General features: G+C 65.5%; 52 protein-coding genes and 1 pseudogene (2 of these 53 running past the window's edge). 22 read left to right on the top strand and 31 right to left on the bottom strand.

Going from position 1 to position 57,671, the window contains the following annotated elements; translation table 11 throughout:
* The 3 genes in view from ACWDUN_RS20415 to ACWDUN_RS20405 are tightly spaced (at most 44 nt apart) and all read left to right on the top strand, a layout consistent with a single transcriptional unit that may run on beyond the window.
* Window positions 1-722, top strand: the 3' portion of a protein-coding gene (locus ACWDUN_RS20415) for an SDR family NAD(P)-dependent oxidoreductase (protein WP_213449807.1). Its footprint begins 34 nt before the window's first position; only the last 722 of its 756 coding nucleotides appear in the window; its start codon lies off the left edge, out of view; the stop codon is at window positions 720-722.
* On the top strand, window positions 719-1,450 hold the full coding sequence (locus tag ACWDUN_RS20410; protein ID WP_449931831.1) for an SDR family NAD(P)-dependent oxidoreductase: 732 nt from the start codon (window positions 719-721) through the stop codon (window positions 1,448-1,450). The genes ACWDUN_RS20415 and ACWDUN_RS20410 overlap by 4 nt, the downstream gene beginning before the upstream one ends.
* Before the next feature lie 44 nt (window positions 1,451-1,494).
* Entirely contained in the window at window positions 1,495-2,679 is a 1,185-nt protein-coding gene (locus ACWDUN_RS20405) for a thiolase family protein (RefSeq protein WP_449931830.1), read from the top strand.
* Between the two features lie 119 nt (window positions 2,680-2,798).
* On the opposite strand, the gene ACWDUN_RS20400 is transcribed toward ACWDUN_RS20405, so the two are convergent.
* From ACWDUN_RS20400 to ACWDUN_RS20390, 3 genes are read right to left on the bottom strand one after another with little or no spacing between them, the layout of a single operon-like run.
* On the bottom strand, window positions 2,799-3,200 hold the full coding sequence (locus ACWDUN_RS20400) for a hypothetical protein (RefSeq protein ID WP_449931829.1): 402 nt from the start codon (window positions 3,198-3,200) through the stop codon (window positions 2,799-2,801).
* On the bottom strand, window positions 3,187-3,546 hold the full coding sequence (locus tag ACWDUN_RS20395; protein ID WP_213447926.1) for a hypothetical protein: 360 nt from the start codon (window positions 3,544-3,546) through the stop codon (window positions 3,187-3,189). Before ACWDUN_RS20395 ends, ACWDUN_RS20400 begins: the two co-directional genes overlap by 14 nt.
* Window positions 3,543-5,075, bottom strand: a complete 1,533-nt coding sequence (locus ACWDUN_RS20390; protein WP_213447927.1) for a class I adenylate-forming enzyme family protein — start codon at window positions 5,073-5,075, stop codon at window positions 3,543-3,545. The genes ACWDUN_RS20395 and ACWDUN_RS20390 overlap by 4 nt, the downstream gene beginning before the upstream one ends.
* A 259-nt stretch (window positions 5,076-5,334) precedes the next feature.
* Between ACWDUN_RS20390 and ACWDUN_RS20385 the strand changes: the two genes are divergently transcribed.
* The 5 genes from ACWDUN_RS20385 (at window position 5,335) to ACWDUN_RS20365 (ending at window position 10,195) form a co-directional block, all read left to right on the top strand.
* The gene (locus ACWDUN_RS20385) at window positions 5,335-6,543 is read left to right on the top strand and encodes an acyl-CoA dehydrogenase family protein (RefSeq protein ID WP_213447928.1); all 1,209 of its coding nucleotides are present in this window, start codon (window positions 5,335-5,337) and stop codon (window positions 6,541-6,543) included.
* Entirely contained in the window at window positions 6,540-7,577 is a 1,038-nt protein-coding gene (locus tag ACWDUN_RS20380; protein ID WP_449931827.1) for a phosphotransferase family protein, read from the top strand. The genes ACWDUN_RS20385 and ACWDUN_RS20380 overlap by 4 nt, the downstream gene beginning before the upstream one ends.
* 101 nt (window positions 7,578-7,678) lie before the next feature.
* A complete protein-coding gene (locus ACWDUN_RS20375; protein ID WP_449931826.1) occupies window positions 7,679-8,128 on the top strand; it encodes a limonene-1,2-epoxide hydrolase family protein in 450 nt (149 codons plus the stop codon).
* Between the two features lie 46 nt (window positions 8,129-8,174).
* Window positions 8,175-9,335 carry an LLM class flavin-dependent oxidoreductase gene (locus ACWDUN_RS20370; RefSeq protein ID WP_213447931.1) on the top strand — a complete coding sequence of 387 codons (1,161 nt, stop codon included), beginning with the start codon at window positions 8,175-8,177 and terminating at the stop codon, window positions 9,333-9,335.
* A gap of 29 nt (window positions 9,336-9,364) precedes the next feature.
* Window positions 9,365-10,195: a mycofactocin-coupled SDR family oxidoreductase gene (locus ACWDUN_RS20365; RefSeq protein WP_213447932.1), complete on the top strand. Its 831-nt coding sequence runs from the start codon at window positions 9,365-9,367 to the stop codon at window positions 10,193-10,195.
* A 277-nt stretch (window positions 10,196-10,472) separates the two neighbouring features.
* Here ACWDUN_RS20365 and ACWDUN_RS20360 read toward each other — a convergent pair whose 3' ends face one another.
* The 10 genes from ACWDUN_RS20360 to ACWDUN_RS20315 all read right to left on the bottom strand — a co-directional run bounded on the left by ACWDUN_RS20360 (window position 10,473) and on the right by ACWDUN_RS20315 (window position 20,689).
* Complete coding sequence (locus tag ACWDUN_RS20360) at window positions 10,473-11,231, bottom strand: enoyl-CoA hydratase/isomerase family protein (RefSeq protein WP_449931825.1); 759 nt, start codon at window positions 11,229-11,231, stop codon at window positions 10,473-10,475.
* A gap of 207 nt (window positions 11,232-11,438) precedes the next feature.
* A complete protein-coding gene (locus ACWDUN_RS20355) occupies window positions 11,439-12,218 on the bottom strand; it encodes an SDR family NAD(P)-dependent oxidoreductase (protein WP_449931824.1) in 780 nt (259 codons plus the stop codon).
* A gap of 126 nt (window positions 12,219-12,344) precedes the next feature.
* Window positions 12,345-13,193: a mycofactocin-coupled SDR family oxidoreductase gene (locus ACWDUN_RS20350; protein ID WP_213447935.1), complete on the bottom strand. Its 849-nt coding sequence runs from the start codon at window positions 13,191-13,193 to the stop codon at window positions 12,345-12,347.
* Window positions 13,194-13,449: 256 nt separating this feature from the next.
* Entirely contained in the window at window positions 13,450-15,240 is a 1,791-nt protein-coding gene (locus ACWDUN_RS20345) for a sigma-54-dependent Fis family transcriptional regulator (protein ID WP_449931823.1), read from the bottom strand.
* A gap of 302 nt (window positions 15,241-15,542) precedes the next feature.
* Window positions 15,543-16,445, bottom strand: coding sequence for an alpha/beta hydrolase (locus ACWDUN_RS20340; RefSeq protein ID WP_213447937.1), 903 nt, complete (start codon window positions 16,443-16,445; stop codon window positions 15,543-15,545).
* Window positions 16,446-16,472: 27 nt separating this feature from the next.
* Window positions 16,473-17,528 (bottom strand): LLM class flavin-dependent oxidoreductase, encoded by a 1,056-nt coding sequence (locus tag ACWDUN_RS20335; RefSeq protein ID WP_213447938.1) that lies wholly within the window; start codon window positions 17,526-17,528, stop codon window positions 16,473-16,475.
* A 635-nt stretch (window positions 17,529-18,163) separates the two neighbouring features.
* Complete coding sequence (locus ACWDUN_RS20330) at window positions 18,164-19,321, bottom strand: acyl-CoA dehydrogenase family protein (RefSeq protein ID WP_449931822.1); 1,158 nt, start codon at window positions 19,319-19,321, stop codon at window positions 18,164-18,166.
* A gap of 33 nt (window positions 19,322-19,354) precedes the next feature.
* Window positions 19,355-20,275 carry an enoyl-CoA hydratase/isomerase family protein gene (locus tag ACWDUN_RS20325; RefSeq protein ID WP_449931821.1) on the bottom strand — a complete coding sequence of 307 codons (921 nt, stop codon included), beginning with the start codon at window positions 20,273-20,275 and terminating at the stop codon, window positions 19,355-19,357.
* Window positions 20,208-20,519: a hypothetical protein gene (locus ACWDUN_RS20320; RefSeq protein ID WP_449931858.1), complete on the bottom strand. Its 312-nt coding sequence runs from the start codon at window positions 20,517-20,519 to the stop codon at window positions 20,208-20,210. The genes ACWDUN_RS20325 and ACWDUN_RS20320 overlap by 68 nt, the downstream gene beginning before the upstream one ends.
* A 14-nt stretch (window positions 20,520-20,533) precedes the next feature.
* A complete protein-coding gene (locus tag ACWDUN_RS20315; protein ID WP_213447942.1) occupies window positions 20,534-20,689 on the bottom strand; it encodes a hypothetical protein in 156 nt (51 codons plus the stop codon).
* 302 nt (window positions 20,690-20,991) lie between these two features.
* On the opposite strand from ACWDUN_RS20315, the gene ACWDUN_RS20310 reads away from it, so the two are divergent.
* On the top strand, window positions 20,992-22,335 hold the full coding sequence (locus ACWDUN_RS20310; protein ID WP_213447943.1) for an MFS transporter: 1,344 nt from the start codon (window positions 20,992-20,994) through the stop codon (window positions 22,333-22,335).
* 613 nt (window positions 22,336-22,948) lie between these two features.
* Here the strand turns inward: ACWDUN_RS20310 and ACWDUN_RS20305 are convergent.
* From ACWDUN_RS20305 to ACWDUN_RS20290, 4 genes and pseudogenes are all read right to left on the bottom strand, one after another.
* Window positions 22,949-23,823: pseudogene (locus ACWDUN_RS20305) on the bottom strand (NADPH:quinone oxidoreductase family protein).
* A gap of 64 nt (window positions 23,824-23,887) precedes the next feature.
* Window positions 23,888-24,154: a WhiB family transcriptional regulator gene (locus tag ACWDUN_RS20300; RefSeq protein WP_213447944.1), complete on the bottom strand. Its 267-nt coding sequence runs from the start codon at window positions 24,152-24,154 to the stop codon at window positions 23,888-23,890.
* A gap of 171 nt (window positions 24,155-24,325) precedes the next feature.
* A complete protein-coding gene (locus tag ACWDUN_RS20295) occupies window positions 24,326-24,586 on the bottom strand; it encodes a helix-turn-helix domain-containing protein (RefSeq protein ID WP_152515856.1) in 261 nt (86 codons plus the stop codon).
* Between the two features lie 57 nt (window positions 24,587-24,643).
* On the bottom strand, window positions 24,644-24,919 hold the full coding sequence (locus tag ACWDUN_RS20290; RefSeq protein WP_449931820.1) for a helix-turn-helix domain-containing protein: 276 nt from the start codon (window positions 24,917-24,919) through the stop codon (window positions 24,644-24,646).
* Between the two features lie 191 nt (window positions 24,920-25,110).
* On the opposite strand from ACWDUN_RS20290, the gene ACWDUN_RS20285 reads away from it, so the two are divergent.
* Window positions 25,111-27,105 carry an SDR family oxidoreductase gene (locus tag ACWDUN_RS20285; protein ID WP_449931819.1) on the top strand — a complete coding sequence of 665 codons (1,995 nt, stop codon included), beginning with the start codon at window positions 25,111-25,113 and terminating at the stop codon, window positions 27,103-27,105.
* A gap of 23 nt (window positions 27,106-27,128) precedes the next feature.
* On the top strand, window positions 27,129-28,175 hold the full coding sequence (locus ACWDUN_RS20280) for a nucleoside hydrolase (RefSeq protein ID WP_449931818.1): 1,047 nt from the start codon (window positions 27,129-27,131) through the stop codon (window positions 28,173-28,175).
* Here the strand turns inward: ACWDUN_RS20280 and ACWDUN_RS20275 are convergent.
* Both ACWDUN_RS20275 and ACWDUN_RS20270 read right to left on the bottom strand, forming a co-directional pair.
* The gene (locus ACWDUN_RS20275) at window positions 28,166-29,731 is read right to left on the bottom strand and encodes a DNA polymerase Y family protein (RefSeq protein WP_449931817.1); all 1,566 of its coding nucleotides are present in this window, start codon (window positions 29,729-29,731) and stop codon (window positions 28,166-28,168) included. The two genes, ACWDUN_RS20280 and ACWDUN_RS20275, sit on opposite strands and share 10 nt — an antisense overlap.
* A gap of 2 nt (window positions 29,732-29,733) precedes the next feature.
* Window positions 29,734-30,441 carry a hypothetical protein gene (locus tag ACWDUN_RS20270; protein WP_449931815.1) on the bottom strand — a complete coding sequence of 236 codons (708 nt, stop codon included), beginning with the start codon at window positions 30,439-30,441 and terminating at the stop codon, window positions 29,734-29,736.
* A gap of 291 nt (window positions 30,442-30,732) precedes the next feature.
* On the opposite strand from ACWDUN_RS20270, the gene ACWDUN_RS20265 reads away from it, so the two are divergent.
* The 8 genes from ACWDUN_RS20265 to ACWDUN_RS20230 all read left to right on the top strand — a co-directional run bounded on the left by ACWDUN_RS20265 (window position 30,733) and on the right by ACWDUN_RS20230 (window position 39,904).
* Window positions 30,733-30,978, top strand: a complete 246-nt coding sequence (locus ACWDUN_RS20265; RefSeq protein ID WP_449931813.1) for a hypothetical protein — start codon at window positions 30,733-30,735, stop codon at window positions 30,976-30,978.
* A 76-nt stretch (window positions 30,979-31,054) separates the two neighbouring features.
* Window positions 31,055-32,656, top strand: coding sequence for a S53 family peptidase (locus ACWDUN_RS20260; RefSeq protein WP_449931811.1), 1,602 nt, complete (start codon window positions 31,055-31,057; stop codon window positions 32,654-32,656).
* The gene (locus ACWDUN_RS20255) at window positions 32,653-34,587 is read left to right on the top strand and encodes a zinc ribbon domain-containing protein (protein WP_449931809.1); all 1,935 of its coding nucleotides are present in this window, start codon (window positions 32,653-32,655) and stop codon (window positions 34,585-34,587) included. The genes ACWDUN_RS20260 and ACWDUN_RS20255 overlap by 4 nt, the downstream gene beginning before the upstream one ends.
* A gap of 139 nt (window positions 34,588-34,726) precedes the next feature.
* Entirely contained in the window at window positions 34,727-35,713 is a 987-nt protein-coding gene (locus ACWDUN_RS20250) for an alpha/beta hydrolase (protein ID WP_449931807.1), read from the top strand.
* Entirely contained in the window at window positions 35,710-36,549 is an 840-nt protein-coding gene (locus tag ACWDUN_RS20245; protein WP_449931805.1) for an SDR family NAD(P)-dependent oxidoreductase, read from the top strand. Before ACWDUN_RS20250 ends, ACWDUN_RS20245 begins: the two co-directional genes overlap by 4 nt.
* A gap of 11 nt (window positions 36,550-36,560) precedes the next feature.
* On the top strand, window positions 36,561-37,481 hold the full coding sequence (locus tag ACWDUN_RS20240; RefSeq protein ID WP_449931803.1) for a ferritin-like domain-containing protein: 921 nt from the start codon (window positions 36,561-36,563) through the stop codon (window positions 37,479-37,481).
* A 1-nt stretch (window position 37,482) separates the two neighbouring features.
* Window positions 37,483-38,979, top strand: a complete 1,497-nt coding sequence (locus ACWDUN_RS20235; RefSeq protein ID WP_449931801.1) for a flavin-containing monooxygenase — start codon at window positions 37,483-37,485, stop codon at window positions 38,977-38,979.
* A 16-nt stretch (window positions 38,980-38,995) separates the two neighbouring features.
* Window positions 38,996-39,904, top strand: coding sequence for a MerR family transcriptional regulator (locus ACWDUN_RS20230; protein ID WP_449931799.1), 909 nt, complete (start codon window positions 38,996-38,998; stop codon window positions 39,902-39,904).
* Window positions 39,905-39,907: 3 nt separating this feature from the next.
* On the opposite strand, the gene ACWDUN_RS20225 is transcribed toward ACWDUN_RS20230, so the two are convergent.
* From ACWDUN_RS20225 to ACWDUN_RS20205, 5 genes are all read right to left on the bottom strand, one after another.
* Entirely contained in the window at window positions 39,908-40,711 is an 804-nt protein-coding gene (locus tag ACWDUN_RS20225) for a C39 family peptidase (RefSeq protein WP_449931797.1), read from the bottom strand.
* A 190-nt stretch (window positions 40,712-40,901) separates the two neighbouring features.
* A complete protein-coding gene (gene guaA, locus ACWDUN_RS20220) occupies window positions 40,902-42,482 on the bottom strand; it encodes a glutamine-hydrolyzing GMP synthase (protein WP_449931857.1) in 1,581 nt (526 codons plus the stop codon).
* Window positions 42,479-43,114, bottom strand: coding sequence for a uracil phosphoribosyltransferase (upp, locus tag ACWDUN_RS20215; protein WP_449931795.1), 636 nt, complete (start codon window positions 43,112-43,114; stop codon window positions 42,479-42,481). The genes guaA and upp overlap by 4 nt, the downstream gene beginning before the upstream one ends.
* 16 nt (window positions 43,115-43,130) lie before the next feature.
* Window positions 43,131-44,345 carry a URC4/urg3 family protein gene (locus ACWDUN_RS20210; protein ID WP_449931793.1) on the bottom strand — a complete coding sequence of 405 codons (1,215 nt, stop codon included), beginning with the start codon at window positions 44,343-44,345 and terminating at the stop codon, window positions 43,131-43,133.
* Window positions 44,342-45,598, bottom strand: coding sequence for a GTP cyclohydrolase II (locus ACWDUN_RS20205; RefSeq protein ID WP_449931791.1), 1,257 nt, complete (start codon window positions 45,596-45,598; stop codon window positions 44,342-44,344). The genes ACWDUN_RS20210 and ACWDUN_RS20205 overlap by 4 nt, the downstream gene beginning before the upstream one ends.
* 203 nt (window positions 45,599-45,801) lie before the next feature.
* On the opposite strand from ACWDUN_RS20205, the gene ACWDUN_RS20200 reads away from it, so the two are divergent.
* Window positions 45,802-47,241, top strand: coding sequence for a catalase (locus ACWDUN_RS20200; protein WP_449931789.1), 1,440 nt, complete (start codon window positions 45,802-45,804; stop codon window positions 47,239-47,241).
* A gap of 68 nt (window positions 47,242-47,309) precedes the next feature.
* Here ACWDUN_RS20200 and ACWDUN_RS20195 read toward each other — a convergent pair whose 3' ends face one another.
* The 4 genes from ACWDUN_RS20195 to araB form a co-directional block, all read right to left on the bottom strand.
* Entirely contained in the window at window positions 47,310-49,055 is a 1,746-nt protein-coding gene (locus ACWDUN_RS20195) for a GMC oxidoreductase (protein ID WP_449931787.1), read from the bottom strand.
* A gap of 82 nt (window positions 49,056-49,137) precedes the next feature.
* Complete coding sequence (gene araA, locus ACWDUN_RS20190) at window positions 49,138-50,637, bottom strand: L-arabinose isomerase (RefSeq protein WP_449931786.1); 1,500 nt, start codon at window positions 50,635-50,637, stop codon at window positions 49,138-49,140.
* Window positions 50,637-51,320 carry an L-ribulose-5-phosphate 4-epimerase gene (locus ACWDUN_RS20185; RefSeq protein ID WP_449931784.1) on the bottom strand — a complete coding sequence of 228 codons (684 nt, stop codon included), beginning with the start codon at window positions 51,318-51,320 and terminating at the stop codon, window positions 50,637-50,639. Before ACWDUN_RS20185 ends, araA begins: the two co-directional genes overlap by 1 nt.
* On the bottom strand, window positions 51,317-53,032 hold the full coding sequence (gene araB, locus ACWDUN_RS20180; RefSeq protein WP_449931782.1) for a ribulokinase: 1,716 nt from the start codon (window positions 53,030-53,032) through the stop codon (window positions 51,317-51,319). The genes ACWDUN_RS20185 and araB overlap by 4 nt, the downstream gene beginning before the upstream one ends.
* A gap of 224 nt (window positions 53,033-53,256) precedes the next feature.
* Here araB and ACWDUN_RS20175 point away from each other — a divergent pair, with 224 nt between their 5' ends.
* Both ACWDUN_RS20175 and ACWDUN_RS20170 read left to right on the top strand, forming a co-directional pair.
* Window positions 53,257-54,252: a LacI family DNA-binding transcriptional regulator gene (locus ACWDUN_RS20175; RefSeq protein WP_449931780.1), complete on the top strand. Its 996-nt coding sequence runs from the start codon at window positions 53,257-53,259 to the stop codon at window positions 54,250-54,252.
* Window positions 54,249-55,154: an aldose 1-epimerase family protein gene (locus ACWDUN_RS20170; protein ID WP_449931778.1), complete on the top strand. Its 906-nt coding sequence runs from the start codon at window positions 54,249-54,251 to the stop codon at window positions 55,152-55,154. The genes ACWDUN_RS20175 and ACWDUN_RS20170 overlap by 4 nt, the downstream gene beginning before the upstream one ends.
* Before the next feature lies 1 nt (window position 55,155).
* On the opposite strand, the gene ACWDUN_RS20165 is transcribed toward ACWDUN_RS20170, so the two are convergent.
* The 3 genes in view from ACWDUN_RS20165 to mmsB are tightly spaced (at most 55 nt apart) and all read right to left on the bottom strand, a layout consistent with a single transcriptional unit that may run on beyond the window.
* Window positions 55,156-56,343 (bottom strand): galactokinase, encoded by a 1,188-nt coding sequence (locus ACWDUN_RS20165; protein WP_449931776.1) that lies wholly within the window; start codon window positions 56,341-56,343, stop codon window positions 55,156-55,158.
* Window positions 56,344-56,398: 55 nt separating this feature from the next.
* Complete coding sequence (gene galT / locus ACWDUN_RS20160; RefSeq protein ID WP_449931774.1) at window positions 56,399-57,505, bottom strand: galactose-1-phosphate uridylyltransferase; 1,107 nt, start codon at window positions 57,503-57,505, stop codon at window positions 56,399-56,401.
* 27 nt (window positions 57,506-57,532) lie between these two features.
* Window positions 57,533-57,671, bottom strand: partial view of a multiple monosaccharide ABC transporter permease gene (mmsB, locus tag ACWDUN_RS20155; protein WP_449931772.1) — the final stretch only. The gene runs 1,091 nt beyond the window's last position; 139 of the gene's 1,230 nt are visible here — the last part of the coding sequence; its start codon lies beyond the right edge, outside the window — the gene reads right to left on this strand; the stop codon is at window positions 57,533-57,535.

The raw sequence follows: 57,671 nt of genomic DNA, 5'->3' as shown, positions 1-57,671 counted from the left end.
GCGCCGCTTCCGGGCTCGGCCACGCCACCGCCCGCCGGCTTGTCGCCGCGGGCGCCCGCGTGGTGGGCATCGATCTGCCGAACGCCGTCGCACTGTCCCCCACGCAGGACTCGCGCATCCGTCTGCTCGGAGCCGACGTGCGCGATCACGACACCGTCCAAGCCGCCATCGACCAAGCGACCGACTGGGGTGACCTGCGCATCGTCGTGAACTGTGCCGGTGTGGGCGACCCGGCCCGAACCATCAGCAAGGATGGTCCGCTGGAACTGGACCGCTTCCGACGCGTCATCGATATCAACCTCATCGGCACGTTCAACGTCACCCGCTTGGCGGCAGCAGCGATCGCGGCCACAGAACCAGTCGATGGCGAGCGCGGAATCATTGTGAACACGGCTTCGGTGGCCGCCTTTGACGGCCAGATCGGCCAGGCGTCCTACGCGGCATCCAAGGGTGCTATCGCCAGCATGACCCTGCCCCTCGCGCGCGATCTTTCCAGTCGGCTGATCCGGGTCATGGCAATTGCTCCAGGCATGTTCGACACACCCATCTTGCAGGGATTGTCCGCTCCGGCGAGGGAATCCATCGCCAGCCAGGTCCCTCATCCGCGGCGTCTCGGCCACCCCGACGAGTTCGCCGCACTGGTAGAGCACATCGTGGTCAATCCCATGCTCAACGGCGAAACCATTCGTCTCGACGGCGCAATCAGAATGGCGCCCAAATGACTCGGCGTACCGCCGTGGTGACTGGCGCCAGTCGTGGAATCGGTGCCCAGATATGCACCAAGCTGGCAGCGGAGGGCTGGGACCTCCTCGTCACCGCTCGAAATCCAAGTGCCATCGTAGAGTTCGCCTCCGCTCTGAGCGCTGAGAGTGGCCGCCGAGTCACACCGGTCGCGGCCGACATGGCCGATCCGGAGGCGGTAGATATCATCTCCGAAGCGAGCGCAGACCTGGACACCATCGACGCTCTCATCCTGAACGCGGCAATGGGCACCATCGGCGCGCTGTCGGACTTCCCGCTACGACGCCTGGACAAGCTGCTCGCCATCAACCTGCGCGCACCGTATGCATTGATCCAGAGTCTGTTACCAGCTTTGCGACGGGCTGGACAGCAGTCGCCGTTCGGCGCCCGCGTGATCGCGATGGCCTCGATGACCGGACTGGCGGGAGAACCACTGAACTCGGCCTACGGAGCCACCAAGGCGGCGATGATCTCCCTCTGCGAGACGTTGTCGGTTGAAGAGTACGTTCACGGGGTCAATGCCTCGGCGGTCTGCCCGGGCTACGTCGCCACCGACATGACCGCCGCACTACCCGGCGTCGATCCAGAAGACATGATCACCGCCGCCGACGTTGCCGAAGCCACCGTTTGCCTGACCCGCCTCACCAAGAAGGTGAACGTACCCTACCTGCCCCTGGCTCGACCCGGGCCCAGCCTTTGGCGCGCCTAGCCCGAGAAAACCTCGACAGCAACACCTCTCGATTGGAGAAAACCATGACCATCAACGCAGTGATCGTCGATGCCGTGCGCACCGGCTCGGGCAAAGGCAAGCCCGGTGGGGCACTGTCGGGGATTCACCCCGTGAACCTGCTGCAGCAGACCCTGCAAGCTCTGCTGGCGCGCAACGACTTCGATCCCGCGCTCATCGACGACGTCATCGCCGGGTGTGTATCTCAGACCGGCGAGCAGGCACTGAACATTGCCCGGACGGCGGCGCTGGCCGCGGGGCTGCCAGAATCGGTGCCGGGCACCAGCGTGGATCGACAGTGCGGATCAAGCCAGCAGGCGGCGCATTTCGCGGCACAGGGTGTACTCGCCGGCGCGTACGACATCGTCGTCGCGTGTGGTGTGGAGTCGATGAGCAGGATTCCGATGGGTGCGAGCTCGCAGGGCCAAGACCCCAACGTCGAGCCATTGGCCGAGCGCTTCCCCGATGGTCCTGTCGGCCAAGGCATCTCTGCCGAATTGATCGCTGCGCAATGGAAGTTGGATCGCGCCGCACTCGATGAGTACGCCGCACGGTCGCATCGACTCGCCGATGAGGCGTACCGCGCCGGTGAGTTCGACAACGAGATCGTGCCGGTGACTTTGCCCGACGGCAGCGTCCATACCATCGACGAGACGGTGCGCGCCAACACAACCGCGGAAGGGCTGGCTGCGCTGCGCCCGTCGTTCACCGCCGACGAATACAGCGCTCGGTTCCCCCAGATCGATTGGTCCATCACCGCCGGAAACTCGTCACCACTGACCGATGGCGCCTCGGCAGTCCTGATCATGTCCGAGGACAAAGCCAACGAGCTGGGCCTGCGCCCACGCGCACGGTTTCACAGCTTCGCTGTCACCGGGAGCGATCCACTCTACATGCTGACCGGCGTCATTCCGGCGACGACAAAGGTGCTTGAACGCTCGGGGCTGAACATTGATGACATCGACACCTTTGAAGTCAATGAGGCTTTCGCACCGGTGCCTTTAGCCTGGGCCGGCTCTCTGAACGCCGATCCCGCCAAGCTCAACCCGCGCGGCGGTGCCATCGCGCTCGGACACGCCCTCGGTGCGTCCGGTACCCGTCTGTTGACCACAATGGTGAACAACCTGGAGCGCAGTGGAGCACGCTACGGGCTGCAGACCATGTGCGAAGGCGGCGGAATGGCCAACGCCACCATCATCGAACGGGTCTGAGCTGCTCGACAAGCAATGCCGCCCTCGCCGGTTGATCCGGCGGGGGCGACGTTGTGCCTTGAGACGCTGTAACAGAATCATTCAGGCCGGTTCACTCAGCTTGATTTCGCCAACCCGGGTTACGTTGAGCGTGCCTGCATCGATATCAAACGTAACCGGGTGGCCCTCGTCTTCACGGCGGCGTAGGGACGTCGTGCCACCAGCGGCGGCGGGGGCGGCGGAGGCGGCGGCACCGGCTCAGGAATCTTGGGACCAAGTCTGAGGCCCATGCCCAGTGCGCGCAGCCGCTCCTCGGTGCTGCAGCCAGCGAATCCACTTGCCCACGCCCACAAGGACGGCGCCAGCGCCAGCGGAAACTCCGCGTCTCGGGCGACGAAGCGTTCCAGCAGTTCCAAGATTGCGTTGCGGTACTCGCCGGCCCCGATCTTGACGCACAGCCAGGTATGCGCACCAGGATTGATGAACGGCCTGGCGGCATCAGCTAGCGCCCAGGCAAACCTCATCTCGTCAGATCTGTCCATTGCGCACCCCAGACATCGAAAAGGCTGGACCCATTGACGTGCTCGGTGTCGAACGGGAGAGCACGCTGTGCATGCCGACCGCCGCGAGCAGGTTGAACGCCATCGCCAACAGCACTGCGAGCAGCACCACGATACCGATGCGCCGCAGGGTTTTCCTCGGCTTTCGCTGCGTAGCACTGTCGCGGACAGTCAGCGCGCTGGACGCCGCCATCGGAACCACCAACCACGCGATTCGGCAACCCTCGCTGGTGGTCTCCACGGGCAGGCGCCGTCGTCGGATTGCCGGGTCGCGTGATTCGACGGGCTTGCCGTTGATCCACAGCAGTCGCAGGTGGCTCATCGTCATACGAAGTCCCGCTTGAGCTTTGGGCGGTCGATCTTGTTGTTGCCGGTACGAGGCAACGCTGCCACCAGTTCGATGCGGCGCGGCCGCTGCAGACCCTGTAGGTCGGGGTGATCCATGCAGTAGGCGATGATGTCGTCCTTGGTGACCGCCGCTGAACGTGGGACGACGATCGCCGTGACCTGTTGAATCCAACGTTCGTGATGAGTGCCGATGACCGCGACCTCGGCGACATCCGGGCAGGACGCCAGGCTGTTCTCGATCATCTGCGGGTAGACATTCTCGCCGCCCGAGATGATCATCTCGTCAGATCGCTCGACAAAATGCAGCACACCGTCGGTGTCGGTCCGCATCAGGTCACCGGTCTTCAGCCATCCTTCAACGAATTTGTCACCGTTGACGTCGAGAAGATTCCAGTAGCCCGGGGTGACTGCGTCGCCGCGTACATAGAGCTCCCCAACCTGTCCGGGGTGATCACTGACGTCGGCTCCCGTGACGACGTCGACCAGTTTCCAGTACACGAGTTGCTCCAGCGGCCTTCCGAGCACACGTGGGTGGTCCTGTTCGCCCGGCCGCTCACAGATCGCCACGCCGGATTGTTCGGTCTGGCCATAGATATTGACGGCGTTGCGAATCCCGGTCGCATTGAGAAACCGCCGCACCGGGCCTTCGGGCAGTACCGAACCACCGATGGCACACACCTGCACCGAGGACAGATCCGCCGGATCGTTTTCAAAGGCATTGGCGACATCGACGACCATGGTCGGCACCAGCGCCGTGTAGGTGGCATTGCAGTCCTGGACCGCCTGTCGCCACTGAGCCGCGTTCCACCGCGCCAGGGTGTAGGCCGAAGCGCCATTGAGCAGCATCGGAAGGATCATCAATTGCATGCCGCCGACGTGGAAGAAGGGTGTGCAGATGACGGCGAAATCATCGGCCGAGAAGTCCCAGACTTGGGTGATCGCTGAAACGTACGCGGTGATGTTGCGGTGGGTTTGTCGAACGCCTTTCGGGGTGCCTGAGGAACCACTGGTGTACATGATCATCGCGTCGTCGCTGTCGAGCCGCGGCTCAATGGCCGGTGCCGGCGGCGCGGCGAGAACTTGTTCGTAGGTCCACCGGGGCCGCACCGACTCACCGACGGGGCCGCAGACTACGAGCTGGTCAGCGATCTGAAGACCCTCGAAGTCGCGCACAAACCGAGGGGCCGTTTGGGGGTCGGCGAAGACGATGCGTGCCCCGGAATCAGCGACGGCGTGCCGCAGCGGAGCTGGGGGTATTGCGGTGTTCAGCGGCACCAGGACAGCGCCGGCCTTCCAAATACCCAGTGCTACAACGATATATTGCGCGCTATTGGCCATGTAGATCGCGACCCGATCCCCGGGGTTGATCATTTCGCTCGCCAGAAACGCCGCCACCCGCGCCGACTGATCGTCCAGCGTCGCGTACGACAGCTCGACTTCTGCGTCGCGGATGGCGAGCTTGGTCGGATGCTTTACCGCCTGATGGTGGAACACACTCGCAAGGTTCATGCCGGTCTTCCTTCGACTTCGAATTCGCTCGCCCGGGAGCGGTTTGCTCGTCGTTCCCGAGGTCAGATCCGAACCATAGATCTGTCGCGGGCAGGGCTTGTGTCGCAATTAACAACACTTACCGATGCCGGAGCCGCCCCGTCTCGAATTGCGACATTCGTCGTTTGAGCTGCTTATTACGGTCCAAGGGTGCCGGCGGCATCCGCTGCGCGACCCCTGACCGGTATCCGCCCGCCTTAACCCCTACCCGAGGATCTTGATGGCTGTGAGTCTGAGCTTTCCCCAGCACGTGTCAGAGCTCGCCGCGCGGACGGAGACGTTCATCCGCGAGGTAGTACTGCCGATCGACGACCAGCACGGAGGCGACATCCACGCCGCGGGTAATGACGTCCTGCGCGTTCGGCTGCAGCAAGAAGCACGGGCGGCCGGTGTGTTCGCACCGCACGCACCGCGCGGGTACGGCGGCCTGGGTCTGGGAATGGTCGATCGAGCACCACTTTTCGAGGAAGCCGGCTACTCGCTGTTCGGTCCGCTCAGTCTCAACATCGCCGCGCCGGACGAAGGAAACCTGCACCTGTTGGCCCATGCGGCCAGCGCCGAGCAGAAGGTGAACTACCTACAACCACTGGCGGCCGGGGAGTGCCGGTCTGCCTTTGCCATGACCGAACCGTCGCCGGGTGCGGGTTCGGATCCGTCGATGCTGTGCACCACTGCGACATACCGGGCCGGCCGGTGGCACATCTCGGGTCGGAAGTGGTTCATCACCGGTGCCGACGGCGCACACTTCTTCATCGTCATGGCACGCACCTCCGGTCAGCCTGGCGATCGCGGTGGAGCCACCATGTTTCTCGTCGATGGACATGCCACCGGACTGACCGTCGGCAGGCATATTGCGACCATGGACAAGTCCATGCTCGGAGGACACTGTGAAGTCAGCTTCGACGAGGTCAGCGTTGGTGACGATGCCGTCCTCGGTGCCGTCGACGCGGGATTCCAGTATGCCCAAATCCGTCTTGGTCCTGCGCGCATGACCCACGTCATGCGGTGGTTGGGTTCGGCGCGGCGCGCTCACGACACCGCGCTCTCACATGTCGCGGCGCGGCGCGGATTCGGCGGCCGGCTCGGCGACCTGGGCATGATCCAAAGGATGGTCGCCGACAACGAGATCGACCTCGCCGCAACCAGGGCATTGCTTGTCCAGGCCTGCTGGCACCTCGACCAGGGCGAGTCCGCGTCCACCCAGACCTCGATAGCGAAGACATTCGCAGCTGAAGCCATCGACCGCGTCGTCGACCGAAGTGTGCAGATGTGTGGCGGACTTGGAGTGTCCGACGACTACCCGGTGGCCCGCATCTCGCGTGAAGTGCGCCCATTCCGGATCTACGACGGCCCCTCGGAGGTTCACCGCTGGGCCATTGCCAAGCGAGCGATCCGGGCCGCACGTAGCCAAGCGGAAGGCTCCGAATGAGCGACCACGCGTTGAACCTGGCTCAGCTGCAGGCCCTGCTGGTCAACAACGGCATAGCCCTCTCGGGGTCTTTATCGGCACAACTGCTCGCCGGAGGGCGCTCCAACCTCACCTATCGGGTGACCGATGGATCGTCGGTGTGGGTGGTGCGCCGTCCGCCGGCGCGTGGGTTGACTCCTTCGGCCCATGACGTCGCCCGGGAGTATCGGGTGATGCGCGCCCTCCAAGGCACCGCGGTGCCCGTGGCCGCGACAATAGCCTGCGACGTCAACGGCTCGTATACCGGTGCGCCGATCACAGTGGCCGAGTTCGTCGCGGGGCGGGTGATTCGCGCCAACACCGACCTCGATGATCTCAACGACGACCAGATCGAAGCGCTGACCAGCGAACTCATTCACACGTTGGTCGACCTCCACGAGGTGGACTACCGCGCGGTCGGGCTCGACGACTTCGGCCGACCGGACGGATTTCTCGCCAGGCAGGTCACCCTCTGGACCAAACAGTGGCGGCGGGTCCGAACCCGTGATCTCGCCGACCTGGATCGGCTGGCTACGGCACTGGCGGACCGCGTACCCGCAACGACACCGAGGCCGGCCATCGTGCACGGCGACTTCCGAGTCGACAACACGATCGTCGACCTTTCCGGTCCCCGCCTTGTGCGTGCGGTCGTGGACTGGGAACTGTCGACCATCGGCGATCCGATGACGGACGTTGCGCTGATGTGCGTCTACCGCTCCGCGGCGTTGGACACCATTCTCGGCACCCATGCAGCCTGGACCAGTCCGCGGCTGCCGTCTCCGGACACGCTTGCCCAGCACTACGCGCTTGCCTCCGGCACGGACCTGAACCACTGGTCGTTCTACGTCGCCCTCGCCCACTTCAAGTTGGCCGTGATCGCGGAGGGAATCGCCTTCCGCGCCGACGCGGGCGCATCCGCCGGAGACGGCGCAGCCGCCGCCGCGGCCTGCGTCCCTGAACTGGTGTCGGTCGGATTGAGCACACTTCGCCGCAGCGGCGCCACCAGCACGTCCTGACGCTGGGCCCGCTGTTGCGATCTGCGACACCCCTAGTGACGCAACCCACTTAGCGTGGGTGTCCTCCCCATTTTCTTCGCGCTAGATAGGAGTCCGAAGCAATGACGCTTGAGGTTGAAGTTCCGAAGTGGGTGTCCGCCGATCTGGTCGATCAGCACGCCGCGACCCCGGACGAGGCACTGATCCTGCAATTCATGCAGGATCTGACCACCAACGACGCAGACCGCCTCATCAACTATTTCGCCGAGGACGGAATGTATCAGAACATGCCACTCGCACCGGCCTACGGCCGCGAGGCCGTCCACGCCACCCTGGCGGGACTCTTCGGTGTGATGAGCATCGACGCGGTGGAGACATTCCACATTGCATCGGCCAACGGATTTGTCTACACCGAACGCGTCGATGTGCTCACCGCATTGCCTACCGGCAAAACCTACCCGCTGGGAATCTTGGGCGTCTTTCAGCTCCGCGACGGAAAAATCGTCGGGTGGCGCGATTACTTCGACCTACGCGAGTTCGAAGAGGCCGTGCAGATGTCCCTGCGCGGCTGAGCATTTCTACCCCCCACAGCCACTTACCACGACGATCGGACAACCCATGACCGTTCTGCACCCGCACGTTGAGTTCGGGGCCTTTCTGGCACCCTGGCATCTCCCCACCTCTGACGCCCACTTCTCCATCCAGAACGATCTGGAATTGGTCGAGCACCTCGACCGTCTCGGCTTCGCCGAATTCTGGATGGGCGAACACCATTCCGGCGGAGTGGAAATCATCGCCTCCCCTGAGCTGTTCGTTGCCGCCGCGTCACAGCGGACTCATCGGATCAAGCTGGGCCTGGGGGTCGTCTCGCTGCCCTACCATCACCCCTTCATGCTGGCCGATCGACTGGTGATGCTCGATCACCTGAGCAACGGGCGGATGATCTTCGGCGCAGGCCCCGGCCAACTCGCTGACGACGCCAAGATGATCGGAATCGACCCGCTCGACAACCGTCGGAAGATGGAAGAGTCTTTCGCAGTGATCAACCGACTGCTCGCCGGCGAGACCGTCACCGAAGAAACCGACTGGTACACGTGTCGCGACGCCTATTTGCACGTCGCTCCCTACTCCGATTTCCAGATAGCAGTCACCGCAACGGTTTCCCCGACCGGACCGAAACTCGCCGGCAAGTTCGGCACCGGGATCCTGTCGCTGGCCGCAACCAACCCGGTCGGTGTGGAACTATTGGCCAACCACTGGCAGATCGCTGAGGAAATCGCCGCCGAGAACGGCAAGTCGGTCCGCCGTGAGGAATGGCGGCTCACCGGCATCATGCATGTTGCCGACACCGAGGAGCAGGCACGCGCCGACGTTCGGCACGGCCTGCTGGAGCTGATGAACTACCTGTCGCATATCACGCCCGGATTCGAGGAGTCCGAAGACGTCGACAGCCTCATCGACTCCATCAACGAGTCCGGGCTGGCCGTCATAGGCACTCCGGAGATGGCCGTCAACCAGATCCGCCGGCTCCAGGAGAAGTCAGGAGGATTCGGCAAGTTCCTCGTCCTGCACGGCGAATGGGCCTCCACACAGGCGGCGCTGCACAGCTTCGAACTCATCGCCCAGCAGGTTGCTCCGCACTTCAACGGTGACCTCGCCTCTCGCAAGCGTGGGTTCGACCAGACCGTCAACAGCAACAAGTCGGCCGCCGACATCACCCAAGCGGGCCAAGCGGAAGCGCAGAAGCGATTCGAAGCCGAACGCACCTCCAAGGTTTAGTGACGCCACGCACCGGAATGGGAGAAGTCATGTCTGCACTCGAAGGCCAGGTCGCACTCGTCACTGGCGCAGCACGCGGTCAAGGCCGTTCGCACGCACTCAAGCTTGCGGCCGAAGGCGCGCACACCATCTTGGTCGACGTGCCTCGCGAGATCATCGACACGGGTTATCCATCTGGGACCGCCGAGGAGTTGGCCGCGACCGCCGCAGCTGTGGAACAACTTGGACGCCATGCCATCCGCATCGAGGCCGATGTTCGGGATCTCGATGTGCTCGACAAGGCGGTCAACGACGCAGTTCTGGAGTTGGGGCGGCTCGACATCGTGTCGGCCAATGCCGGCATTGCCAGCAAGCCTTACCTATCCCACGAGATCTCTTCTCGAACGTGGCAGCAAATGGTCGACATCAACTTGACCGGAGTGTGGCACACCACCACAGTGGCCATTCCGCATATCGTGAGCGGACAGCGCGGCGGAGCGATCGTGCTGACCAGTTCGGCGGCCGGGCTCAAGGGATACGCGCATATCTCGCACTACACGGCGGCCAAACACGGGTTGGTCGGCTTGATGCGCAGCCTGGCGGTCGAACTGGCGCCACATCGGATCCGAGTGAATTCGCTGCATCCCACCCAGGTTGACACTCCGATGATCCAGAACGAGGGAACGTACCGAATCTTCTGTCCCGACAACCCAAATCCCACCCGGGCGGACTTCGAGGTCGCGTCGACGGCTACGAACAAGCTGCCCGTCCCATGGGTCGAGCCCGAGGATGTCAGCAATGCCTTGCTGTTCCTGGTCTCGGAGAACGCGCGTTACATCACCGGGGCGGCGATACCAGTGGATGCGGGAACGACGTTGTAGGTCGTCAGGTCCGCTCGCTCCTGAGGCAGGTCCTTGTCTCAGGAGCGAGTCCCCCGCCCCAACCGTTCGTCTCGCCAGCAGCAGTCCAACGCAGCCAAATCATCGAGCCGTGGGATATCGCACCCGAACTTTCCGAACATCACACCACGCTCGCCTACCAGATTTTTCCGGGGCGAACTACACCTGGAGGCTCCCTTACCGAGCACGCCATCGCCTGTGCGCAGCGCTGCTCATCGACGAGGTGTTGAACGGTCCCTGCAACAAACGCTCACAATCGCTACCTACCGGTGAAATGCGGAGGCCGCTTCTCGAGAAACGCCCGCGGACCTTCCGTTGCGTCCTCGGATGAGATGACCTGGCGGTTGAGTGCGTACTCCAAATGGAAGGCCGACTCGTTGGCAAGACCCCGAACCGCGATCTCCTTGGCGGTTCGCACCGCGAGCGGCGCGTTACGTGCCACCGCCGCAGCGATTTCCGTCGCACGACCCAGCACCGCACCGTTGCCGACGACCTCGTTGATCAGACCTGCTTGGTACGCGCGGTCCGCGGTGATGTGATCCCCAGTGATCAGTAGCTGCATGGCGATCGCCCACGGCACCTGCTGCGGTAACCGGATATGGCTTCCCCCACCGGCAATCAAACCCCACCGCACTTCTGGAACTCCGAACACCGCGGTGTCCGCGGCGACACGCAGGTCGGTACCAAGGAGGATCTCAAGGCCTCCGCCGACACATACACCATTGACGGCCGCGATAATTGGTTTGAAAACGTCACTGAGATGGCGCTTCCCGGCGTCGGGCACCATGATCTCCAGCTCGCCCGCCGTCAGCCGCGGAATCAGTTCGGCCATATCGCCGCCGGCGCAGAACGCGCGGTCCCCGGCACCGGTGATCACGATCGTACGCACTGTGTCGTCTGTCGCTGCAGTATCGAAGGCTTCGGCAAGTTCACGCATCATTCGAATGGTGAGGGCGTTCAGCGCGTCCGGGCGATCGAGTGTCACCGTCGCCACCGCGTCCTCGACCTCGTAGGTCACTTGGCCGGCGCTCATCGGATCGTCGCCGAGCTGTCCGGCCGGGAAGCCGGTAATGACAGCGGTTGGTCAGTCGACCTGCAGGAAAGACTCATGTCGTGATCCTCGGGGTTCGTAGTGTCAACGCGCACCGTTCCTTTCCCAACGCTAGGTCGCTCGCGTTGAATTGCGTTGTTTCAATCCGCACCACCATCCTGCTGTCGGCCGAGTTCATCCAGCCGAGACGCCACCATCGAGGACCAACGTCTGACCGGTCATGTAGTCCGAGGCGGCTGACGCCAGCATGAGGATCGCACCGTCGAGTTCATGTGCTTCGGCGATACGTCCCATCGGTACCTGAGCCGTGAGCTTCGAGACGAAGGCCGGGTCACTGTATACGCCGCCGGCCAATCCGGTGCGGACGTAACCGGGGCACAACGCATTTACCTGCACATTGTAGGCGGCGTACTGTAAAGCACATTCGCGGGTCAGGTTCACCACCGCGCCCTTTGCCGCCGTATACGCCGGCATCGGAGTCACCACGGCGCCTTGCAGTCCGTACATCGAGGCGATATTGATCACTTTTCCCGATTTCCGTTCAGCCATGTGACCGAGAACCGCCCTGCTGCAGAGGAACACACCGTTCAGATCGACATCGATAACCGACCGCCAGTGTTCGACTCGCACTCGGTGCATGGGCACCGCGCGAATATCGCCGATTCCGGCATTGTTGACCAGAATGTCAACCTGTCCGTATTCCGTGAAGGCGATGTCGACCAGGGCTGCAACCGAGCTTTCGTCAGTCACATCGACGCCAACGGCGGTCGCGATAAATCCGGAGGCAACCAAGTTGTCCGCCACTCGATCGGCCTTCTCACTGTCGAAATCGGCGCACACGACCCGCGCCCCAGCCCGGGCCAGGGTGCGCGAGAACGACGATCCGAGACCCCCAGCAGCTCCGGTGACAACGGCTACGCGGCCGGTGAGGTCGAACAAGTCCAGTGACGACATCATGACTTTCCCGGCATCGCAACACGTTGACCACGTGGATCGGTCAGCAGGCTCTCGCGGTCCGCCCGCGCGATCTGCGTCACGCCGGCCCTAGGCTGAATCTGGTCATCTCTGAAGGCCACACCGTCAGCCAGGCGGCGACGGGTTGAACGTGGATAGTACAAGGTGCCCACTATCCACCGGCATCGCGATTCCGGTGATCCGGGACGCGTCGTCGGAGGCCAGGAAGACCACTGCGCCACTGATGTCGGATGGTTCCATCAATCCGCCGAAAGCGTGCCAATGCCGCGCCGACGCCTCGTGCTCCTGCCGCGTCCCACCGGGGTGGCCGCTGGTCATGTCCCACGCGCCCTGCCAGTTCGTCATCGGCGTATCGACGAAACCAGGCAGGATGGCGTTCACGCGAATTCCATACGGCGCCAGTTCAAGTGCGGCGGCCTTCATAATGCCCACCGCCCCGTGTTTCGACGCCGTGTAGTGCGCCGAACCTGCCTGCCCCTCTACGCCGTTGACCGATGCGGTGATGACAACAGAGCCGCTTCGGCGCTCGATCAGGGCAGGAGCGGTGGCCTTGAGAACCCGCCACACACCATTGAGGTTGATGTCGACCGTGTCTTGCCACGTCTGCTCTGCAAGTTCCCAGAGTTGACCGCGGGTCCAGATACCGTGGTTGATCACGACCACATCAATCGATCCGAACTCGGCAAGCGAGGTGGCCACAGCGCCGTCGAGCTGCGCTTGAGATCGGGCGTCCACTTGCACTGCGATCGCTCGCCGACCGTGTTGCTCAACAAGCTTTACCGTCGTGTGAAGATCATCAGTAGAGGCCATGTCATAGTCGACTGAGGCGACCTGGCCGCATATGTCAGTCGCTACGATGTCGGCCCCTTCGCGGGCGAGAGCAATTGCGTGCGCGCGGCCCTGTCCGCGGGCTGCACCGGTGATGAAGGCAACTTTTCCATCGAGCCGGCCCACGTTGATTCCCTTCGGTGGTGTTGAGGATCGGCAACAGTCAGCCGACGTCACTACGCTAGAGCGCGCCCCGGATACGCGGTGTTGCGTTTCGCTACAGTGTTCGCGAGAGACCCTCCACTGCACAGGAACTCGTCCTGTGCCACCGCGAACACATATTCACGCCTGTTCTTTTGGGACTGCCGAGGCTCAAATGGCTGACGCAGTCAGGGATTCCCCCGCGCATCATTACGTGGTGCGAAGTGCTGGCTTGCTGCGCCTAGAACGCAGCGGTCGTGAGGTCGATCCCGAGCGATCGGATCTTGCGGTACAGCGTGGAACGTGCGATGCCGAGATTCTCGGCGGCCCGGTTCTTATTGCCGCCGGCTGCCCGGAGAGCAGCAGTTATGGCATTGGCCTCGACGTGTTCGAGACCAACAAGTTTTCGCCGCGACGCGCTCGCGACGACATCGGCGGGTAGATCCGCGGCATTGATGTACTGATTACTCGTGGACTGCAGTACTCGGTTGACAACGGTGTCCAGTGAGGTGATGTTTCCCTGCCACTGCAGGCGTGACAGCGCTTGAACAGCATCGGGCATCCATCGAGTCTGTGCCGCCGTTCTCCCGAGGCGTCGATGTGCTCTGCGAGTCAGGACGTCCAACAGGACCGGCAGATCTTCGTACCGTTCTCTGAGCGGCGGGACGGCCAGAACCAGCGCAAACGCGCTGCCGAGGGTACTTGCGTGACCGTGCTCGATGGGGTCACGGGTTGTCGCGAACACGCGCGTGGCCCCACTGCGATGTGTGAGCATGGCATCGGTCACCGACTCGGCGGTTGCCGGGTCGAGTTCGTCGCAGCGCCGAATGATGACTGCAGACAACGCGTCCGATTGCAGCATGTGAACGAGTCGCTGCAGCCACGCAGCTGTACCTATCACCGCGATCTCACATGCATCGAGCACAACAGAGTTCTCGCCCGCGATCGCACGCGCCACCGCCGTCTTCCCGGTTCCGCGTTCGCCTACGAGAAGTACCCGTTCTTCTCGGTCGGCCGCCGCCGCGGCTCGGCATAGTTCGCGCCACTGCGGTCCCTCGCCAACCAGACCGGGGAGTGAAACAGATTGCAACGACTGCGGGGCTCGATATCGGGGTTCCGGGACGTGTCGGATGCGGACCACTGCACCGACAGACTCGGTGGCACCGAGGATCTGGCGGCAGTGGATCGACACCACAGTCCCGTTGGTGAGAACCACCTCGCGAGGCTCCTGGAGCCCTTCACCGATGGCACGCGAGGCGTGCTCCCACAGCAGCGCCTGGTCGACTGAGCTGAGCAGGCGCGCGGCAACAGCATTGGTGATGATGGTGTGGTCGTTGAGTGCGACGAGCGGATGGCGGGTGTCGCGGTTCTCATTCAGGTACGCGTCCAGAAGCGTGCGCTCTCGCTGTGTTGCCGATGCCTGCAGGACGCCCTCGATGTCGCGTACGAGTTCCATCAACCATGACAACAGCACCGGGCTGGTGTCGCGGACACGACTGGTCAAATTCAGCGATCCGACGGTTCGTCGGGTCACCGGATGCACCACCGGTACGCCGGCGGACGTGACGTCGGCGTAGCCGTCGAAGAAATGCTCAGGACCGCAGATCATTGTTGGGCGCTCACTGAGCAAACAGATTCCGCTGGTGGTGCCGATGGTGGTTTCGGCGACAGATGCTGACGGGACGAGTCCATGGTTATCCAGCCACCGATCAAGGGATGGGTCTCGAACCCACTGACGCAGGACAACGCCATTGTTGTCCGTCAGCGAGAGTCCGCACTTGGATTGTGTCAACATCAGTTCGCGCTCGGAGATGACCGAATGGGCCGCCCGGACAAACGGACTGTCGTCATCAACTACACCGATGGCAAGCGGCTGCAGTGACTGTGCCGAGAGCCCATAATGCAAGCTCCGACGCCACGACTCGAGGACCGAGGGGGCGATACCGAGCGCCTGAAGATCGTCGCCGTCGGTTACTCCAGCGTCAAGAACGGCTTCTCGAATCTTCCGGAACTCCGGCGATTGCGGGTCCACGCGACGAAAGATCGGAGCGCGTTGCTCCTGGCGTGTGGCGACCGCGTCGCTGCAGATCGGAACTGACCGCACTTCTGCACCTCCACCGAAGTTCCCGCAATAGGGTGCGTCTCACATACGACGATGACGCAGATCACAAGAGTGGACCCTTACTGACAGGATGTCAATAGCTACTCGTTTGACATAATCTCCGCGCCCTTGACCACGGGTCTCATGCCTGCGGAGCCTGAGAGCGATTCGTGAACTGCCACAGCGCCGGACTCGCCTCAGGCGGGTCCGGCGCTGTGGCAGCGCGCCCATGCTCAACTCGACGGCACGACCCGTGCGTGAGCTCTGAGGAATCTGCCAATGCGGTCAGTCGATCTTCGGGCTTCGGGCAGAAAATTGAACACCGGCCAGATGTGGATCATGTCCTGTCCGATTTCAAGCTCAACCACACCGCCTGCGGACTCAAGCCGCGCGGCCAACCGCACACCATCGTCAAACAGCCCCTCGTCGGTTCCCACAAGAATGCGGACAGGTGGGAGGCCTGTCAGGTCGGCATGCAACGGCGACGCGTACGGCGTCGATTTGGGTTGCGCGCCTGCGAGGTATGCAGCACCCATCACCTCGACGAGCGCCGCGGCCGGCAGTGGGTCTAGATGGGCCCGATCGACCAACGAAGCGGCTTCGCCCGCAAGGTCGACCAGCGGCGAGCACACCACTGCAGCGTCAGGAAGGAGGTCACTCGCATCTCGTAGCATAACGAGGGCCCCCATAACCAAGCCTCCGCCGGCGGAGTCCCCGACCATCGTCACGCTGGTAATGCCGTCCTGCTGCCGAACCCACCGGTATGCGGTGACGACGTCGTCGACGGGCGCAGGGAACGGGTTCTCCGGAGCGAGCCGGTAGTCGACGACTAGCGCCCGCGCACCGGTGGACTGTGACAACCGGTAACCGAACTCGCGATAGCCGTATGCGTTGCCCATGCAGAATCCACCGCCGTGGACAACCAAGACCACTTGGTTCTCCGCGGCGCCGGGCGCCGTGACCCAGATGGCGGGTACGCCTCCGGCGTCAATCTCACCTACCGTCGCATCGCTCGGAAGTTCGAAGTTGGCCAACACCTCGTCGTAGAGACGCCGATAGTCGTCCATCGTTGCCTCGGGCTCGGAAACCAAGTGACCGAGCAACTTGCGCGCCCGGGCAAGCTCGGTAGCTGACATGTCTGTCACCTCTTCCTGATCTATGGATCAGAGCTTCTCGATCTTCGGTTTTACCTCGCGGGTGAACAATTCATAGCTGGCAGCAGCCGCCTCACCCCTGATCCCCCCATACTGGAACACCGAGATCACTTCGTAGTCCCCCACGATGGCGCGACGCTCTTCGTGCTTCACGATCTGCTCTTCGGGGGTGCCCCAGATCTGCGCATTCGCGTATACGTCGCAGACCGTTTCGATTCCCAACTGCTCCAATGCCTCCTTCGCTGAGGCGTAGGACGCGTATCCTTTGGTGTTCTCGAAGTGGCGACCGCCGAACTCATAGTGTTCGACACACGTCAGGTAGTAGTTGACACAGGCTTCGTAGGCAACGCGGCGCGCTTCATCGGAATCGTTGTGGCAGTACGTCAAGTCGATCATCATTGGTGCGGGTGCGTCTCCACCGTGGGTATCTCTGAATGCCCTGCGGTACTCCTCGATCATGGGCATGTGCGATGTCTCCATCGGGCCTTGGATGAAAGCCATCATGGGAATGCCGAGTTTGCCGGCTGCGATAGCAGAATCCGGGCTCATTGCGACCATCGTGGTGCGACCCTTGAAGGTAGCCAGCGGCTTCGGATGTACTGGGACCTTCTTTTGCTTGTAGAACGGTCCATCGTTTTCGACGAAACCGTCCTCCAAGCCGCGCATGATCATGTCGGCTGCCTCATCGAATCGCTCACGTGATTCGCCCATCTCGATGCCGAAGCCCTCGTACTCGCGGCGTGCCAGGCCTCGGCCCATTCCGAACATCGCGCGACCGTCTGAAAGGTTGTCCAGCAACGCGATCTTCTCGACCACGCGCATGGGGTCATTCCAAGGAATTATCACGGCAGTGGTGTGCAGCTTGGCCGTACGCGTGCGTCCAGCGAGGTAGGACAAGAACTGGGTGTTGTCCGGACACATCGAGTAACCGGGGTCGAAGTGGTGTTCGACGCATCCGATGCTTTCGTAGCCATCCCGATCTGCGCAGATCGACAGGGCGATCTGATCCTGGAAAACTTCGTAGTCGGGCAACGCGTTGTTGTAGTTCTGGATCAAGTTGGTCATGTGAACTTTCACGTTCGCTCCATGTGTTGAGAGGCGCGTTGCGCCTGAGATTTGTTGATACAGAGAGCTTCACGACTGCGGGGCCGCTGCAGCTCCTTCTACGAGTGCGGGATTCGAATGTGATGCCGACCACTTCCCTGCACTGACGTCAGAGTCACAGGTCGCCAAGTGTCCTAGATGTCCTATCTCGCTACATCGGTCCGAGAACGTCGATGGATGTGTCGATAGAGGACGCCGAGTTCCGCGGGCATCGATGAGCGCTGCCGCGGTCGTTGATGCCTTCTGGCAGCGACGGGTCCATCGCTGGTCGGCCGCGGGATAGTAGGGCGGAAGCATTTGACCCGCCGCTCCCGCCATCGAGCAAGCAAATTTCGCCGCCGCTGCCAATGATGAGCAGCGCGAAAGCTCTTGATCCCGGTGCGACCTGGATGCGCGGAAGCCGCACGGTCGATGCTGAATAAATTGCAGTACAGTCGAATTGAAGTTGCCGAGGCGGCACATACCGCTTGCGCGGCGGCTGACGACATCCTGGCGGAGCCTGCAGGCCCAAGTCTGACCTGGCAATGTACTGAAACCGCTCAGATCCAAATGCAGTTTTCAGCAGATTGCCTGATCTTTTGGACTCCCAGGAGCTATCAGTAGCTGCGCGGCAACCCCAGCATGTGGTTGGCGATGTAGTTCAAGATCATCTCATTGTTCAACGGTGCCACGCGAAGAATGCGAATCATCGGGTAGAGAGTCACGATGTCGGTGTCCTCGTCGAAACCGGAGCCGCCGTGGGTCTGAATGGCTGCATCGATGGCCGCGTAGGACGCCTCGGAGGCGAGGTACTTGGCGATGTTGGCGTCGTCGCCGGCGTCCTCGCCGCTGTCGAAACGCTGCGCGGCGCGATGATTCATCGCGCGAGCAGCTTCCAGTTCAGCTTTTGCCTTCGCGAGTGGATGTGAAACAGCTTGGTAAGCGCCGATTGGTGACCCCCATGGAGCTCGTGTACGCGCGTATTCAACGGCCTTCTCCAGGGCACGGAACCCGAGTCCCAACGTCCAGGCGGCGATCACCACACGCTCGGCGTTCAATGAATCGAACATGCTGCGTAGACCTTTGCCCTCTTGACCAAGCAAAGACTCTGCAGGAAGCGCAACATCGTCGAACCAGACGCTGTATTGGCGTTCTGGGGCTTTCCAATCGATGTTCATCGGTGCCATCGACACCCCTGGTGTGTCTTTCGGCAGCACGAAGAGTGAGATCCCATCACCTTTGTTCACGACTTCGATGGCCGGGGTGGTCCGAGCTACCACGAGAATGTGTGTCGACTGATCAGCTCCAGAGATGAAGACTTTCTGTCCGTTGAGCCGGTAGCTACCGTCCGCCTGCAGTCGGGCCAGTGTGCGCATTGCAAAGCTGTTGGTGCCGGCCTCTGGTTCAGTGATCGCGAAGGAGAATGTCTGCCTCGCCGTGAGCGTCGGCTCGACGTATTCCTTGATCTGTTGAAGGGTGCCGTGCCTGATGATCGCCTGGCGGGCAAAAGATGTCAGGGAGAATAACATTGGCGGTGTGCCTGCGCGGCTCATTTCCTCCATGACTGCCGCGGTTGCGGTCAGCCCGCCGCCTGCACCACCGACCTCTTCTGGCACACCGAGCGCGAACAGGCCTTGCTCTGCCATTGCGTCGTACATTTCCGTTGGTGCTACGCCCCGGCGGGCGCAATCCATGTAGTAGCTGCGGTCCCACTTGCGGGTGACTCCGGATACCGCTTCGCGAACTGCGTCAAGTAGTTCATCCGTACCTGACATCGATTCACTTCCTTTCGTCTGTGCTGAGTGCGGTTAGCGATTGCCGAAAGATGGCGAACGCCTCTCGCGAAACGCCGCAACGCCCTCGCGGGCATCATCGGAAGCCAAGACACGACTGTTCAGTGCGTGCTCCAAGGCAAATCCGTCGCTCAGTGAAGCGGTGCGGACAGCGAGTTCTTTGGCAGTCCTCACCGCCACCGGTCCGTTCGCCGCAAGGCCACCTGCGATTCTCAGCGCGGTTTCCAAGACTCGATCGGCTTGCACCGTTTGGTTGATCAGCCCGACTGTTGCAGCGCGTTCTGCCGAGATCGTGGAGCCCGTCAAGAGCAGCTCCATCGCGACCGCCCACGGAACTTGGCGCGGTAGACGGACATTCGTACCTGATCCGGGAATCAAACCCCACTTGGTCTCGGCAAGAGCGAATCTGGAATCGTGGGCCGCGACGCGAATGTCGGTGCCTAAGAGGATTTCAAAGCCTGCGCCCACACAGACGCCTCGGACGGCGGCAATGACCGGGGTGAACACCGTGCTCAGAAAGCGCGCAGTTGGGTCCGGGTTGAGAATGTCGCACCCGGCGTCCAAGGCCGATGGCAGCAGCGAATCGAGGTCCCCGCCCGCAGAGAAGGCACGCTCGCCTGCTCCGGTGAGGACGATTGCTCTTATATTCGGGTCATCATCGAGACGTTTGGTCACCGTAAAGAAGTCACGGACCATTTCAAGGGTCATCGCGTTGAGCTTTCGGGGGCGGTTGATCGTCACAACAGCGATGTGGCCGTCGGTCTCATGATCGATTGTTCCGTCCGTTTCCCGTGGGCCGTGCTCGGGTCCTGTCACTGTTGCCTCTCTTCGTTCTGGAGTAAACGGTTTCAGCGGCGCACCGAATCGTTCATCTTTTCCAGTGTGATTCGCATCGGGCGCTAAAAATGCGGCCAGGATCTTGGCCGGTGGAGCCATTGCGCGAGGTAGCCCTGCAGCCCCCGCGGTCGTCCGAAATGACCCACGGGATGAACTGGTTCACATGCGGCACGGTGTGCCGGGTACTGTGCCGAGAACATCGGAATTTCAATGAAACCCGTCGCCACAGGGACGTCCGAATGTTAGGCGAGGCGAATTCCAGGGCGGACGCGTTGATCAGTCCGACTGAGCCGTGCTCAGACGCCGCATACGCGCTGGCACCTGGTACGCCCGCCGCGCCCATGACCGACGAGGTGTTCACGATCGCGCCAGCGGCATCGACGTCTCGTCGGTGGTGGAGGCCACGGTCGAGCACTTCGGCGTCTTATCGATCGCGGTCGTGCGGACGCAGGCAACACCTGCGCCGGCTCCACCGGTGACCAACGCGCCCTTGCCTGCCCATTCAGTGCTCATGGCCGTCCTTTCGGAAGATCGCACACTTCCAAGTGTGTGTATCCCGATCACACACCCGAAGCTGTGTCCTGCCGTGTGTCAGTTCGCTACACCGCGACGACCCGACAGCCGTCTCATGCTCCTTGCGCGGGGCCCGGCATCTGCCGGCAGATCCTGCGTGCGTCAGTTATGACGCAGAATGAGACATTCTTTCGCGTCCGCCCTGGATAGCGTGGCTTCAAGACCCGCAAGGCTCCGGTCCTGCAGATGACCTTCTCTTGTCCGACCCCTACGGGCGTCGGCCGAACGACGGAGTTGTCCCTATGTCCGAGTCAGCCTCGCCGCACGAGTCGGCTATCCGACCCCAGAAGATGCGCAAAATCATCGCTGCAGCACTGAGTGCCAGCACACTCGAATGGTATGACTTCTACATCTACGGCACCGCTGCAGCGTTGGTCTTCAACAAGGTCTTCTTCCCCGAAGTATCACCCGCACTAGGGACCCTGGCAGCATTCGCCACCTTCGGAGTCGGCTTCCTGTTCCGTCCGCTCGGGGGCATAGTCTTTGGTCATTTCGGCGATACGCTCGGGCGCAAGAAGCTACTCGTCATCTCAATGCTGATGATGGGAATCGCGACATTCTTGATCGGAGTCCTGCCAACCTACACGACAATCGGCATTGCGGCGCCGATCCTCCTAGTGGTTCTGCGCGCGGTACAGGGCCTTGCAGTCGGTGGACAGTACGGTGGCGCAATGCTTCTCGTCACCGAGAACGCGCCTGCGAGCAAGCGGGGTTTCTACGGTAGCTTCGCCCACGTCGGGCCCTCGTTGGCAGTCATCCTTTCGAATGTGGTCTTCCTCATTGTCGTCGCGATGATGGACACTGCGGCACTCGAATCGTGGGGATGGCGACTACCATTCCTGTTGTCGGCCGTCGTGATTGCTGCTGGTCTCTATATACAGATTGCCATCGAAGACACCGCCGAGTTTCGCGCGCTACAACAAACGAACAGCAGAACGACTGTCAACGGTACCAACGTACGGCGGTCCCCCATCATCGTTGCACTCACCACGCACCCGAAGGCCTTGCTCCAGGCCGGCGGCATGATCCTGGTGGTGCAGGTGTACTACTACATCCTCATCGTCTTCACGATCTCCTACGCGACTTCACATGGCATCGGGCGAACAACCGCCCTGATGACGGTCCTTGCGTCCAGCGTCGTCACCGTCGCTGCCATACCCTACTTCGCCGCACTGTCCGACCGCGTAGGCCGCAAACGAGTCCTGCTCGCCGCCTGTGTCGCGACATCTTTGACCGCGATTCCGTTCGTTCTACTTCTGCAAACCGCGGATGTCGGATTGCTCCTACTCGCGGTGCTCATACCGGGTCTGACTCTCGGCGCGTTATACGGACCGATGGCCGCCTTCTACTACGAGATGTTCTCTGCGGAAGTCCGCTATTCGGGCGCCTCCATCGGCTATCAGTTGGGCGCTGTCGTCGGCGGCGGATTTGCACCGTTGACCGCCACGGCTTTACTCGAATCAACAGGAACGATTCTGTCAGTAGGTGTGTACGTGTTTGTGGCCGGCGCCCTCAGTGTGTGGGCGATCGCATCCACCAAGAACAATCAGCCACACCAAAAGACGCACGGCGAAGAGGCTCGCTGAGCGCGTATTCGATCATGGCTCAGCTGTGCTACGTGTTCCACAGCCCTATCTGTTTCGTTGCTTACTCGCGGCACCTAGCCGAAAGGTTCGATCGTTGATTGCAAAGCCAGAAACCGATGCCGGCACGGCCGGAAGTCTGCCGCCATACAGGCTTGTGTCAGTGTGTGAGCGAAAGACGGTTTCAGACAACGCTTCTGAGCTTTGACCAAGGATCAGATACGTATCAAATTTGCACATCGGCAGGCCGCCGCAGACCAAGCGTAGACCGCGCTGCGTTGGTCGGGCCCGCGGCGGCAAGCACCGTTATTTGTATCGCGCCATTGTCGGACAAAGCACATCGCGACCGGCGGGGCGACGACCGAGAGTGGATTCTCCGCCACGCTCGCTCGAAGCACAGTGGGCTTACCCGCTCCAGAGTCGCCGGTCACGAGCACCACCGGACTGGCGCGCATGATCACCTGGCAGACTTCTGGATGTCTCTCCGACCACGACGAACTTCACCGCCCGTCACGGACGGTGAACTGCGCGACGTGAGCGAACAGAGGCAACAAGCTTGGCCTGCAGCGCAATGCCATGAGGGCCGGGGAATACCTGCGCGAAGTATGTGGTTCGACTACTTGACGATCGCCACGACCTTGCCCACCGCCGAACGCTCCTCCAACAGCCGCAGAGCCGCGGCCGCCTGCGTGAGGGGGAGTTCGGCACCGACGAGTGGACGCAGCCGTCCCCGCAACGCCAGATCCTCGACCGCATGCCGCACCATACTCAACGTCCCCGGATACTCGGTCTCCATGTTGTCCATCGTGATGCCGGTGACAGTGAGATTCCGATGCAACAGTCGGTTGACCTTGACTGTCGGGATGGCACCTGCGGCGAAGCCCACGACGACCAGTCGACCGCCCTGGCGAAGTGCCCGCAGCGAGTCGGTCAACCGGTCTCCACCGACGGGGTCGATCACGACATGTACACCGCGGCCACCGGTCATCGCTCGCACGTCGTCCAACCAGGCACCATCCGATCGCACCACTTCCGTTGCTCCGCAAAGACGGGCGATATCCGCCTTGTCGTCAGTCGATACCACGGCGATCGCCCGGACACCGAAAACTTCGGCCAGATCCAAGGCCGCGGTGCCGACTCCGCCAGCTCCGCCGTGCACGAGTACGTACTCGCCTGGCCGCACTTGCGCTCGGTGCAGCGCGTACCACGCCGTCGAGTAGTTCACGTACACCGCCGATCCCTCGACGAACGATACGCCAGTGTTTCCAGTACCCGTCCTGAGAACTCTGCCCCGCTGACAAAGGGGGCGGCCACACCGTTCTGGTACTTGCCCCAGGTCTGCAGCACATCGATGAACGACAGGCCGGCAGCGTGGACGTCCACAAGCAGTCGATGTCCATCCGCACGAGGATGTGCCGCGACGGGTTCGGGCACTTCCCGCAAGTCGACACTGTCGGGACCGGCAAGCCGGTCGACAACTATTGCGCGCATCAATGTTCCCCGGCTTGGTGACCCGTGCTTCTGCCGGGTACGTCGTGCTCTGGGAGCCGTCGAGTCAAGGTCGCATGCCCGTCCGACGCCGAAGTCCGCGTCGCTCGCGCACACTCAGTGCACCCCAAATCCCCAATGTTTCCGGCATATTCAAGGCATGCTCGCGACACTGTGCGAGAACCGGACAGTGGTTGCACACGCCTTTGGCCGCACGCTCCCGGTTCAAGTAGTTGCCTCCAGTCGAATCCTCGGGAAAACATCTCCGGCGGTTGGCCGCGACAACTACCCCGATGCCGCAAGGACGCTGCCAACACCAGCGGCGATGTCGCATCGCTCAGCGTTAACTCGTTCTCGCACGGCTGCCAGGTTGACCTTATCGCGCGCACCGTTCCGACCATCTGATTTATCCAGGGCCTGCGACTAGGGGTTACATGGTCACTCCGAGAAACCCTAGAGTCCGTCGTGCCGAAACGACCAGCGGCGGACAGACCGGTCGGCGCTCTTACTTAATGCCCTCAAGCAAGTCAGAAGCGGTCACGCCGAGGGCCTTCGCCAGGTCACCAAGTCGCTCATACAGAAGCCCACGCCGACCGAACTCGACATCAATGATGATGTTCCTGGAGACCCCGGACTTGAACGAGAGTTGCTCCTGCGTCAACCCACGTTCGATGCGCAATTCGACGATGCGAGCACCTACTGCACGCCGCCGCTTCTCCCAAACTTTCACGCGTTTGGGGTCGTCCTGGCTGGGGCGGGTCGGCACGTCCCTAAGTTATCAGGCACGGCAGAACTTGACGGCACGACGGCCGACTCCGGACTGCTATTCCATGCCCTCAAGAAGTTCGGAAGCGGTCACCCCGAGCGCGTTCGCGATATCGATCAAGCACTCAAAGGTAACTCCGCGCCTGCCACTTTCGACCGCCTTCATGACGCCGGCCAAAAGCCCGACCCGCTGGGCCAGCTCCTCCAGACTGAGTCCACGCGCTTCCCGCAGGCGGGTGATGCGCGATCCGACGTAACGACGTCGACGCTCCGAAACTCCCGCGCCACCGGCTCCCGTTACGGCGTCCGATTCGTCTCCATCAACTTCGTCCACTTGCCAATCGTAGCCCTACTAGTAGGTCATTCGGCTCGTGCGGCCAAGCCCTTTCACGCCGGGCGCCCACATGGAAGTCGTCTCATAGTCGTGTCATATTTGACATCGACATGACGCTCATCGCGAGAATATGACACTGGTTTTGAGAATCTACAATTGACGGATCCCGCCCCGAGGACGACCATGACCGCATGCACTATGTCGTTACCGGCGGTACCGGGTTTATCGGCAGTCGGCTCGTGACCCGCCTCCTGGCCCGGGACCCGGACGCATGGGTCTCGGTTCTGGTCCGGCGCGGCTCGCTGCACCGCTTCGAACAGCTGGCGGTCAGTTGGGGAACCCGAGCGCAGGCCCTGGTCGGTGACCTGACCGCACCCGATCTGGGACTCGGCGTGGACCTCGGCGAGATCGGCGATGTCGACCACGTCGTGCACTGCGCCGCGATCTACGACATGACCGTCGCCGAACCCGCGCAGTACGCCGCGAACGTCGAAGGCACCCGCGCGGTCATCGGGTTGGCCCGCGCGCTGGGTGCGACCCTGCACCACGTGTCGTCCATCGCGGTGGCCGGCGACTTCCACGGCGAGTACACCGAGGACGATTTCGATGTCGGCCAGAACCTACCGACGCCCTACCACCGCACCAAGTTCGAGGCCGAAGCGCTGGTGCGGGCCGAACCGGCGCTGCGTACGCGTATCTACCGCCCGGCCGTCGTGGTCGGCGACTCACGCACCGGTGAGATGGACAAGGTCGACGGCCCCTACTACTTCTTCCCCATCCTGGCCAAACTCGCAGCCCTGCCCAGCCTGACGCCGATGTTGCTGCCCGACACCGGCCGCACCAACATCGTCCCGGTCGATTTCGTCGTCGATGCCACCGCGCACCTGATGCACATTCCCGACGCCGATGGCCGCACCTTCCACCTGACCGCGCCGAAAACCACTGGCCTACGCGGTATCTACCGCGGGGTGGCCAAGGCCGCAGGTCTGCCTCCGCTCGTCGGGTCGCTGCCCGGTACCGCGGTGGCACCGGTGCTCAAGGCCACCGGCCGGGCCAAGGTGCTGCGCAACATGGCAGCGACCCAACTGGGTGTGCCCGCCGAGATCCTCGACGTCGTCGACCTGGCCCCCACCTTCACGGCGGACCGCGCCACCGCCGCGCTCGCCGGTACCGGGATCGAGGTGCCCGAATTCCGTTCCTACGCAGACATACTGTGGCACTACTGGGCCGACCGGCTGGATCCCGACCGGGCCCGTCGCGGCGACTCGGCCCAGCCGCTGGCAGGAAGGCACGTCATCATCACCGGTGCTTCCAGCGGTATCGGTCGCGCTTCGGCAATCGCAGTGGCCCGCCGCGGCGCCACGGTGTTCGCCCTGGCCCGCAACGCCGAGGCGCTGGACGACCTGGTGGGCGAGATCCGCGCCGAGGGCGGCGATGCCCACGCATTCACCTGTGACGTGACCGATTCCGGCTCGGTCGATCACACGGTCAAGGACATCCTCGGCCGGTTCGGCCACGTCGATTATCTGGTCAACAACGCCGGTCGATCCATCCGGCGGTCGGTATCGGCGTCCACCGACCGACTGCACGATTACGAACGGGTGATGGCGGTCAACTACTTCGGCGCGGTGCGCATGGTGCTGGCCCTGTTGCCGCACTGGCGTGAGCGCCGGTTCGGCCATGTGGTCAACGTGTCCAGCGCCGGGGTGCAGGCCAATACACCCAAATACAGCGCGTATCTGCCGACCAAAGCCGCACTCGACGCATTCTCCGAAGTCGTCGGCACCGAAACCCTTTCGGACCACATCACTTTCACCAACATCCACATGCCGTTGGTGAGCACCCCGATGATCGCGCCGTCCCGGCGCCTCAATCCGGTACCGCCGATCACCGCCGAGCATGCGGCGGCCATGGTGGTACGCGGTCTGGTCGACAAGCCCGCCCGTATCGACACCCCGCTGGGAACCCTGGCCGATCTGGGCACCTATTTCACCCCGCGACTGTCGCGCCGCGTCCTACACCAGATCTACCTCGGTTATCCAGATTCCGCCGCGGCCCGGGGACAGATCACCGAAGATCCTCAGCCACGGCGTCGACCCCGGCGCCCGGCACGGGCCGTCCCGACGATGCGGATGCCACGCCCGGTCAAACAGGCGGTCCGGGCCATTCCGGGTGTGCACTGGTAGCGACGCACATTTATCGTGGTCACGTGACCAGCCCTGCGCTACCGGTGTTCGCTGATGTCGACACCGGAGTGGACGACGCGATGGCGCTGGCCTATCTGCTGGCCAGTCCCGACGCCGAGCTGGTGGGCATCGCCTCGACGGCGGGCAACGTGCCTGCCGAGCAGGTGAGCATCAACAACCTGGCGCTGCTGGATCTGTTCGGCGCCGGCGACATCCCGGTGTCCACCGGCGCCGAGGCGCCCCTGAGCATCGCACTGCGTACCTGTGAGGACACCCACGGCCCCGAGGGGCTGGGCTACGCCGAGCTGCCCGCCTGCGATCGCGTGATCACCCGGTATGACGCCGCCGAGGCCTGGGTGCGCGCTGCCCGCGCCCACCCCGGCGAGCTCATCGGCCTGGCCACGGGCCCGCTGACCAACCTCGCGCTGGCCCTGCGCCTGGAACCGGCATTGCCCAAACTGTTGCGCCGACTGGTGATCATGGGCGGCGCCTTCGATTACCGCGGCAACACCACACCGGTGGCCGAATGGAACACCCACGTGGACCCGGAGGCCGCCGCCGAGGTGTTCGCGGTATGGGGTGCGGCCTGGGGACTGAGCACACCGTCGCATCTACCGATCGTGCTGGGGCTCAACGTCACCGAACGCGTCGCCCTGACACCGTCCATCCTGAGCCGGCTGGCCGCGGCGGCGGGTGCGCCGTCGGCGCCGCTGAGCGTGCTCGACGATCGCGGCACACGCTCGACATCGGCCAATCCGGTGATCCGCGCGCTCGAAGATGCGATGCGGTTCTACTTCGAATTCCACTTCGACCAGGGCGAGGGGTATCTGGCGCATCTGCATGATCCGCTGGCCGCGGCGGTCGCCCTGGACCCGGAGTTGGTGCGGTGCCGACCGGCCACCATCGACGTCGAGCTGACCGGCACCCTGACCCGCGCCATGACGGTGGTGGACTGGCGTGGCCACTGGGGCCGAGAGAACAACGCGCACATCGGCATCGAGGTCGATCCGGCGGTGTTCTTCGACCGGTTCATCGAGCGGGTCGGTCCGTTCGTGGCTCGTCATTCGTAGATACCCTCGACGTACCACTGGCGCTGGCGGTAGCACAGCAGCATGGCCTGCCCGGCCTCGACCAACACCTGAGCCCGTGCGGTCCGGCCGGACCGCTGGGCCGGATCCCACCACCGTTCGTCGACCGGCCAGGGTCCCGCCCACCAGGAGAGCTCCCCACCATGACCGCTCGATTCCACCCGCACCGGGTCGGCCGAGAACATGCCCCGGTGGGTCACACGCACCGGGTTTCCCTGTGCGTCAAGTACTTCCACGGGGTCGTCGAGCAACACCGCGGGCGAGGGTTCGGGTAGCTGTCCCGGCCATGGCTGACCCGGGTCGAACCGCGGAACCGGCTCATCACCCAGCGCGGTGAAGGTGATGCGTTCGGCGGGCCCGCGGCCACCGCTGAGCACGGGCACCTGAACCGCCTCCGGTCCCAGCAGTCCCTGCACCCGCACCAGCGCCCGGCGGGCCCGCATCCGGTCGTCGTCACCGGAGGACCCCCACAGCGGAAGCTGCAACGCCCCGGCCGACACCACCTCGACCGGATGCAGCCGCAACACCGTGATCGGCCCGGTGGGCCCGGCGGAATCGGTCCTGATGGCCCGCCGGGTCAACCAGCCATCCAACTGCCAGCGCACCCGGTCGGCGGTGGCATCCTCGGTGAGCGGTTCGGCGCATCGCCAGACCCGGTTCAGCTCTTCGCCATTGGCGGTGACGGCCTGGATGGACAACCGGGTGCAGCCGACGCCGGCACCCTCCAGGTTGCGATGCAGTTCCCCAGCCAGGGCGCGCCCGGCGAACGCGGCGGCGTCCACCCGGTCGATCGGCGGGTCGCAGTGGTACACCGCATCCAGGTCCGGGGGCAGTTCCCGGCCCGACGGGCCGCGATCGGCATCACCGCGGGCGAATCGATGCGCTCGAAGGGCATCCGCGCCGAACCGCGAGGACACATCGGTGCGCGACAGTTCGGCGAACTGCCCGATGGTGCGTATTCCCATGCGCCACAGCAGATCGGCGAGCTCTTGCCGATCCGCCCCGGCAAGGCTCGGCTCGGCGGCCAATTGCCGGATGGACAGCCCGGACAGAAACGATGCGTCCCGCCCCGGCTCGACGATGCATCCCGCCTTGGCGGCGAACACCGCGGTGGCCAGCTGATCGGCGATACCGGTCTGACATTCGGCACCGGCCGCGGCGACCGCGTCGACCAACCGTTCGGCGGCCGCCTGCTCGGACCCGAAATAGCGCGCGGCACCGCGCACCGAGACCGCCAGCAGCCCCGGTCGCAGTACCTCGGCCCGCGGTACCACCTCGTCCACCGCGGCGGTCACGCCCTCGAAATGACGGGCATCACCGGCGGGATCGGCGGTGGCGACATGCAGTTGCGGGCACCGCGACTGCGCCTCCCGGCGGCGCAACCCCCGACGCACCCCGGCCGCCCGCGCCGCCGCCGAGCAGGCGATGACCCGATTGGCCAGCGTGACCGCCACCGGGTCGGTGGCACCCAGCCCGGCCGTGGTCGCGGCGGCCACCGCAGGCCAGTCCATGCACCACAGCGCCAGAACCCGCGACATCGCTAGCCGCCGACGGCTATCCGGGGCTGCCCGGGAACGCGGCCGCGGGAACGGGTGGCCAGCCGGACCCGGGAGATCCGTCCGCGCCCGGGCACCGGTCCGTCCGCGCCCGTGCCGGCCATCTCGTAACCGCAGACCCTGGCATCCAACCGGGCCGATGCCCCCTGCCAGTCCCCGCCGGTGATCAGCAGCGTGCAGCCCTTCTGCCGAGCCCGGGCGGTCACGGCCCTGGCCCGGCTCATCGGCACGGATCGACCGCCCAGCGCCAGCACCACCAGATCCAGACCGTCCAACAGGACGGCGGCCACCTCGACCGGGTCGGGGCCCGGATCGGGGATGACCGCCACCCGGCTCAGGTCCGCACCCATCTCGACGGCGGCCAGCAGGCCGATATCGGGTTGCCCGACGATCGCCACGTGCTGCCCCGCGGCGGTGGCCGCGGCGATCATCTGCAATCCCAACGACCGGGCACCCGACAGCACCGCCACCGTCCCCTTGTCCAACATCGGCAACGACCCCGTATCGGGCACGAGCGGCGGTTCGGCATGCTCCAGCAAAGTTTTCGGCGGACGTGCGGGAGGATCCGTCGGCATCCCCCGGGAACCCCCGGCATCCATCTTGGCGGACACTTCGGCTATCCTGCGGCGTAGCTGTTCTACCTGCTCAGCACGGTCTTTGCGGCGCTGCTCCAGGTTCATGGCCGCTGTCACAGCAGCACCTCCAGCATCATCCGAAACGGCCATTTTTCGAACGTATGTTCGATCGCTCGAGTAAACACCTCACCGAGGTCAGCGTCAAGCGGCGCCGGGGATCTCCGGGTGCTGAGACCACGCTGGCGCACGAAATGGGCGGCCATCCATAAGGGAATGCAGCGATACCGGCACTGCGTTACAGTTTCTGACACCAGATCCCGACGGAATGGGACTGCTGCACACGGTTTTCGCAGACCACGCGCCGACCGAAGAAGTACCTCGATGAGAAAAGGAAAAGGACCGAAAGAAATGGCACAAACGCTTCTGCGTCGTAAGGTTTCGGCTGCGATTGGCGGTGCCGCCATCCTCGCGATGATCGGCTTCACCGCGGCGTGCAGCAGCGACAGCGACCAGCCCGAAGAGTCGACCACCACCACGACCACGACCGAGCCGACGGTTTCTCCGACCGAGAAGTCGATCAACCCCGGCGGCGGCGTCTTCACCCCGCCGGTCACGGCCCCGCAGCCGACGTTCGACCCGTCGCAGAACGACTGACCGTCACCGAGGAGGGCGGGTCCGGATCGCAATTCGGACTCGCCCTTACTCGCGTCTGAGACCCGAGTTGAGCACCGTGATCAATCGCAAGCTCCTGGCGGCGCTTCTGGTGAGCGCCACGGTGATCGCTGTCGTCGTGGCGGTGCTCGACCATGACCGCGGCAAGGACAACCTGATCGAGGGTCCCTACGCATCGCTGCTGGAGGCCTCGACCGATCTGGGGCCCGCGCGCGAGCAACGCATCGAGTTCACCGCCAGCCTCACCGAGAAGGACGAGCCGTCGGCGTTCATCGACTGGGCGCATGACCAGGCCCTGGATGTCCAGTGGCGCCCCGGTGACGACTGGGCCATCGTCGAGGGCTCCCCCGCCGCCGTGGAACAAGCCTTCGACGTCTCCGTACGCGACTACCGCGGCCGGCGCGGGCAGTACTTCTACGCCTCGCCCCAACAACCGCTGGTACCCGAGCATCTGCGCCACGAGGTGGCCGAGATCGGCCGGATCCTCAGCTACACACCGCATCACATGTCGCGCCCGGATCACATCCGGACCGACGTCCCGGCCCAGGGGCTGACGCCTGCGGCGCTGTTGAACACCTACAACGCAGACGAACTCGCCGCGGCCGGTTTCACGGGCAAGGGAACCACCATCGTCATCTTTGCCTTCGACGGATTCAATCAATCCGATCTGGACAAATTCAGCTCGACTTTCGGATTACCGCAATTCACACCGGAAATCGTCGGCGGAATGCCGGGAGAAACCCGCGGAGAATTGTCGATGGATCTGCAAGTGGCGCACGCCATTGCCCCCGATGCCCGCAAGGTCGTGGTGAATGCCCATCCCACCGTCGAGGGCGGGGGTGGCTATCGCAAGATCGGCGAGATGCTCGAGGACACCGACCGACGGTTCCCGGGCGCCGTGTGGAGCTTCTCCATCGGGTGGGGTTGCGACAAACTGATCACCGCCGCCGATCTGGCCCCGGTGCGCGCCGCCCTGCGCGCGGCACACGCCCGGGGCACCACCGCCTACAACGCCAGCGGCGACCTCGCCGGCATGGAATGCCGCGGCGGCCAGGATTGGTCCTCACCGCCGAGCGCACAGGACATCGGCCTCGACTCGATCGCCTCGCTGCCCGAGATGACCAGCGTGGGCGGCACCACGCTGTCCACCGACGAACGCGGCGGCTGGATCTCGGAGCAGACCTGGTTCGACGTCCCACTGTCCCAGGGCACCGGAGGGGGCGTCTCGCATCTGTTCGACCTCCCGCCCTGGCAGCGCAGCGTGACCGGGTCGGTCGCCCCCGAACGCAATATCGGCAAGCGCATGACGCCCGATGTCGCCGCCGTGGCCGACCCGTTCACCGGCGTCAAGATCGTGCTCAACGACCAGTTCATCACCGGCGGCGGCACCTCCCAGTCGGCCCCCATCTGGGCGGCCCTGACCGCCGTGATGAACCAGTGGTTGCTCGAGAATGACGGCGCCTTGATCGGTGACATCAACCCGCTGCTGTATCGCATCGCCCAGGGTGCGCCCCGGCCGGCCTTCCGCGATGTCACCCTGGGCGGCAACGCCGTCGACGTCGCAGGCCCCGGCTACGACCTGGTCACCGGACTGGGCACCCCCGATGTGGACAACCTGGTCCGCAATCTCCAGATCGCACAGAAGGTTCAGGCCGGATGAGCGCACCCACCGCCCCCGCCCCCGGATGGGTGGAATGCCCGGTCTGCCGGGTGGACGTCCCGGCCGGCGAGTTCTGCGGCCTGTGCGGCGTTCCGCTCGCCGAGCACCGCAGCGGTGACGGCCCACACTGGCTGCGGGCCCGCGCCTTCAGCGCCGCACCCGGTCAGCGCCTGCTCGCACCGGCTTTGACCAGTTCGCTGTTCCCGCATCTGTCGCCGCGGTCGCGCAAGGTTTTCCTGATGGGGTTGGCGCTGTTGGCCATCGCCCTGACGGTGGCCACCCTGCTGCGCATGCCGGCGGCCCTCATCACGGTCGCCTCGCTCGGCCTGCCGCTTTTGTTCGCGCTCTACATCCGCGAATCCGGTGTGGCCCGTGACATTCCGCGCTCGGCACTGATGCTGACGGTCGGGCTCGGTATCGCCCTCGGCATCGGCTGGGTCCTGCTGACCGGTGCGGCGGTGGCCCGCGCCTACGGTGTGCCACTGGGCGCCGGGGTGGTCGGCGCCCGGATCCTGCGCGACGGTATCGGCATCCCGCTGGGCAGTCTGCTGCTGATGCTGGTGCCCGCCGTTGCCGCGCGGCTGGCGTGGCGCGGTGACCGGGAATCGTTGGACGGCTATGCGATCGGCGCGCTGGGTGCGGTGACGTTCACCGCCGCGGCCACCCTGACGCGGCTGGCACCGCAGTTCACGCTCGGCATCGTCAACCGCACCCGCCCGCTGGACGGCCTGTTGGTCGAGGCGGGGATCCGCGGTATCGCGATGCCGCTGAGCGCGGCGGCGATCGGTGGTCTGATCGGTATCGCGCTGTGGTTCACCCGGCCACCGAGCAAGGTCACCCGCAACCGCGGTGTGGTGCGCGGGATCCTGGTGTTGTTCGCGCTGATCGTCACCGCCGTCTATCTCGGACTGGGCCTGGTCGGGGTGGCACGGTTCCCCCAATTCCTGCAACTGGCCGCTTATCTGGTGCTCGCGGCGATCGCGCTGTTCGCGTTGCGCATCGGCCTGCAGCTGGCGCTGCTCAACGAGGCACAGGACGAGATCCGGCCCGATGAGCCGATGCTGTGCACCGAGTGCAACCACATCGTGCCGGATGCGCCGTTCTGCGCCCGGTGCGGTGCGGCCATGCACGCCTCCTCCCGGCGATCACGCCGGACCCGACGCGAGGAACGACCGATCCGCCTGGAGGAGAAACCCGCCGACGGTGAGATCGTGGTCGGCCTCATTCCCGGATATTCGTTGTACGCCGGGGATTTCACCGCCACCGAACCGCCCAAGACCTCGTTCCGCAAGGTGGCGCTGGTCCTGGGGATCGTGATCATCGCGGTGGCCGGCGCACTGGTCGGGCTGTCGGGCCTGATCACCAAACCCACCCCGCGCTACGCCTGCCCACCGGACTGCGGCACCCCGCCCATGGGCCGCGGCGTCGAGATCAACCCGCGCTTCACGTCCGCCGACGGCGCCTTCTCGGTGTCCTATCCGGTGGAGAACTCCGCCTATCAGATCACCAAGAACGACAACGGGATCACCGCGGTACTGCAGGCCGGCGACGGCGGCACCATGCAGCTGTTCAGCGAGCCCGCCGCCGGGCGGACGCCGGAGCAGATCGCGGTCGACCTGGTGAACAAGACCTTCCCGGACACCAAGACCGCCTACCAGATCCCCAACACCATGGTCGGCTACCAGCTGGGCTACGGCATGGCCGCCGACTACTGGCCCCAGGGCGCGATGAGCAGCTCGGCGCGCATGCGCATCATCGTGATGGTTGCGGTGAAGAACGATCTGGCGCTCATCGCGGGCGCGGTCGGGCCCTACCGCGCGTTCGGCCCCGACTTCGGTTCCGGCAAGCCGTCGGCGGCCAACCTGCAACTGGCACTCGACATGGGCAAATACGTCAACAGTTTCAGCTGGCGCGGCGACCCTCCGCGCTGACCCTTCCCGCGAGCAGACACAAACTCCCCCTTTTGAGACCCAAAAAGGCGAGTTTGTGTCTGCTCGCCGAGAGATGGCGGCCACACAACTCCAAATGTTGACATTGACAAATGTCACCAATCAAAGGTGTACTCGACGAATGCCGATACCGGAGGATCGCCCACCCGCCCGTGGATCGCTGCGCTCGCGCGGGGCCGCCGCACTGAGCCACGCCACCCTGCGGCAGATCAGCGCGATACTGCCGCCCGAACAGGCGTGGGGGCTGTGGGCGTCACGCCAGATCATCGCCCGCGTCATGGACACCTTCGGCCCGTCGATGTCGGGCACCCGGGTCGAGCACGTCGATGTCCGACTATCCGACGGTCGACGCCTCGTCGGCGAATGGGTGCGCGCCGACCGCAATACCGACACCGACTCGGCCATCTACTACCTGCACGGCAGTGGATTCGCGCTGTGTTCGCCGCGCACGCACCGGCGGCTGACCGCCTGGCTGTCCCGGCTCACCGGCCTGCCGGTGTTCTGCGTGGACTACCGGTTGGCTCCGCGGTACCGATTCCCCACCGCGGCAGACGATGTCCGTGCCGGGTGGGACTTCCTGTGCACCGAACACGGCCTGTCACCCGAACGCATGGTCATCGCCGGCGATTCGGCCGGCGGGCATCTCGCGGTGGACCTGCTACTGCAACCCGATGTGCCTCATCCGGCCGGTGTGGCCCTGTTCTCCCCGCTGATCGACCTGAGCTTCGGGCTTGCCCGCGCCCGCGAGGCACTGCGCCTGGACCCGGCGATCCGGGTGTCCGACGCCGCCCGTCTGGTCGGATTGTACAGCGCCGGAGCCGATCTCACCGATCCGCGGCTGACGCTCGACGTGGCGGGTGGGCGCGCGCTGCCGCCGACGCTGATCCAGGCCGGCGGTGCCGAGATGCTGCTCGCCGACGCCCGGCAACTGGCCGCCGACATCACCACCGCCGGCGGCAACTGTGAGCTCGAGGTGTGGCCCGACCAGGTACACGTCTTCCAGGCCCTACCCAAGCTGTCACCCGAAGCCGTCCCCGCCATGCGCCGGGTCAAGCACTTCATCGCACAATCCCTGCAGCACAATGTGATCGAGCAGGTGGCCGGATGATCCCGTTCACCCGCACCCGCCGCAGCCGCAACGCCGACGCCGTCGTCACCGGCGCGGGCAGCGGTATCGGCGCCGCATTCGCCCTCGAGCTCGCCGCCCGGGGCGGTCGGGTGGTCTGCAGCGACATCAACGGTGATGCCGCGCAGGCCACCGCAACGGCCATCACCACCGGCGGCGGCGAGGCGACCGCCGTCGCTTGCGATGTCTCCCGCGCCGAGGAGGTCGCGGCCCTCGCCGAGGCGGCCCAGGACTGGTTCGGCGGTGCGCCCACACTGGTGATCAACAACGCCGGTGTCGGCGCCGGCGGCACCCCCATCGGCGATATCAGCCTCGATGATTGGCAGTGGGTGCTCGGGGTGAACCTGTGGGGCCCGATCCACGGCTGCCATGTCTTCACCCCCATCCTGCGCGCCGACGACACCGGCCGCCCGCGCGGCATCATCAACGTCGCCTCGGCGGCCGCGTTCGGCGCCGCCCCGGGAATGGCCGCCTACAACGTGAGCAAGGCCGGCACACTGTCGCTTTCCGAGACTCTGTCCGCCGAGCTCACCGGCACCGGCATCAACGTGACGGCGCTGTGCCCGACCTTCGTCAAGACCAATATCGTGTCCTCCGGACGCATCACCGAGGGCTCCACCCAGCTGGCCGACACCCTGATGCGCTGGACCGGGTTCTCCGCGCGCAAGGTCGCCCGGATGTGCCTGGACACCAACGATCGCGGCGGCCTGTACTGCATGCCGCAACCGGATGCCCGGATCGGCTGGGGCATCAAACGTTTCACCCCGACGGTGTACACCCGCGCCGTCGGCCTCACCACCCGCATCACGGCACCCTAGGAGGCCCGACGATGGCACTGGACATGGACGTCATGCTCGCCAAGATCAAGGACCGGCAGTGGGCGCTGGCCGATATCGACTGGGACGCTCCGGGCGCGGAAACCATCAGCGACGAATTCCGGCCCAAGCTCAAGGCCTTCATGGCCGACCTGTGCTGGATCGAGAACGTCGGCGCCCGCGGCTTCGCCGCACTGGCCAAGAAGGCGCCGACACCGACGCTGGCCGAGATCTACCGCTACTTCCACGCCGAGGAACAGCGGCACGCCAATGCCGAACTGGCCCTGATGAAGCGGTGGGGCATGCTCGAAGACGGCGAGATGCCCGAACCGAACGTCAACATCCGCCTGGCCATCGACTGGCTGGACACCTACGCCGACGACATGTCGTTGTCGGTGCTGGGCACCGTCATCCCGATGCTGGAGGTGGCACTGGACGGCGCCCTGCTGAAGTTCCTGCTCGACGAGGTCGAGGACCCGGTCTGCCACCAGGTGTTCGAGAAGATCAACAATGACGAATCCCGGCACATCGCCGTCGATTTCGAGGTCCTCAACATGATCGGTCATGCGAAGGCACGCAGGCTGGCCATCGACTTCGTCGGCAGCGTGGCCTCCCCGGGGCTGATCATCGGCATGATCATCTACGTCCCGTTGCTCAACCGGATGCGTAACAACATCGTGGACATGGGTCTGGAACCGGAGCGCCTGTACAAGGCGATGATGCGGTTCAAGGAACTCGGCGGGCGTGCCGAGCACACCTGGAAGGTGCCCACCTACCAATTGCTCAAGCTGCATTCGCGGATGGTGGTCAACGACCGGAACCCCTACCACTGGGTGGCCAATCCGATGGTCGCGGCATCGGACTACCTGCCCAAGGCACTGCTGAAGCCCATCCCTTCCTGGTTCAAGGAACTGACCTACAAGCCGGCGGCCTGACATGGCAGCGGCACGCATCCACGACACCGTCATCGTCGGCGCGGGGTTCAGCGGTATCGGCACGGCGATCAAGCTGGCCGAGGCCGGGACCGACGACGTCGTCATCGTCGAGCGCAGCGACCGCGTCGGTGGGACGTGGCGGGACAACACCTATCCGGGTGCGGCATGCGATATCCCGTCGCTGTTGTACTCGTACTCGTTCGCCAAGAACCCCGACTGGTCGCGGGCCTATTCACCGGCCGACGAGATCTGCGCTCATATCGAGCAGATGGTCGACGACCACAACCTGCGCCACCGCATCCACTTCGGAACCGAGGTCACCGGCTTGACCTTCGACGAGGATGCCGGCGTCTGGACGGTGCAGACCAAGGGCCGCAAACAGCTCAAGGCCCGCACCGTGGTGCTGGCCTCCGGGCCGTTGAGCGACCACAAGTTCCCCGACATCCGCGGTCTGGACAGCTATCAGGGACACAAGATCCACAGCGCCCGTTGGGATCACGACTACGACTTCACCGGCAAGCGGGTAGCCGTGATCGGCACCGGTGCCAGCGCCGTGCAGATCGTCCCGGAACTGGTCAAGCAGGCCGGCTTCGTGAAGGTCTTCCAGCGCACCCCCGGCTGGGTGGTGCCGCGGATGGACATCGCCACCCCGGCGGCGGCCAAGGCGTTGTTCGCGAACGTGCCCGCCGCCCAGGAACTGGCCCGGCAGGTGCTGTACTGGGGTCACGAGGTCACCGCCACGGCGCTGGTCTGGGACACCCCGCTGACCGGACTGGTGTCGCGACTCGGCAAGGCGCACCTGCGCCGGCAGGTCAAGGATCCGTGGCTGCGCCGCCAACTCACCCCCGACTTCACCCCCGGCTGCAAGCGCATGCTCATCTCCAGCGATTACTACCCGGCGTTGCAGAAGGACAACTGCAAGCTCATCGACTGGCCCATCGCGACCATCAGCCCGGTCGGCATCCGCACCAGTGACGGTATCGAGCACCACCTCGACGCCATCGTCTTCGCCACCGGCTATGACGTGCACCTGTCGGGCCCGCCGTTCCCGGTCACCGGGCTGGGCGGCCGGTCGCTGGCCGACGAGTGGGCGGCCGGCGCCCAGGCCTACAAGAGCATCCAGGCGCACGGCTACCCGAATCTGTTCATGATGACCGGCCCCAACTCCGGTCCCGGCCACAACTCGCTGCTGGTCTACTCCGAAGGTCAGATCGACTACGCGGTCAACGCGATCGGCACCATCCTGCGCGACGATCTGCGCTATCTCGATGTCCGCGCCGACGTCCAGGCCCGGCACAACGCCGATCTGCAACGCCGACTGCGCCGAACCACCTGGATGAGCGGATGCAACAGTTGGTATCTGACCGCCGACGGTTTCAACGCGTCGATGTACCCCGGGTTCGCCACGCAGTATCTTCGACAGATGCGGGAATTCAGATTCGGTGACTACACGGCCGTCGCGCACGACGCACGGGTGACGGCCCTGTCGTCGGCCTGATCATGGCGGTCATCTGATGGGTACGGCCAGGCCACCCCGGCAACCGGCAGGCGCGATCTCGACGATCCTGACGGGGTTGCGCCGGGCGCCCCGTCAGATCCGCCGCAGCTCGCGCGATGTCGTCGAGAACGCGGTGACCCAGCTCTTCGACGCGGCCGTGCAGCCGCACGGCGCCGCGGCTTCGGGCGAATACCGCATCGAGGAACTGGCGCAACTGGCCGGCACCACCACCCGCAACATCCGGGTCTACCGCGACCGCGGCCTGCTGCACCCGCCGCTGCGGGTGGGCCGTATCGCGCTGTTCAACGACACCCATCTGACCCGGCTGCGGCTGATCACCTCGCTGCTGGATCGCGGTTACAACATCGCCCACGTGCACGAGATGCTCTCGGCGTGGGAGCAAGGCAAGGGCGTCGGTGATCTGCTCGGACTGGAATCGGCCATCGCGGGCAGTTGGGCCACCGAGAAGCCGGAACGGATGAGCGTTGCCGAGGCCAAGCGCCTCGTCGACGACGAACCCGGGTTCGAACGGATGGTGGGCCTGGGCGTCATCAAGCTCGAAGACGGCGAGGCTGTCGTGGTGCGGCCCAAGCTCATCGAGGCGTTCAACGAGATCCGACAGTACGGCGTCGCCCCGGACAAGCTGATCGGATTGCACGAGCAGATCGCGCCGTTGGTCGACCAGATCAGCGGGCTGCTGGTGCAGGCGGGTATCGAGGAGGTGCTGCACCGCATCAATCCGGGCGCGGCGCTGCCTGCCGACACCGAGATCGCCGAATTGCTCACCATGTTGGTGCGCTTCCGCACCCAGGCGGTATCGGCCGTGTCGGCGACGCTGGCGTTCTCGATCGAGTCCACCATCGAGTCGGCGGTCGGGCAGATCCTCGCCGACCTCATCGACAAAGAGGTCGAGCAGGACGGCTAGCTCTCAGCGGGTCACCAACAACTCGTGATCCCCTGTCCGCCAGGCCTGCTCGAAGACGTCCAGGCTGACCTGTTCACCGCGGGTGTCCTCGCCGCCGCTGTCGCCGAGGTAGACGATGTCGTTCGGAACGTCCACGGCGGCGACGGTGATCAGGTGACCGCAACCGGTTCGGTCCCCCTCGGTGTCCCAGATGATCTTGGAGTTCACACAGACGATGGCCTGCCGGTCGTCGTTCAGATAGTCCAGCAGCGCATCCATCCCGGTGTCCGGCCCGCCGTCGGCCGCCACATCGTCATTGGTGTAGTCGGCGTCGATGCCGAACTGGTCGAGCAGCAACAGCAGATCGGTGGTGCAGGTGCCGTGCCCGACACCACCATCGGTTGGGTCGATGCTCTCGTCATAGACGGGTTCGCCGGGGCTGCACTCGCTGGGCGTGCCCGCGGCCAGGTCGATGATCTCGCGTTCGGTCGGCGGGTCGCCGGTGATCTCGCCGATCACCATCCGGGTCGCCATCAATCCGCAGTCCCCTTCGGACTGCTCGGCCCAGTACCGGGTCGCCGCCTCGGGGTCACCGTAGATGCCGTCGGCCGGTTCGGGGTTTCCCGCAGGCGCGACGGTGCGCTCTTGTTCCTTGATCCGCACCTCCGCGGGCCGACTGACCCGTGGATCGCACCCCGAATGCGGTTGCGCGACAACCGTACCGGCGGGCTCGGCCACCGGGTGCCCGGTGTCGGTCGAGCAGCCCGTCGCCCACAGCGCCAGCGCCGCAAGCACGGCAGCGCCGTTGCGCACGCAATTATTGATCACGGCGGCAAATTATCAGATCCGCCGCCGCGGGTGCGGACGTTTCAGGCGCCGGGTCGGCGCGGATCGACGTGGCTTCAGCCTGGATGCGCCCAGTTCACCGCGACTGCAGTGACGTGCATCCGCACGGCCCGATCACATACCTGAGTTCAGTGTTGCCGCGGTTCGCGCTACGAGACTGAAGCCACGTAGGTCACTCCCACTCGATGGTGCCCGGCGGCTTGCTCGTCACGTCCAGCACCACCCGGTTGACCTCAGGCACCTCGTTGGTGATGCGCGTCGAGATCCGCTCCAGCACCTCATAGGGCACCCGGGTCCAGTCGGCGGTCATGGCGTCCTCGCTGGAGACCGGGCGCAGCACGATCGGGTGACCGTAGGTGCGGCCGTCGCCCTGCACGCCCACCGAGCGCACATCTGCCAGCAGCACCACCGGGCACTGCCAGATCTGGTGATCCAGTCCGGCCGAGGTCAGCTCCTCGCGGGCGATGGCGTCGGCGCGGCGCAGCGTGTCCAGGCGCGAGGCCGTCACCTCACCGACGATGCGGATGCCCAGACCGGGTCCCGGGAACGGTTGGCGTGCAACGATATCCTCCGGCAGCCCGAGTTCGCGGCCGACGGCACGCACCTCGTCCTTGAACAACAGGCGCAATGGTTCCACGAGCTTGAACTTGAGATCGTCGGGCAGACCGCCGACGTTGTGGTGGCTCTTGATGTTGGCGGTGCCCGAACCGCCGCCGGATTCCACGACATCCGGGTACAGGGTGCCTTGCACCAGGAAGTCCACGTCGCCGCCGGACACGTCGACCGCATCGCGGACCGCACCCTCGAACGCCCGGATGAACTCCCGACCGATGATCTTGCGCTTGCCCTCGGGGTTGGTCACCCCGCTCAATGCCTCCAGGAAGCGGTCGGCGACGTCGACGGTGACCAGCTTGGCGCCGGTGGCGGCGACGAAGTCACGTTGCACCTGGGCGCGCTCCCCCGCCCGCAACAGGCCGTGGTCGACGAACACGCAGGTCAGTCGGTCCCCGATGGCGCGTTGCACGAGCGCCGCGGCCACCGCGGAGTCCACCCCGCCGGACAGCCCGCAGATCGCGCGGCCGTCACCGATCTGCTCGCGCACCGCGGCGATGAGCTGTTCGGCGATGTTCGCCGGTGTCCAGCCCGCGCCGATACCGGCGAACTCGTGCAGGAAGCGGCTGAGCACCTGCTGGCCGTGCGGTGAGTGCAGCACCTCGGGGTGGTACTGGACACCGGCCAGGCGGCGCTGCCGGTTCTCGAAGGCCGCCACCGGCGCACCGGCGCTGGCCGCGACGACCTCGAATCCGTCGGGCGCCTCGGTGACGGCGTCACCGTGGCTCATCCAGACCGGCTGGATGCCGGGCAGTTCGGAATGCAGCTCTCCGCCAGAAACTTTCAGCTCGGTGCGGCCGTACTCACTGGTGCCGGTGTGCGCGACGGTGCCGCCGAGCGCCTGGGCCATGGCCTGGAAGCCGTAGCAGATGCCGAAGACCGGCAGGTCCAGGTCGAACAGAGCCGGATCCAGTCGCGGGGCGCCGTCGGCGTAGACGCTGGACGGCCCACCCGAGAGCACGATGGCCTGCGGATCGCGGGCCTTGATCTCCTCGACGGTCGCGGTGTGCGGAATCACCTCGGAGAACACCCGCGCCTCCCGGACGCGACGCGCGATCAGCTGCGCGTACTGCGCGCCGAAGTCGATGACGAGAACGGGGCGTGTCGAGGCTGGTTCCACCCGCGACAGTCTAGTGGTCAGGTCCCGAACAGCCGGTCCCCGGCGTCACCGAGGCCGGGGACGATATAGCCGTGCTCGTCGAGCTGGCGGTCCACGGCGGCGGCGTACACCGGGATGTCCGGGTGCGCCCCGTGCAGGGCCGCGAGCCCCTCCGGGCAGGTCAGCAGGCAGACGAACTTGATCGAGCGCGGCTGATGTTCCTTGAGCCGGTCGATGGCGGCGATGGCGGTGTGACCGGTGGCCAGCATCGGATCGACCACCACGACATCGCGTTCATGCAGGTCGTTGGGGACCTTGAAGTAGTACTCGACGGCGACGTGGGTCTTCGGGTCGCGGTACAGACCGATGTGGCCGACGCGGGCGCTGGGCACCAGGCCCAGCATGCCGTCGAGGATGCCGCCGCCGGCGCGCAGGATCGAGACGAACACCAGCTTCTTGCCGTCGATCACCTTGGCTGTCATCGTCTCCAGCGGCGTCTCGATCTGCTCGTCGTGCAGCGGGATGTCCCGCAGCACCTCATAGGCCATCAGCGCGGAAACCTCGCTGACCAGACGCCGGAAACTGTTGGTGGACACGTCCTTGCGCCGCAACGTGTTCAGTTTGTGGGTGACCAGCGGGTGATCGATCACGGTAACCGCGGGAGCCGGGGTCAATGGCGTTCCTTTCCCATCAGAAGACGGTGCCGTCGCTGAGCACGCTCAACGGTGGTAGCCCGCCGCGCAACCGCTGTGCCAGTTCCCGGCCCGCGGCCCAGGTTCCACCCTCCAGCACACAGGCCAACGGCAGCCGATCGGCATCCAGTCCGAAACGTCCGCGCACTCCGACGGCCAGTTCGTCGAGCAACGCCACGGTCAACGCCCGCCATTCAACCACCAGTTCATCGCCCGCGGCCCAGCTGCGCGCGGCCCAGCCCGGGTCGCGCAGGCGCAGAACACCGGCGTCCAGCAGCAGTCCGCCGTTGCGGTACTCGGGCAGTCCGGTCAGTGCATCGATACCGGTCACCCGCACGCCGGAGGACTCGAACGGTTCCAGCAGCGAGTAGCTCAGCCACTGCGACAGTTTGTGGAACGGCATCCAGCCCGCGGTGGCGCCCGGCCCGGTCACCGCGTCGTGGCGCCAGCAGTCCCCGAGCGGTTCCCCGTCGAGCACGTTGTCGGCCAACCATATTCGCGACAGCGATGTCAGCAGCACGGTCAGGATGTCGTGCGCGGCGACGGTCGGGGCCGCAGGATCAGGCACCAGCGTGTCGTACATGCCGCCCGGCCGGGCGGGTTCGCCGAACACATCGGGCTGGTCGGCCAGCGCCGCACCGAGTCGGCGCAGCACATCGATGCGGCCCTCGAAACCGACGAGTGGATTGTCCGGGCCGACCTGCATCGCCGCGGCCAGCCGGTCGGGGTCCAGGCCGGTCAGACCGGCGGCATCGGCCTGCAGCGGGCGGGCCGGATCCGAGGAGAACACCCCGGCGGTGAACGCGTGCCAGCTGGCCACGCCGAGGCCCTCCGACCGGGTGAACGTCTGACCGGACTGCGCCTCGCGGTAGCGCCAGTCCGGACCGGCGCCGGCGTCCAGCAACACGCTGACCACGGCCAGGTCGATCAGGGTGCGCGCCCGGCCAGGGCCGGTCGATGCGTCGAGGTCGAGGCTGCGATGCACTCCGCCGGCCTCGAAGTGCCGCCAGCGACTGTGGAACGGGATGACCAGATCCGGGAAGCGCCGCACCGTCAGGTCGGCCACCTGCGCGGCGGCCCCGGCCAGCGCGTCATCGTCCACCGTGAACCAGGTCGAATCACCGTGGCGGGCCCGGGCCAACAATTGCCCGGCCCGCGACCGGATCTCGGTGGTGCTGCGCAACACGGCGGCCGGGTGTGCCGCCACCGTCACGTCAGCCCCCGACCGACCGTCTTCTTCAGGTCTTCGACATCGGGCACCGGACCCGGGGTGAAATAGCCGGCGGCCATCTTGGCGTCGATCTCGACGCGGGCATCGGCCGGGATGAGCTCGTCGGGAATGTTGACCCGCTCCCCCACCGCGATCCCCGAGCCGGTGATGGCGTCGTACTTCATGTTGCTCATCGACACCAGCCGGTGGATGCGGGTGATGCCCAGCCAGTGCAGGACGTCGGGCATCAACTCCTGGAAACGCATGTCCTGCACGCCGGCAACGCATTCCGTGCGTGCGAAGTACTGATCGGCGGTGTCCCCACCGGTTTGGCGTTTGCGGGCGTTGTACACCAAAAACTTGGTGACCTCGCCCAGCGCGCGACCTTCCTTGCGCGAGTAGGCCACCAGCCCGACCCCGCCGCGCTGGGTCCCGGCGATGCACTCCTCGATGGCGTGGGTGAGATAGGGCCGGCAGGTGCAGATGTCGGACCCGAAGACGTCCGAGCCGTTGCATTCGTCGTGCACGCGGGCGGTGAGTTCGACCTCGGGATCGGCCAGGTCGCGCGGGTCACCGAAGATGTAGACGGTCTGACCACCGATGGGCGGCAGGAAGACCTCCAGGTCACCGCGGGTGACCAGCTCGGGATACATGCCGCCGGTCTCCTCGAACAGCGCACGGCGCAGCGCCGCCTCGGTGCACCCGAACCGCGCGGCCACGCCGGGCAGGTACCACACGGGTTCGACGGCGACCTTGGTCACCACCGCCGCGCCGCCGGACAGCAGCACCCGGCCGTCGGCGTGCAGACGGCCGTTGCGCATCGCGTCGGCGACCTCGGGCAGCAGGACGTGCGCCTTGGTGATCGCGATGGTGGGCCGGATGTCGCGGTCGGCGGCCATTTCGGCGGCGAACACATCGGCGACGGCGGCACCCCAGGGATCCAGGCTGACGATGAGTTCGGGATCCCGCCATTGCGGGTGCGGTCCGATGACATCGGTGGGCGCGGTGTCGGTGAGGTCCGCGCGATGCTGCGGGGACAGCGTCCCGGCGGCCACGGCCAGCGCCCGGTACACGCCGTAGGAGCCGCTGTGCGTGCCGATGACGTTGCGGTGCGCCCGGTTACCGGTGGTCCCGACGATGGGCCCGCGCTCGGCGGGGCTCGGCGCGCCCCAGCGGATGGGCGGGGCCAGCGGGCCGCCACTGTGCGAGGTCAGCCGGATATGCCGCGCGGCCGTGCGATCCGTGCCAGTGCCCACGCCGGACCTCCTCAGACGAACGCGCAATTCGGGTGACAGCGTTGTCCCCCGGATTGTATCAGCGGGTCGGGCTCGGCACCGGACAAGCGAATATCACGGTCCGGCAACATCATTGGGAGATGATCGGGGCGCAGGTGTGGAATTCGTGACGTCGGGGTACTACCTGCTCGCAGCCTGCCCCCAGATCGTGAGAGGAGCGAGGGGTGACCAATCCCAAGCCCACCACCACCGATGCCGGTATCCCGGTTCCCAGCGACGAGCACTCCCTGACCATCGGCCCGGACGGCCCGATCCTGCTGCAGGATCACTACCTCATCGAGCAGATGGCCAACTTCAATCGCGAGCGGATCCCGGAGCGGCAGCCACATGCCAAGGGCGGCGGCGCCTTTGGTCACTTCGAGGTGACCCGCGATGTGAGCGCGTACACCAAGGCCGCGGTGTTCCAGCCGGGTGCGAAAACCGAGACGCTGACCCGCTTCTCGACAGTCGCCGGCGAGCGCGGCAGCCCGGACACCTGGCGCGACCCCCGCGGATTCGCGGTCAAGTTCTACACCCCCGACGGCAACTTCGACATGGTCGGCAACAACACCCCGGTGTTCTTCATCCGCGACCCGCTCAAGTTCCAGCACTTCATCCGCTCGCAGAAGCGTCGCGCCGCCAACAATCTGCGCGACCATGACATGCAGTGGGACTTCTGGACGCTGTCCCCGGAGTCGGCGCATCAGGTGACCTGGCTGATGGGTGACCGCGGGATCCCGCGTACCTGGCGGCACATGAACGGCTACTCCAGCCACACCTACAGCTGGATCAATGCCGCCGGCGAGATCTTCTGGGTCAAGTACCACTTCAAGTCCGACCAGGGCATCGAGTTCTACACCCAGGACGAGGGCGACGAGATGGCCGGCAAGGACGGCGACGCCCACCAGCGCGACCTGTTCGACGCGATCGAGCGCGGCGACTTCCCGAGTTGGACGCTCAAGATGCAGATCATGCCGTTCGAGGATGCCAAGGACTACCGGTTCAACCCGTTCGACCTGACCAAGGTGTGGCCGCACGCCGACTATCCGCTGATCGACGTCGGCAAGCTGACGCTGAACCGCAATGTCACCGACTATCACGCCGAGATGGAGCAGGCCGCGTTCGAACCGAACAACGCGGTGCCAGGCACCGGGCTGAGCCCGGACAAGATGCTGCTGGCCCGTGGCTTCTCCTACTCCGACGCACATCGTGCCCGGCTCGGGGTGAACTACCGCCAGATCCCGGTGAACACCCCCAAGACCGAGGTGCACAGCTACTCCAAGGACGGCGCGATGCGGATCAACAACGTCACCGATCCGGTGTATGCGCCCAATTCCTATGGCGGCCCGGCGGCCGACCCGGCCCGCACCGCGGAGCCGCTGTGGCACGCCGACGGGGACATGGTGCGTGCGGCCTACAGCCTGCACGCCGAGGACGACGACTGGGGTCAGGCCGGCACGCTGGTGCGCGATGTGCTCGACGACGCGGCGCGCGACCGGCTGGTGTCCAACATCGCCGGACACCTCTCCGACGGGGTGTCCGATCCGGTGCTGCAGCGCGCCTTCGAATACTGGCGCAATGTGGACAAGGACCTCGGCGACCGCATCGAGGCAGCCGTCAAATAGCCGCTGACGGTGCGTTCAGATCGAGAAAGCCGCAAGGATCTCGATCTGAGCGCACCGTCGCGAACGGCTCACGCCGAAGGCGTCAGCTTCGACACCGGGGTGATCGGCAGCCGACGCAGCGCGGCGGGTGCCTCGGCGGGCACCACCGGCTTGACGGGTGCGATCGGATCCAGCCGCCGGTAGGGCTGCCCCTGCGCCGGACGCTGGTCGGTTTCGCCCTTGTTCGGCCAAAGGGCGGCGGCGCGCTCGGCCTGCGCGGTGATCGACAGCGACGGGTTCACCCCGAGGTTCGCCGAGATCGCCGCACCGTCGGTGACGTACAACGTCGGGTAGTTGTACACCCTCTGATAGGGGTCGATGACCCCCTTCTCGATACTGTCGCCGATGGCCGCACCGCCCAGGAAGTGCGCCGTGAGCGGGATGTTGAACAGCTCACCCCAGGTGCCACCCGCCACGCCGTCGATCTTCTCGGCGATGCGCCGGGTGACCTCGTTGCCCGCCGGGATCCAGGTGGGGTTGGGCAGACCGTGGCCCTGCTTGCTGTCGAGCATGCGGTAGCCGAACCAGGTCTTGCGGGTGAATGTGGTGATCGAGTTGTCCAGATGCTGCATGACCAGTGCGATCATGGTGCGCTCACTCCAGCGGCGCGGGTTCAGCAGCCGCAGCGTCCCGCGCCGGTCGTTGCGCGCGGTCTGCACCAGCTGCTTCCAGCGCGGCACGTCGGTGCCCTCGGGTCCGGTGCCGTCGGTCATCAGGGTCTGCAGCAGACCCATCGCGTTGGAACCCTTGCCGTAGCGAACCGGTTCGACGTGCGTGTCGGCCGTCGGGTGGATCGACGAGGTGATCGCGACGCCGTGTGTCAGGTCGAGATCGTCGCCGACGGTGAGCCGCCCGGCGCCGACGATGGACTCGGAGTTGGTGCGCGTCAGCACGCCCAGCCGAGGCGACAGCTTGTCCAGCTTTCCGTGGTCGCGCATCCGGAACAGCAGCTTCTGCGTCCCGTACGTGCCCGCGGCCAGGATCAGATGGTTGGCCGTGTAGGTCTGCTTGCGGCGGCGCAGCTTGCCGCCGGTGCGCACCGTGTGCACCTCCCACACGCCGTCGGGGCGCTGCTCGAATTCCCGGACCGAGGTGAGCGGGTGCACCTGCGCGCCCGCGGACTCGGCGAGTCCCAGATAGTTCTTCAGCAGCGTGTTCTTGGCCCCGTAGCGACAACCGGTCATGCAGCCGCCGCACTCGATGCATCCGGTGCGCGCCGGGCCCGCACCGCCGAAGTACGGGTCGGGCACGGTCTTGCCGGGCGCCTTCTCGTCGTTCTCGCCAAAGAACACGCCCACCGGTGTGGGGACAAAGGTGTGTCCGACGCCCATGTCGTCGGCGACCTCCTTCATGATGCGGTCGGCATCGGTGAAGGTCGGGTTGGTGACGACGCCGAGCATGCGTTTGGCCTGGTCGTAGTGCGGCATGAGCTCGGCCTGCCAGTCGGTGATGTCCTTCCACTGCGGATCGTTGAAGAACGGCGCCGGCGGAACGTAGAGGGTGTTGGCGTAGTTGAGCGACCCGCCGCCCACGCCCGCGCCGGCCAGGATCATCACATTGCGCAACAGGTGGATGCGCTGGATGCCGTACATGCCGAACTGGGGCGCCCACAGGAATTTGCGCAGGTTCCACGAGGTCTTCGCGAAGTCCTCGTCAGCAAACCGGCGACCGGCCTCGAGCACGCCGACGCGGTAGCCCTTCTCGGTGAGTCTCAGGGCGCTGACGCTGCCGCCGAATCCCGAACCGATGATCAAGACGTCATAGTCAGGCTTCATCTCACCAGTATGAACCTACCGATGGGTAACTAGCTAGACAGGGAGGCCTAACTTGTAAAGTTCAGCCTGGCCGCCGCGGACGTCAGATCCCGTCGGCCAAATGGTGGTACACCGCGTTCCACCGCAACTCGCGCTGGAATTCGTACGGATCGGTGTCCGCGCCGATCGTGACCAGTTCCGTGCCGGTGATCATCGACAGATCCCGCAGCGCCGACAGCGGCGCGGCGGTCGACAGCACCGTGTGATGCGGTCCGCCGGCCATCAACCAGGCCTCGGTCGAGGTGGACCATGACGGTTGCGGCTCCCACACCGCACAGGCCACCGGCAGGCTGCGCAGCGGTGCGGGCGGTTCGATGACCCGCACCTCGTTGGCAACCAGCCGGAATCGCCCGCCCAGATCGCAGATGCCCAGCACCACCGCATCCCCGGGCGCTGCCGTGAACCGCATCCGGACCGGATCCTCGCGGCCGCCGATCGCCAGCGGATGTGCTTCCACGGTCGGAGTCCCGGCGGCGATGCTGGGACACACCTCGAGCATGTGCGCTCCCAGGATGGTCTCGGCTCCGCGGGTCAGGTCATAGGTGTAGTCCTCCATGAAGGACGTGCCACCGGGCAACCCACTCGACATCGTCTTGACGGCCCGGACCATGGCGGCGGTCTTCCAATCGCCCTCGGCGCCGAAGCCGTAGCCGTCGGCCATGAGCCGTTGCACGGCGATCCCGGGCAGCTGGCGCAGCCCGCCGAGATCCTCGAAGTTGGTCGTGAAGGCACCGAAGCGTCCGTCCTCGAGGAACTGCCGCAATCCGATCTCGATACGGGCGGCTTCCCGCAGTGTGTCGTGCCGGGTACCGCCGTGACACAGCTCGTCGGCGACGCGGTAGCGGTCCTGGTATTCCTCGACGAGCTTGTCGATGTCGGTATCTGCCGCGGCGTCGACGGAGGCCACCAGATCGTTGATGGAGTAGGAATTCACCGAGACGCCGAACCGCGACTCGGCCTCCACCTTGTCGCCCTCGGTGACCGCGACATCGCGCATGTTGTCACCGAACCGGGCCAGTCGAAGACCGCGCAGATCGGCCGCGGCCAGCGCCGCACGCGCCCAGGACCCGATACGCGTCGTGGTGTCGGCGTCGTCCACATGTCCGGCGATGGTGGCCCGGGACACCGCAAGCCGGGTCTGGATGTAGCCGAACTCGCGGTCACCGTGGGCCGCCTGGTTCAGGTTCATGAAGTCCATGTCGATGGTGTCCCAGGGGATCTCGACACCGAACTGGGTGTGGAAGTGCAGCAGCGGCCGGCGCAACGAGTTCAGGCCGCGGATCCACATCTTGGCCGGAGAAAAGGTGTGCATCCAGGCGATGACGCCGATGCACGCGTCGTCGGCACTGGCGTCGCTGAGCAACCGGTAGATCGAGTCGCTCTCGGTGACAACGGGTTTCCACACCACCGGCACCGGCAGGTCGGCGCTGGCGTCGAGCCGGTCGGCGATACTGCGCGACTGCTCGGCGACCTGGTCCAGGATCTCTTGGCCGTACAGCGACTGGCTGCCGGTGACGAACCAGATCTCTTGCGGTTGTGACATCAGTCTTCCTTCTGGCCGTAGACGTGCTGGTAGCGCTCGAACAGGGCGGTGACCGCCGCTGCCGGCAATTCCTCGGGACTGCCGAGCTGTCGACTGATGAACGCGGTGCGGGCGACATCTTCGAGCATGACGGCGGCCTTCACCGCCGAAGGCGCGGTCGCGCCGATGGTGAACGGGCCGTGGTTGCGCATGAGCACCGCCGCGGATCGGCTGCTGCGCAACGTTTCCACGATCCCGCGGCCGATCGAGTCATCACCGATGGCCGCGAAGGGCCCGACCGGGATCGGACCGCCGAACTCGTCGGCAATCATCGTCAACACGCACGGGATCGGCTCGCCGACCGCCGCCCAGGCGGTGGCGTACGTCGAGTGCGTGTGCACCACCCCACCGACCTCGGGCATGTGCCGGTAGACGTAGGCGTGGGCGGCGGTATCCGAGGACGGCGCCAGGTCACCGTCGACGAGTTCACCGCCCAGCGAGCAGACCACCATCTGTTCGGGTGTCATGCCGTCGTAGGAGACCCCGGATGGCTTGATCACCATGAGATCTCGGCCGGGAACCCGGGCCGAGACATTGCCCGCGGTCCAGATCACCAGCTGGTATCGGGTCAGTTCGGCGTGCAGGTCACACACCTGACGTCGCAGATCCGTGATGGTCTGCGACACGTCCGATGTCACCGTCATCGGGCGATCCTCACTTTCTCGTCCTCGGCGGCCGCCGCACGCAGTGCGCGCAGCCTGCGCATCATCGGGTTGCCGCGGCCGAACCAGTCGTGCAGGGCGACATATTCGGCGTAGAGCGCGTCGTAGCGGGACACGTTCTCGGCAATGGGCATGAACGCGTTCGCCGTTCGGCCACCCATCTGCGCCGACGCGGTCGGTACGTCCGGGTAGGAACCGGCGGCGGTGGCGGCATGGATGGCCGCGCCGAGGGCCGGCGCCTGGGCCGAGGTGACACAGGACAGCGGAAGTCCGGTGACATCGGCGTAGATCTGCATCAGCAGCCGGTTCTTCATGAGCCCGCCGGCAACCACCAGCTCGTCGACCGGGACACCGGCGCCGACGAACGTGTCGATGATCATCCGGGTGCCGAACGCGGTTGCCTCCAGCAGCGCCCGGTACTGATCGACACAGGTGGTGTCCAGTGTCTGCCCGACGATCACCCCGGACAGGTGATGATCGACGAGCACCGAACGGTTGCCGCTGTGCCAGTCCAGTGCGACCAGTCCGTGCTGGCCGATCTGCTGCTGAGCGGCCAGCGCGGAGAGGTGCTCGTGTACCGACACTCCCTGCGCGGCGGCGTCGCGCACGAACTGCTCGGGGACGTTGTTCTTGATGAACCAGGCGAAGATGTCCCCCACGCCCGACTGACCGGCCTCATAACCCCACAGCCCCACGGTGATTCCGCCGTCGACCACGCCGCACATGCCGGGGACATGCCGCGCCTCTCGACCGTTCATCACGTGACAGGTCGAGGTGCCCATGATGGCGACCAGACGGCCCGGTTCGGCGGCGTCGGCAGCGGCGACGGTGACATGCGCGTCGATGTTGCCCACCGCCACGGCAATTCCGGCGGGCAGCCCCGTCCATGCGGCGGCCTGTGCCGTCAACGTGCCTGCGGCGGCACCGAGCGCGGCGATCGGTTGTTCGATCTTGTCGGTGACGAAATCGGCAAAGTCGGGGTTCAGGGCGGTCAGGAACTCGCGAGACGGGTAGGCGCCGTCCTGCCGGATCGCCTTGTAACCGGCCGTGCTGACATTGCGGACGTACTGTCCGGTGAGCTGCCAGACGATCCAGTCGGCGCCCTCGACCCAGCGGTCGATCGCGGCGTAGATCTCGGGGTCCTCCTCCAGGATCTGCAGCCCTTTGGCGAATTCCCATTCGCTGGAGATGAATCCGCCGTAGCGCGGCAGCCAGCTCTCCCCGCGCGCTGCGGCCAGTGCGTTGATCCGGTCGGCCTGTGGTTGGGCGGCGTGATGGCGCCACAGCTTGGCATAGGCGTGCGGGCGATCCGCGAACTCGGGCATCTGGCACAGCGGGGTGCCGTCGTGACGGGCGGCCACCATGGTGCACGCGGTGAAATCGGTGCCCACGCCGATGACATCGGCCGGGTCGATGCCTGCCGCGGCGACCGCCTCGGGCACCGCATACCGCAGCACGTCCACATAGTCCGCGGGCACCTGCAGGGCGTAGTCCGGCGGCAGGCGCACCCCGCGGTCACCGGGCAGTTCCTCGGTGAGCACACCGTGGGAGTAGACGTGCTCGGCGGCAGCCAGTTCGCATCCGTCGACGACCCGGACCACCAATGCCCTGCCGGACAAGGTGCCGAAGTCGATGCCGACCACATACTTGTGCGCGCTCGACGGCGCCGCTCTGCGGTGTGTGTCCTGACTCACAAGACCGAATGTTAACGTGAACATTGCGCGACGGTCAAACATGTCCAGCGCACTTAGTGTGCTGGAACAACGCCTCTTTACGTCTTGACGCGCACTCTTGGTGATCGTTAACATGCCCGGGTGATGGACTCGTCGGCGTCGTCGGTACCAACAGGGATCGACCCGCACACCGTTGCGCGTGTCCCGGCACCGGCGGACCGATGACCGGCGGCAATAATGGAGCCGTGAGCCGCAAGCCCGTCATGTCCGACGTTGCCCGACTGGCCGGGGTGTCACACCAGACGGTGTCGCGGGTCATCAACGGTGCGGGCAGCATCCGACCGGAGACCCGGGCTCGGGTGGAACACGCGATCGCTCAACTCGGATACCGTCCGAACAGCGCGGCACGGGCGTTGGTCACGAGCCGGTCCGGCATCATCGGCATCATCGGTTCCAGCACGGCGCAATACGGGCCGTCCAGCATCCAGCGATCGGTCGAGGAATCGGCCCGCGAGGCCGGATTCTTCTCCAGTTCGGTGACGCTGGCCGCGGTGACCCGGCAGGAGATCCGCGGTGCGCTCGACCATCTCTCGCGCCTCGCGGTGGAGGCCATCGTGATGATCGCCGCACAACAGGATGCCCTCAATGTGGTCTACGGCGAGGATTTCGGGGTGCCGGTGATCGTCGTCGAGGGTGATCTCAGCGGGTCGGGAACCTCGGTCGGCATCGACCAGGTGGCCGCGGCCCGGCTGGCCACCCAACATCTGATCGACCTCGGACATCGCGAAATCGCCCATGTCAGTGGGCCGGACGGCTGGCCGGAGGCGCACGGTCGCACCCGCGGATACCTCGACGCCATGCTGGCCGCGCGGCTGTCCCCCCGCCCCGAATGGAAGGGCGACTGGAGCGCGGCGCAGGGTTATGAACTCGGCCGCGACGTGGCCGCCGACCGCACCATCACCGCGGTGTTCGCGGCCAACGATCACACCGCGATCGGGGTGCTGCACGCCCTGGCCGAGGCGGGGCGCCGAGTGCCCGACGAGGTCAGCGTCGTCGGTTTCGACGATATCCCCGAGGCGCCGTATCTTATTCCGGCGTTGACCACCATCCGGCAGGATTTCGCCGCGGTCGGTCACGAAGCCATCGCCATGGTGAAAGCCCAACTGTCCGGGACCGAGTGCTCGACCGAACTGTTGGCATCGGATCTGATCGTGCGCGCCAGCACCGCGGCTCCCGCGTGACGGCCCACGGGACCGAGTACCTGCTGAATTGCGGTGCGGTACGCGCGGTGATCACCGCTGTCGGGGCCGGCCTGCGCCAGCTGTCCGTCGACGGGCTGGCATTGACGCCGGGCTATCGCTCAGATGTGTTGCGCCCGTACTATTCCGGCGTCGTCCTGATGCCGTGGGTCAACCGGGTCCGCGACGGGGTGTGGACCCACGACGGACAACGACAGCAGCTGGCAGTGACCGAACCCGAGCGCGGCCACGCCCTGCACGGGTTGTTGTGCTTCACCCCGTATCAGCCGCTGGAGCACAGTCGGGAAGCGGTGACACTGGCCGCACAGGTCTTTCCGCAGCACGGGTATCCGTTCCGATTGGACACCGAGGTGCGCTACGCGGTTGTCGACGGCGGCCTGCACGTCACCCACACGGTGACCAATGCCGGCGACATCGTCGCTCCGGTCGGATTCGGCGCGCACCCGTTCTTGTGCATCGGTGATGTCGCGACCGAGGACCTGACGCTGTCGGTGGCCGCCGACACCCATATCGATGTCGATGATCGACTCGTCCCGGTCGGGACCACCGATGTGCAGGGCAGTCGTTGGGATTTGCGGACCGGGTGCCGGATCGCCGATCTGGACCTCGACGACTCATGGACGGATCTGCACATCGTCGACGGCGGGAGTACCCACCGACTGCGCGCACCGGATGGCCGCACCGTGTCGCTGTGGGCCGATGAGCAGTTCGGGTACCTGCACGTGTTCATCACGCGGCGCTACCGGACGCAGGCCGGATTCACGACGGCGGTCGCCGTCGAGCCGATGACCGCGCCCGCCGATGCCCTCAACAGCGGCGCGGGAGTGCGCTGGCTCGAGCCCTGGTCGACGTGGTCGGCGTCGTGGACGGTCCGCCACGGCTGAGTCAGCAGATGCGCCGCGCCGCGCCACTGGGGGTGGCGTGTAGGAAGTCGGGGGTGGGCAGGCCGCGATCCTCGGCGGCCCGGCGCACCGCTTCCATCGTGACGCCGACCCGGTCGGCCCTGATCAGAGCCAGCGCCGACCCGCCGAATCCGCCCCCGATCATCCGCGCGCCGAACGCTCCGGCACCCAGCGCCGCGTCCACGGCGCAGTCCAATTCGGCCGAACTGACCACCAGGTCGTCACGCAGCGAGGCATGTGAGGCGCTGAGATGCGGCCCGATGGCGGCGATGTCGCCCGCGCGCAGTGCCGCGGCGACCGCCGCCACCCGCCGGTTCTCGGTGAGCACGTGGCGTAGCGCGCCCCGCATCGTCGGGTCGTCGGTGTCGACACAGTTGAGCACCGCGTCGACATCGTCGTTGTCGTACAGCGCCTTGCGGCCGATGCGTGCACACATCCGTTCCACCCGGGACCGCCGCAGTCCGTAGCCGCCGTCGACCAGGCGGTGCGGGGCGTTGGTGTTGATCACCAGCAGGGCCAATCCGGCCGCGGCGCAATCCATCCGCAGGTGCTCGACGGAGAATGTGCTGCAGTCCAACAGCATCACGTGCCCGGCACGGGCCCGCAGCGCGACGGACTGATCCATACCGCCGGTGGCCGCGCCCACCACGATGTTCTCGGCGGTGATGCAGTCCCGCGCCAGCGTACGACGGCCGGCGTCGTCGGTGGCCGCACCGACCAATTCGGCGATGGCCAGTGCCACAGCGGTTTCCAGTGCGGCCGAACTGGACAGGCCGGCCCCCGGCGGCACCGATGAGTGCACGGCGATGTCCAGGCCGGGCATCGCGGCGATGGTGTCGTGGTAGGTCATGGCCCACGGCACGCCGGCGACATAGCCCGGCCAGCCCGTCGGGTTCCGTGGCCCGATATCGGAACCCCGTCCCTCCCAGACGTCGTCGTGTCCGGAGGACACCAGACGCAACTCGTCGCGATGGTGCACCCGGACCGCGACCGCGGTGGCATACGGCAACGCGAACGGCATCGTCGGCGCACCGATGTAGTCGACATGCTCACCGATCAGGTTGACTCGCCCCGGAGCGATCCACACGCCGTCGGGCGCACCACCGAACCGGTCTGCGAACAGGTCGTCGGCCTGCTCGCAGAGGTGTTCGGCGGTTATCGGTCGCACCATCCGCACGGGCGCTCTGGTGGTGGCCCTCACGGTTGTACCGATCCGTCGGTCCGGCTCACGCGACCTCCCGCAGCCGGTCGGCGATCCGTTCCGGGGTGGTGTCGTTGACCCACGCCCCCATCGCGGATTCCGATCCGGCCAGATACTTCATCCGGCCCGGAGAACGCATCAGCGAGAACAGTTGCAGGTGCAGCCGCCCGTACGGGCGGTCGGCCCCCAGCGGCGCCTGGTGCCAGGCCGCGATGTAGGGCGTCTGGTCGACGCCGTCGAAGAATCGGTCCACCCTCTGCAGCAACTGCAGGTACACCGCGGCCAGTTCCACCCGTTCGGCCCCGCTGAGCGCGCAGAAGTCGGGGACGTCGCGGTGCGGCATCAGGTGGATCTCCAACGGCCACCGGGCCGCGGCCGGCACGAACGCCGTCCAGTGCTCACCGGCGACCAGGACCCGCCGACCCGATCGTCGCTCGGCGGCCAGCACATCGGCGAACAGGTCGGCTCCGGTCGCCGCGGCATGCCTGCGTGCCTGCGCAACGAGCGCCCGGGTGCGGGGCGGCTGGAAGGGATAGGCGTATATCTGACCGTGCGGGTGGGTCAGCGTCACCCCGATCTCGCGGCCCCGGTTCTCGAAGCAAAAGACCTGCTGCACACCGGGTGTCGCCGAGAGTTCGGCGGTGCGGTCGGCCCACGCCTCGATGACGGTGCGCACCCGCCGGTGCGACAGGTCGGCGAAACTGGCGTTCGGGTCACTGGTGAAGCACACCACCTCACAACCCCCTCGGCCCGGCGCCTGCGGCCACAACGGTTCCCCGTCGATCACCGGCGCGGTCGCCACGGCACGTGGGGACAACGCCGGGAAACGGTTTTCGAACACCACGACGTCGTAGTCGGCGGCGGGGATCTCGGTGGCCGCCGATCCCGGCCTGGTCGGCGCCAACGGGGAGGCATCACGTGCGGGCAGGAATGTCCGATCCATCCGTTGCGCGGCGATGGTGACCCATTCCCCGGTGAGCACGTCGTAGCGCAACTGCGCCGCAGACGTGGCGGTCTCGAGGTGTCGGGTGTCGGTCAGTCCCCCGCTTCGCCGGATCCGGCCGTCGACGTCGACCTCGTCGAAGTAGATGAGGCGTCGGCCGTCGGACAGCGTCGTGACGGTCTTGCTCACCGTGCCCGCGATGGTCGCCGGCACGCGTTACCGCCCGCCCCGGCGCTTGTTGTAGATGTCGAAGCCGACCGCTGCCAGCAGCACGAGGCCCTTGATGACCTGCTGCACATCGCTGCCGATGCCCAGGATCGACATGCCGTTGTTGAGCACGCCGAGCACCAGACCA

The organism is Mycobacterium sp. NPDC003323 (assembly GCF_053589535.1).
The sequence above is the reverse complement of the archived record's forward strand: the minus strand, read 5'-3'. Positions and strand labels throughout refer to the sequence as shown.

What these genes read in the sequence shown, in the direction of transcription:
- ACWDUN_RS20410 (WP_449931831.1), top strand. Translation starts at nt 719, where the DNA reads ATGACTCGGCGTACCGCCGTGGTGACTGGCGCCAGTCGTGGAATCGGT.
- ACWDUN_RS20405 (WP_449931830.1), top strand. Translation starts at nt 1,495, where the DNA reads ATGACCATCAACGCAGTGATCGTCGATGCCGTGCGCACCGGCTCGGGC.
- ACWDUN_RS20400 (WP_449931829.1), bottom strand. Translation starts at nt 3,200, where the DNA reads ATGGACAGATCTGACGAGATGAGGTTTGCCTGGGCGCTAGCTGATGCC.
- ACWDUN_RS20395 (WP_213447926.1), bottom strand. Translation starts at nt 3,546, where the DNA reads ATGACGATGAGCCACCTGCGACTGCTGTGGATCAACGGCAAGCCCGTC.
- ACWDUN_RS20390 (WP_213447927.1), bottom strand. Translation starts at nt 5,075, where the DNA reads ATGAACCTTGCGAGTGTGTTCCACCATCAGGCGGTAAAGCATCCGACC.
- ACWDUN_RS20385 (WP_213447928.1), top strand. Translation starts at nt 5,335, where the DNA reads ATGGCTGTGAGTCTGAGCTTTCCCCAGCACGTGTCAGAGCTCGCCGCG.
- ACWDUN_RS20380 (WP_449931827.1), top strand. Translation starts at nt 6,540, where the DNA reads ATGAGCGACCACGCGTTGAACCTGGCTCAGCTGCAGGCCCTGCTGGTC.
- ACWDUN_RS20375 (WP_449931826.1), top strand. Translation starts at nt 7,679, where the DNA reads ATGACGCTTGAGGTTGAAGTTCCGAAGTGGGTGTCCGCCGATCTGGTC.
- ACWDUN_RS20370 (WP_213447931.1), top strand. Translation starts at nt 8,175, where the DNA reads ATGACCGTTCTGCACCCGCACGTTGAGTTCGGGGCCTTTCTGGCACCC.
- ACWDUN_RS20365 (WP_213447932.1), top strand. Translation starts at nt 9,365, where the DNA reads ATGTCTGCACTCGAAGGCCAGGTCGCACTCGTCACTGGCGCAGCACGC.
- ACWDUN_RS20355 (WP_449931824.1), bottom strand. Translation starts at nt 12,218, where the DNA reads ATGTCGTCACTGGACTTGTTCGACCTCACCGGCCGCGTAGCCGTTGTC.
- ACWDUN_RS20340 (WP_213447937.1), bottom strand. Translation starts at nt 16,445, where the DNA reads ATGTCAGCTACCGAGCTTGCCCGGGCGCGCAAGTTGCTCGGTCACTTG.
- ACWDUN_RS20335 (WP_213447938.1), bottom strand. Translation starts at nt 17,528, where the DNA reads ATGACCAACTTGATCCAGAACTACAACAACGCGTTGCCCGACTACGAA.
- ACWDUN_RS20330 (WP_449931822.1), bottom strand. Translation starts at nt 19,321, where the DNA reads ATGTCAGGTACGGATGAACTACTTGACGCAGTTCGCGAAGCGGTATCC.
- ACWDUN_RS20325 (WP_449931821.1), bottom strand. Translation starts at nt 20,275, where the DNA reads ATGGCTCCACCGGCCAAGATCCTGGCCGCATTTTTAGCGCCCGATGCG.
- ACWDUN_RS20320 (WP_449931858.1), bottom strand. Translation starts at nt 20,519, where the DNA reads ATGGGCGCGGCGGGCGTACCAGGTGCCAGCGCGTATGCGGCGTCTGAG.
- ACWDUN_RS20315 (WP_213447942.1), bottom strand. Translation starts at nt 20,689, where the DNA reads ATGAGCACTGAATGGGCAGGCAAGGGCGCGTTGGTCACCGGTGGAGCC.
- ACWDUN_RS20310 (WP_213447943.1), top strand. Translation starts at nt 20,992, where the DNA reads ATGTCCGAGTCAGCCTCGCCGCACGAGTCGGCTATCCGACCCCAGAAG.
- ACWDUN_RS20300 (WP_213447944.1), bottom strand. Translation starts at nt 24,154, where the DNA reads ATGCGACATCGCCGCTGGTGTTGGCAGCGTCCTTGCGGCATCGGGGTA.
- ACWDUN_RS20285 (WP_449931819.1), top strand. Translation starts at nt 25,111, where the DNA reads ATGCACTATGTCGTTACCGGCGGTACCGGGTTTATCGGCAGTCGGCTC.
- ACWDUN_RS20275 (WP_449931817.1), bottom strand. Translation starts at nt 29,731, where the DNA reads ATGTCGCGGGTTCTGGCGCTGTGGTGCATGGACTGGCCTGCGGTGGCC.
- ACWDUN_RS20265 (WP_449931813.1), top strand. Translation starts at nt 30,733, where the DNA reads ATGGCACAAACGCTTCTGCGTCGTAAGGTTTCGGCTGCGATTGGCGGT.
- ACWDUN_RS20255 (WP_449931809.1), top strand. Translation starts at nt 32,653, where the DNA reads ATGAGCGCACCCACCGCCCCCGCCCCCGGATGGGTGGAATGCCCGGTC.
- ACWDUN_RS20250 (WP_449931807.1), top strand. Translation starts at nt 34,727, where the DNA reads ATGCCGATACCGGAGGATCGCCCACCCGCCCGTGGATCGCTGCGCTCG.
- ACWDUN_RS20245 (WP_449931805.1), top strand. Translation starts at nt 35,710, where the DNA reads ATGATCCCGTTCACCCGCACCCGCCGCAGCCGCAACGCCGACGCCGTC.
- ACWDUN_RS20240 (WP_449931803.1), top strand. Translation starts at nt 36,561, where the DNA reads ATGGCACTGGACATGGACGTCATGCTCGCCAAGATCAAGGACCGGCAG.
- ACWDUN_RS20235 (WP_449931801.1), top strand. Translation starts at nt 37,483, where the DNA reads ATGGCAGCGGCACGCATCCACGACACCGTCATCGTCGGCGCGGGGTTC.
- ACWDUN_RS20230 (WP_449931799.1), top strand. Translation starts at nt 38,996, where the DNA reads ATGGGTACGGCCAGGCCACCCCGGCAACCGGCAGGCGCGATCTCGACG.
- ACWDUN_RS20195 (WP_449931787.1), bottom strand. Translation starts at nt 49,055, where the DNA reads ATGAAGCCTGACTATGACGTCTTGATCATCGGTTCGGGATTCGGCGGC.
- araA (WP_449931786.1), bottom strand. Translation starts at nt 50,637, where the DNA reads ATGTCACAACCGCAAGAGATCTGGTTCGTCACCGGCAGCCAGTCGCTG.
- ACWDUN_RS20185 (WP_449931784.1), bottom strand. Translation starts at nt 51,320, where the DNA reads ATGACGGTGACATCGGACGTGTCGCAGACCATCACGGATCTGCGACGT.
- ACWDUN_RS20165 (WP_449931776.1), bottom strand. Translation starts at nt 56,343, where the DNA reads ATGGTGCGACCGATAACCGCCGAACACCTCTGCGAGCAGGCCGACGAC.